Annotated in this window: 56 protein-coding genes, 1 tRNA gene, 3 pseudogenes and 1 riboswitch; of the genes and pseudogenes, 23 read left to right on the top strand and 37 right to left on the bottom strand. The window is 58.5% G+C overall.

What is annotated here, in order from left to right; translation table 11 throughout:
- Positions 1–40: 40 nt before the first annotated feature.
- From rplE to rplC, 13 genes and pseudogenes are all read right to left on the bottom strand, one after another.
- Positions 41–583 (bottom strand): 50S ribosomal protein L5, encoded by a 543-nt coding sequence (rplE, locus tag NW834_RS01795; RefSeq protein WP_414328930.1) that lies wholly within the window; start codon positions 581–583, stop codon positions 41–43.
- A gap of 66 nt (positions 584–649) precedes the next feature.
- A complete protein-coding gene (rplX, locus tag NW834_RS01790; protein ID WP_414419799.1) occupies positions 650–1,048 on the bottom strand; it encodes a 50S ribosomal protein L24 in 399 nt (132 codons plus the stop codon).
- Positions 1,048–1,416, bottom strand: a complete 369-nt coding sequence (gene rplN, locus NW834_RS01785) for a 50S ribosomal protein L14 (protein WP_011434162.1) — start codon at positions 1,414–1,416, stop codon at positions 1,048–1,050. The genes rplX and rplN overlap by 1 nt, the downstream gene beginning before the upstream one ends.
- Complete coding sequence (gene rpsQ / locus NW834_RS01780; RefSeq protein WP_011434161.1) at positions 1,413–1,664, bottom strand: 30S ribosomal protein S17; 252 nt, start codon at positions 1,662–1,664, stop codon at positions 1,413–1,415. The genes rplN and rpsQ overlap by 4 nt, the downstream gene beginning before the upstream one ends.
- Entirely contained in the window at positions 1,664–1,885 is a 222-nt protein-coding gene (gene rpmC / locus NW834_RS01775; RefSeq protein WP_011434160.1) for a 50S ribosomal protein L29, read from the bottom strand. The genes rpsQ and rpmC overlap by 1 nt, the downstream gene beginning before the upstream one ends.
- 13 nt (positions 1,886–1,898) lie before the next feature.
- Positions 1,899–2,366 (bottom strand): 50S ribosomal protein L16, encoded by a 468-nt coding sequence (gene rplP, locus NW834_RS01770; RefSeq protein WP_011434159.1) that lies wholly within the window; start codon positions 2,364–2,366, stop codon positions 1,899–1,901.
- A 55-nt stretch (positions 2,367–2,421) separates the two neighbouring features.
- The gene (gene rpsC / locus NW834_RS01765; RefSeq protein ID WP_011434158.1) at positions 2,422–3,192 is read right to left on the bottom strand and encodes a 30S ribosomal protein S3; all 771 of its coding nucleotides are present in this window, start codon (positions 3,190–3,192) and stop codon (positions 2,422–2,424) included.
- A 42-nt stretch (positions 3,193–3,234) separates the two neighbouring features.
- A complete protein-coding gene (rplV, locus tag NW834_RS01760; RefSeq protein ID WP_011434157.1) occupies positions 3,235–3,609 on the bottom strand; it encodes a 50S ribosomal protein L22 in 375 nt (124 codons plus the stop codon).
- A gap of 44 nt (positions 3,610–3,653) precedes the next feature.
- Positions 3,654–3,935 (bottom strand): 30S ribosomal protein S19, encoded by a 282-nt coding sequence (rpsS, locus tag NW834_RS01755; protein WP_414331934.1) that lies wholly within the window; start codon positions 3,933–3,935, stop codon positions 3,654–3,656.
- 66 nt (positions 3,936–4,001) lie between these two features.
- Positions 4,002–4,886, bottom strand: a complete 885-nt coding sequence (gene rplB, locus NW834_RS01750) for a 50S ribosomal protein L2 (RefSeq protein WP_414349595.1) — start codon at positions 4,884–4,886, stop codon at positions 4,002–4,004.
- Positions 4,887–4,935: 49 nt separating this feature from the next.
- The gene (locus NW834_RS01745) at positions 4,936–5,235 is read right to left on the bottom strand and encodes a 50S ribosomal protein L23 (protein ID WP_414330452.1); all 300 of its coding nucleotides are present in this window, start codon (positions 5,233–5,235) and stop codon (positions 4,936–4,938) included.
- 316 nt (positions 5,236–5,551) lie between these two features.
- Positions 5,552–6,178: pseudogene (gene rplD / locus NW834_RS01740) on the bottom strand (50S ribosomal protein L4); the annotation flags it as partial.
- Positions 6,179–6,228: 50 nt separating this feature from the next.
- A complete protein-coding gene (gene rplC / locus NW834_RS01735) occupies positions 6,229–6,873 on the bottom strand; it encodes a 50S ribosomal protein L3 (RefSeq protein ID WP_414349597.1) in 645 nt (214 codons plus the stop codon).
- A 470-nt stretch (positions 6,874–7,343) separates the two neighbouring features.
- On the opposite strand from rplC, the gene NW834_RS01730 reads away from it, so the two are divergent.
- From NW834_RS01730 to NW834_RS01715, 4 genes are all read left to right on the top strand, one after another.
- Entirely contained in the window at positions 7,344–9,356 is a 2,013-nt protein-coding gene (locus tag NW834_RS01730; protein ID WP_414419798.1) for a hypothetical protein, read from the top strand.
- 369 nt (positions 9,357–9,725) lie between these two features.
- Complete coding sequence (locus tag NW834_RS01725; protein WP_414419797.1) at positions 9,726–12,104, top strand: tetratricopeptide repeat protein; 2,379 nt, start codon at positions 9,726–9,728, stop codon at positions 12,102–12,104.
- A gap of 184 nt (positions 12,105–12,288) precedes the next feature.
- Entirely contained in the window at positions 12,289–12,816 is a 528-nt protein-coding gene (locus NW834_RS01720) for a hypothetical protein (protein WP_414380883.1), read from the top strand.
- Between the two features lie 36 nt (positions 12,817–12,852).
- On the top strand, positions 12,853–13,368 hold the full coding sequence (locus NW834_RS01715) for a MogA/MoaB family molybdenum cofactor biosynthesis protein (RefSeq protein WP_414419796.1): 516 nt from the start codon (positions 12,853–12,855) through the stop codon (positions 13,366–13,368).
- A 28-nt stretch (positions 13,369–13,396) separates the two neighbouring features.
- Here NW834_RS01715 and metK read toward each other — a convergent pair whose 3' ends face one another.
- Together metK and NW834_RS01705 are read right to left on the bottom strand one after the other, a co-directional pair.
- Positions 13,397–14,656 (bottom strand): methionine adenosyltransferase, encoded by a 1,260-nt coding sequence (gene metK, locus NW834_RS01710; protein WP_041436796.1) that lies wholly within the window; start codon positions 14,654–14,656, stop codon positions 13,397–13,399.
- A 298-nt stretch (positions 14,657–14,954) separates the two neighbouring features.
- A riboswitch (SAM riboswitch) is annotated at positions 14,955–15,066 on the bottom strand.
- A gap of 67 nt (positions 15,067–15,133) precedes the next feature.
- Positions 15,134–15,502 carry a hypothetical protein gene (locus NW834_RS01705; protein WP_414419795.1) on the bottom strand — a complete coding sequence of 123 codons (369 nt, stop codon included), beginning with the start codon at positions 15,500–15,502 and terminating at the stop codon, positions 15,134–15,136.
- A 275-nt stretch (positions 15,503–15,777) separates the two neighbouring features.
- Here NW834_RS01705 and cobO point away from each other — a divergent pair, with 275 nt between their 5' ends.
- Both cobO and NW834_RS01695 read left to right on the top strand, forming a co-directional pair.
- Complete coding sequence (gene cobO, locus NW834_RS01700) at positions 15,778–16,371, top strand: cob(I)yrinic acid a,c-diamide adenosyltransferase (protein WP_414419803.1); 594 nt, start codon at positions 15,778–15,780, stop codon at positions 16,369–16,371.
- Between the two features lie 16 nt (positions 16,372–16,387).
- Positions 16,388–17,791, top strand: a complete 1,404-nt coding sequence (locus NW834_RS01695; RefSeq protein ID WP_414419794.1) for a cobyrinate a,c-diamide synthase — start codon at positions 16,388–16,390, stop codon at positions 17,789–17,791.
- Here the strand turns inward: NW834_RS01695 and NW834_RS01690 are convergent.
- On the bottom strand, positions 17,788–19,035 hold the full coding sequence (locus tag NW834_RS01690) for a URC4/urg3 family protein (RefSeq protein ID WP_414419793.1): 1,248 nt from the start codon (positions 19,033–19,035) through the stop codon (positions 17,788–17,790). The two genes, NW834_RS01695 and NW834_RS01690, sit on opposite strands and share 4 nt — an antisense overlap.
- Positions 19,036–19,522: 487 nt before the next feature.
- On the opposite strand from NW834_RS01690, the gene NW834_RS01685 reads away from it, so the two are divergent.
- On the top strand, positions 19,523–19,870 hold the full coding sequence (locus tag NW834_RS01685; RefSeq protein ID WP_414419792.1) for a DUF1815 family protein: 348 nt from the start codon (positions 19,523–19,525) through the stop codon (positions 19,868–19,870).
- A gap of 310 nt (positions 19,871–20,180) precedes the next feature.
- Here NW834_RS01685 and NW834_RS01680 read toward each other — a convergent pair.
- Positions 20,181–20,253: transfer RNA gene (locus NW834_RS01680), tRNA-Glu, on the bottom strand.
- Between the two features lie 391 nt (positions 20,254–20,644).
- Here NW834_RS01680 and clpP point away from each other — a divergent pair.
- The 4 genes from clpP to NW834_RS01660 all read left to right on the top strand — a co-directional run bounded on the left by clpP (position 20,645) and on the right by NW834_RS01660 (position 23,995).
- Positions 20,645–21,247, top strand: coding sequence for an ATP-dependent Clp endopeptidase proteolytic subunit ClpP (clpP, locus tag NW834_RS01675; protein ID WP_011434140.1), 603 nt, complete (start codon positions 20,645–20,647; stop codon positions 21,245–21,247).
- A 508-nt stretch (positions 21,248–21,755) separates the two neighbouring features.
- A complete protein-coding gene (locus tag NW834_RS01670; RefSeq protein ID WP_011434138.1) occupies positions 21,756–23,180 on the top strand; it encodes a form I ribulose bisphosphate carboxylase large subunit in 1,425 nt (474 codons plus the stop codon).
- A 66-nt stretch (positions 23,181–23,246) separates the two neighbouring features.
- Positions 23,247–23,654 carry a RuBisCO chaperone RbcX gene (rcbX, locus tag NW834_RS01665; RefSeq protein WP_414419791.1) on the top strand — a complete coding sequence of 136 codons (408 nt, stop codon included), beginning with the start codon at positions 23,247–23,249 and terminating at the stop codon, positions 23,652–23,654.
- A gap of 8 nt (positions 23,655–23,662) precedes the next feature.
- Positions 23,663–23,995: a ribulose bisphosphate carboxylase small subunit gene (locus tag NW834_RS01660; protein ID WP_011434136.1), complete on the top strand. Its 333-nt coding sequence runs from the start codon at positions 23,663–23,665 to the stop codon at positions 23,993–23,995.
- A gap of 321 nt (positions 23,996–24,316) precedes the next feature.
- Here the strand turns inward: NW834_RS01660 and NW834_RS01655 are convergent, their stop codons facing one another.
- The 3 genes and pseudogenes from NW834_RS01655 to NW834_RS01645 form a co-directional block, all read right to left on the bottom strand.
- Complete coding sequence (locus tag NW834_RS01655; protein ID WP_414419790.1) at positions 24,317–25,075, bottom strand: TIGR00297 family protein; 759 nt, start codon at positions 25,073–25,075, stop codon at positions 24,317–24,319.
- A gap of 94 nt (positions 25,076–25,169) precedes the next feature.
- Positions 25,170–25,723: pseudogene (locus NW834_RS01650) on the bottom strand (IS5 family transposase); the annotation flags it as partial.
- A gap of 98 nt (positions 25,724–25,821) precedes the next feature.
- On the bottom strand, positions 25,822–27,186 hold the full coding sequence (locus NW834_RS01645; protein WP_414419789.1) for a serine/threonine protein kinase: 1,365 nt from the start codon (positions 27,184–27,186) through the stop codon (positions 25,822–25,824).
- Positions 27,187–27,320: 134 nt separating this feature from the next.
- Between NW834_RS01645 and NW834_RS01640 the strand changes: the two genes are divergently transcribed.
- Both NW834_RS01640 and NW834_RS01635 read left to right on the top strand, forming a co-directional pair.
- Positions 27,321–28,892 (top strand): photosystem II high light acclimation radical SAM protein, encoded by a 1,572-nt coding sequence (locus tag NW834_RS01640; protein ID WP_414357551.1) that lies wholly within the window; start codon positions 27,321–27,323, stop codon positions 28,890–28,892.
- 129 nt (positions 28,893–29,021) lie between these two features.
- Complete coding sequence (locus NW834_RS01635; protein ID WP_011434132.1) at positions 29,022–29,849, top strand: DnaJ domain-containing protein; 828 nt, start codon at positions 29,022–29,024, stop codon at positions 29,847–29,849.
- On the opposite strand, the gene NW834_RS01630 is transcribed toward NW834_RS01635, so the two are convergent.
- The 4 genes from NW834_RS01630 to NW834_RS01615 form a co-directional block, all read right to left on the bottom strand.
- A complete protein-coding gene (locus tag NW834_RS01630) occupies positions 29,846–30,541 on the bottom strand; it encodes a chorismate pyruvate-lyase family protein (RefSeq protein ID WP_414419788.1) in 696 nt (231 codons plus the stop codon). The genes NW834_RS01635 and NW834_RS01630 overlap by 4 nt on opposite strands.
- A 74-nt stretch (positions 30,542–30,615) precedes the next feature.
- On the bottom strand, positions 30,616–31,119 hold the full coding sequence (locus NW834_RS01625) for an AbrB family transcriptional regulator (RefSeq protein WP_414330730.1): 504 nt from the start codon (positions 31,117–31,119) through the stop codon (positions 30,616–30,618).
- Entirely contained in the window at positions 31,116–31,565 is a 450-nt protein-coding gene (locus NW834_RS01620) for a Fur family transcriptional regulator (RefSeq protein WP_414406651.1), read from the bottom strand. Before NW834_RS01620 ends, NW834_RS01625 begins: the two co-directional genes overlap by 4 nt.
- A 29-nt stretch (positions 31,566–31,594) precedes the next feature.
- Positions 31,595–31,918: a DUF1825 family protein gene (locus tag NW834_RS01615; protein ID WP_011434128.1), complete on the bottom strand. Its 324-nt coding sequence runs from the start codon at positions 31,916–31,918 to the stop codon at positions 31,595–31,597.
- Positions 31,919–32,068: 150 nt separating this feature from the next.
- Here NW834_RS01615 and cobT point away from each other — a divergent pair, with 150 nt between their 5' ends.
- On the top strand, positions 32,069–33,196 hold the full coding sequence (gene cobT, locus NW834_RS01610; protein ID WP_041436788.1) for a nicotinate mononucleotide-dependent phosphoribosyltransferase CobT: 1,128 nt from the start codon (positions 32,069–32,071) through the stop codon (positions 33,194–33,196).
- Here the strand turns inward: cobT and clpS are convergent.
- The 3 genes from clpS to NW834_RS01595 all read right to left on the bottom strand — a co-directional run bounded on the left by clpS (position 33,145) and on the right by NW834_RS01595 (position 36,005).
- Positions 33,145–33,450 (bottom strand): ATP-dependent Clp protease adapter ClpS, encoded by a 306-nt coding sequence (clpS, locus tag NW834_RS01605; protein WP_011434126.1) that lies wholly within the window; start codon positions 33,448–33,450, stop codon positions 33,145–33,147. The two genes, cobT and clpS, sit on opposite strands and share 52 nt — an antisense overlap.
- A 177-nt stretch (positions 33,451–33,627) precedes the next feature.
- Positions 33,628–35,469, bottom strand: coding sequence for a hypothetical protein (locus tag NW834_RS01600; protein ID WP_414419787.1), 1,842 nt, complete (start codon positions 35,467–35,469; stop codon positions 33,628–33,630).
- Between the two features lie 140 nt (positions 35,470–35,609).
- The gene (locus NW834_RS01595; protein ID WP_414349609.1) at positions 35,610–36,005 is read right to left on the bottom strand and encodes a hypothetical protein; all 396 of its coding nucleotides are present in this window, start codon (positions 36,003–36,005) and stop codon (positions 35,610–35,612) included.
- A 124-nt stretch (positions 36,006–36,129) separates the two neighbouring features.
- Here NW834_RS01595 and NW834_RS01590 point away from each other — a divergent pair, with 124 nt between their 5' ends.
- The 3 genes from NW834_RS01590 (at position 36,130) to NW834_RS01580 (ending at position 39,576) form a co-directional block, all read left to right on the top strand.
- A complete protein-coding gene (locus NW834_RS01590; RefSeq protein WP_414389994.1) occupies positions 36,130–36,798 on the top strand; it encodes a RibD family protein in 669 nt (222 codons plus the stop codon).
- 619 nt (positions 36,799–37,417) lie between these two features.
- Positions 37,418–37,618 (top strand): DUF2811 domain-containing protein, encoded by a 201-nt coding sequence (locus tag NW834_RS01585; RefSeq protein ID WP_041436785.1) that lies wholly within the window; start codon positions 37,418–37,420, stop codon positions 37,616–37,618.
- Between the two features lie 149 nt (positions 37,619–37,767).
- Positions 37,768–39,576, top strand: a complete 1,809-nt coding sequence (locus tag NW834_RS01580) for a tetratricopeptide repeat protein (RefSeq protein ID WP_414426202.1) — start codon at positions 37,768–37,770, stop codon at positions 39,574–39,576.
- On the opposite strand, the gene rpaB is transcribed toward NW834_RS01580, so the two are convergent.
- The 4 genes from rpaB to NW834_RS01560 all read right to left on the bottom strand — a co-directional run bounded on the left by rpaB (position 39,549) and on the right by NW834_RS01560 (position 42,972).
- Complete coding sequence (rpaB, locus tag NW834_RS01575) at positions 39,549–40,289, bottom strand: response regulator transcription factor RpaB (RefSeq protein WP_011434119.1); 741 nt, start codon at positions 40,287–40,289, stop codon at positions 39,549–39,551. The two genes, NW834_RS01580 and rpaB, sit on opposite strands and share 28 nt — an antisense overlap.
- A gap of 463 nt (positions 40,290–40,752) precedes the next feature.
- Entirely contained in the window at positions 40,753–41,610 is an 858-nt protein-coding gene (recO, locus tag NW834_RS01570) for a DNA repair protein RecO (protein WP_414413209.1), read from the bottom strand.
- Entirely contained in the window at positions 41,607–42,302 is a 696-nt protein-coding gene (gene deoC, locus NW834_RS01565) for a deoxyribose-phosphate aldolase (RefSeq protein ID WP_414407456.1), read from the bottom strand. Before deoC ends, recO begins: the two co-directional genes overlap by 4 nt.
- A 205-nt stretch (positions 42,303–42,507) precedes the next feature.
- Positions 42,508–42,972: a redox protein gene (locus NW834_RS01560; protein WP_414343843.1), complete on the bottom strand. Its 465-nt coding sequence runs from the start codon at positions 42,970–42,972 to the stop codon at positions 42,508–42,510.
- Positions 42,973–43,146: 174 nt separating this feature from the next.
- Between NW834_RS01560 and NW834_RS01555 the strand changes: the two genes are divergently transcribed.
- Positions 43,147–44,028: a LysR family transcriptional regulator gene (locus NW834_RS01555; RefSeq protein WP_011434114.1), complete on the top strand. Its 882-nt coding sequence runs from the start codon at positions 43,147–43,149 to the stop codon at positions 44,026–44,028.
- A gap of 572 nt (positions 44,029–44,600) precedes the next feature.
- Here the strand turns inward: NW834_RS01555 and NW834_RS01550 are convergent.
- Positions 44,601–45,239, bottom strand: coding sequence for a response regulator transcription factor (locus tag NW834_RS01550; protein WP_414329571.1), 639 nt, complete (start codon positions 45,237–45,239; stop codon positions 44,601–44,603).
- Positions 45,240–45,752: 513 nt separating this feature from the next.
- Here NW834_RS01550 and NW834_RS01545 point away from each other — a divergent pair.
- Both NW834_RS01545 and NW834_RS01540 read left to right on the top strand, forming a co-directional pair.
- Entirely contained in the window at positions 45,753–47,813 is a 2,061-nt protein-coding gene (locus tag NW834_RS01545) for a ribonuclease catalytic domain-containing protein (protein WP_414426201.1), read from the top strand.
- 103 nt (positions 47,814–47,916) lie between these two features.
- Positions 47,917–48,924 carry a phosphate ABC transporter substrate-binding protein gene (locus NW834_RS01540; RefSeq protein WP_414426200.1) on the top strand — a complete coding sequence of 336 codons (1,008 nt, stop codon included), beginning with the start codon at positions 47,917–47,919 and terminating at the stop codon, positions 48,922–48,924.
- A 258-nt stretch (positions 48,925–49,182) separates the two neighbouring features.
- Here NW834_RS01540 and NW834_RS01535 read toward each other — a convergent pair whose 3' ends face one another.
- Together NW834_RS01535 and NW834_RS01530 are read right to left on the bottom strand one after the other, a co-directional pair.
- Positions 49,183–50,181 carry an ABC transporter permease gene (locus NW834_RS01535; RefSeq protein ID WP_414418531.1) on the bottom strand — a complete coding sequence of 333 codons (999 nt, stop codon included), beginning with the start codon at positions 50,179–50,181 and terminating at the stop codon, positions 49,183–49,185.
- 60 nt (positions 50,182–50,241) lie between these two features.
- Complete coding sequence (locus tag NW834_RS01530) at positions 50,242–51,063, bottom strand: ABC transporter ATP-binding protein (RefSeq protein WP_414389998.1); 822 nt, start codon at positions 51,061–51,063, stop codon at positions 50,242–50,244.
- 196 nt (positions 51,064–51,259) lie between these two features.
- Between NW834_RS01530 and argJ the strand changes: the two genes are divergently transcribed.
- The 3 genes and pseudogenes from argJ (at position 51,260) to hypA (ending at position 53,479) form a co-directional block, all read left to right on the top strand.
- Positions 51,260–52,477: a bifunctional glutamate N-acetyltransferase/amino-acid acetyltransferase ArgJ gene (gene argJ, locus NW834_RS01525; RefSeq protein WP_414416247.1), complete on the top strand. Its 1,218-nt coding sequence runs from the start codon at positions 51,260–51,262 to the stop codon at positions 52,475–52,477.
- A 126-nt stretch (positions 52,478–52,603) separates the two neighbouring features.
- Positions 52,604–53,128 (top strand): annotated as a pseudogene (locus NW834_RS01520) (arginase family protein); the annotation flags it as partial.
- Between the two features lie 3 nt (positions 53,129–53,131).
- Complete coding sequence (gene hypA / locus NW834_RS01515; RefSeq protein WP_414418532.1) at positions 53,132–53,479, top strand: hydrogenase maturation nickel metallochaperone HypA; 348 nt, start codon at positions 53,132–53,134, stop codon at positions 53,477–53,479.
- Between the two features lie 46 nt (positions 53,480–53,525).
- Here hypA and NW834_RS01510 read toward each other — a convergent pair whose 3' ends face one another.
- The 3 genes from NW834_RS01510 to NW834_RS01500 form a co-directional block, all read right to left on the bottom strand.
- Positions 53,526–53,843 carry a TMEM14 family protein gene (locus NW834_RS01510; RefSeq protein WP_011434105.1) on the bottom strand — a complete coding sequence of 106 codons (318 nt, stop codon included), beginning with the start codon at positions 53,841–53,843 and terminating at the stop codon, positions 53,526–53,528.
- A 27-nt stretch (positions 53,844–53,870) separates the two neighbouring features.
- Positions 53,871–54,077: a hypothetical protein gene (locus tag NW834_RS01505; RefSeq protein WP_238376795.1), complete on the bottom strand. Its 207-nt coding sequence runs from the start codon at positions 54,075–54,077 to the stop codon at positions 53,871–53,873.
- Between the two features lie 329 nt (positions 54,078–54,406).
- Positions 54,407–55,213, bottom strand: coding sequence for a PPC domain-containing protein (locus tag NW834_RS01500; RefSeq protein WP_414418533.1), 807 nt, complete (start codon positions 55,211–55,213; stop codon positions 54,407–54,409).
- Positions 55,214–55,360: the final 147 nt, after the last annotated feature.

The following is a 55,360-nucleotide window of genomic DNA, read 5'->3' as shown; positions in this document are numbered from 1 at the left end:
GGAAGATCGATGCAGATCAAGAAAAGTCAGGGTGGGCAACCTAGGAGGCAAAGGGCATGCCAAACGCTTTGAGCAGGGCACGGCCCTCTTCGTCGGTTTTAGCAGTGGTCACAATTGAAATATCCATACCTCGCAACTGATCTACAGAGTCATAGTTGATTTCGGGAAAAATCAGTTGTTCGCGGATGCCCAGGGTGTAGTTGCCTCGTCCATCAAAGGCTTTGGGGCTGACGCCGCGGAAGTCACGGATACGGGGCAGAGCAATGTTGATCAGGCGATCCAAAAACGCATACATGCGCTCCCGCCGTAGGGTTACCATCAGGCCAACCGGCATGCCCTTGCGAATCTTGAAGCTGGCAATTGCCTTTTTGGCGCGGGTGATCACCGGACGCTGACCGGTGATGGCGCTGATCTCGGCAATGGAGGATTCCAGAGCCTTGGCATTTTGGGAAGCTTCCCCCAAGCCGCGGTTGATCACGATCTTCTCCAGGCGGGGCACCTGGTGGATGTTGGTGTAGCCCAACTCCTTTTGCAGCTTGGGGACGATGACGGTGTTGTAGTGGATTTGCAGACGCTGGGGCATGGTGGCTTCTCCTTGTGGCTCTGGGCTGGGTCAGAGCCAAACCAATGGTGGAAAGGGATCAAAAGCTTAGTCGAGAATCTCACCCGTTTTCTTAAGGACGCGAACCTTGCGACCATCGGCGGTGATTTGATAGCCGATGCGGCTGGCCACTTCCTGCTTCTTGGAATAGGCCATCACTTTGCAGACGGGAATGGGGGCTTCCTTGGTCTCAATCCGGCCACTTTCCCCTTCTCGCTGAGGTTTGCGGTGGTAGGTAACAATGTTAACCCCTTCCACCAAAACCATGTTGCGTTCGGGAAAGACCCGCAGCACCTCGCCGATTTTGCCTTTGTCATCGCCGGAGATCACCTGCACGGTATCCCCTTGCTTGATACACATTTTGTAGCGCAGGCTGTTGCGGTGCTTGCGAATGCCGGGGCGCCGAACTAAGCGCCGAATTTGGCTGGGTTTGAGGGGGCGAACCATCAGAGTACCTCCGGGGCAAGGGAGATGATCTTGGTGAAGTTTTTCTCCCGCAGCTCACGGGCTACAGGGCCGAAAACGCGAGTTCCACGGGGGTTGCCGTCGTTGTTGATGATCACGGCGGCGTTGTCGTCGAAGCGGATGCACATGCCGTCAGGGCGACGTACCGTATCGACGGTGCGGATGACAACAGCCTTGACAACATCGGATTTTTTGACGGGCATGTTGGGCAGGGCATCCTTGACGACACCAATGATCACATCGCCCAAGCTGGCGTAGCGACGGCCACTGCTGCCCAGCACGCGAATACACATCATCTTGCGAGCACCGGTGTTGTCGGCCACCGTCAGCATAGTTTGCTGCTGAATCATAGTTTCTTCACCTCCCTCAGGATTTCGGCAACTTGCCAACGCTTGGTGCGGCTAAGGGGACGGGTTTCCGTGATGCGCACCAGATCCCCTTCTTGACAGCGGTTTTCCTCGTCGTGGGCCTTAAACTTCTTGGTCTTGACGACGATCTTGCCGTACTTCGGGTGAGCAACTCGATTTTCCACAGCAACAACCACCGTTTTTTGCATCTTGTTGCTGACAACAATGCCAATCTTCTCCCGAACAGCCATTACTCCTCCTTGGTTGGGCGTTTGCCCCGCTTACGCTCTCCCTCCACAGTTAGTAGTTGCGCCAGCTTGTGTTTGCGCAGCCGGATGAGATGGGGCTGGTTCAACTGCCGCGTGGCCTGCTGCAAACGCAGCTCAAACAGCTCTTTCTTGACGGCGTAGATTTCGTTGCTCAGCTCTTCGTCCGATAAAGCACGGGCATCAGCAATTTTGGGCATGGGCATGGCTGAACTCTCCTCATACACTGCTGGTGGCCACCTCTGAAGCCGTTGCCTGGGCGGGCTCTGGCTTTTCAAAGTCGGCTTTGGTTACAAACTTGACCTTAATGGGCAGCTTCTGGGCGGCAAGGCGCATGGCCTCGCGGGCGATGGGCTCTGCCACTCCCCCCATTTCGAAGAGGATACGGCCCGGCTTGACGACACAAACCCAGTACTCAGGGTTGCCTTTGCCGGATCCCATGCGGGTTTCCGCGGCTCGCTGAGTAACGGGCTTGTCGGGAAAGATGCGAATCCAGATTTGGCCACCCCGCCGAACATAGCGGGTCATGGCCCGACGGCTGGCCTCGATCTGTCGAGCTGTAATCCAGGCGGGTTCTAGGGCCACAAGGCCGTATTCCCCAAAGTTGATGCGGTTGCCACGGGTCGCTTTGCCTTTCATGCGCCCGCGCTGCTGCTTGCGGTATTTGGTGCGTTTGGGGCTTAACATGGCCGTTCCTTAAGTCAACTGCGATAGGGATCCCTGGACGTTCCGGTGTTGGCCCTCAGGCCTCCTGAGCCGAGCGATCTTCGAAGGTGGGCCGCCGCCGCTGCTGCCGACGTTTGGGCTGTTGCAGGGGAAACTTCTGTTCGTGGCGTTCCTGCCCGGGCAGAACTTCCCCTTTGAAGACCCAGACCTTGACCCCAATGATGCCGAAAGTGGTGTGGGCGAGGTGCTCGGCGTAGTCGATGTCGGCCCGCAAAGTATGCAAAGGGATCCGCCCCTCCCGCGTCCATTCGGTGCGGGCAATCTCGGCCCCGTTCAGACGCCCGGCAATTTGGATTTTGATCCCTTGTACGCCTGCCCGCTGGGCCCGTTGGATCACCTGGCGCACGATGCGGCGAAAGGCAATCCGCCGTTCCAACTGTTGGGCAATGTTTTCCGCCAACAAGGTCGCCTCGGCATCGGCACGGGTGACCTCTACTACATTGATGCGAATGGTTCGCTCGCCACCACCTCGTGAACCAGGGCTTTGTCCCGCTAGCGCGGACAGCTCTTTCTGTAGACCTTGGCGCAAAGTCTCTAGGCTGGATCCGCCCCGACCCACAACTACCCCAGGGCGAGCAGCCCGGATCTCCAGGTCAATTTGATCCGCTTTGCGCTCGATTTGGATATCGGCCAAACCAGCACTGCTCAGTTGCTTGGTCAGGTAGGTGCGAATCTGGTCGTCCTCCTGTAACAAGGCTGGGTAGCGGGCTGGATCGGCAAACCAGCGGCTGCGATGCTCCTTAATCACGCCGAGGCGGAAACCGGTGGGGTGGATCTTCTGTCCCATGGTGGTGTCGGTTGAAGGGTAAAGGGCTAGAAATACAGGAGGTTAAGAGGCCGTCGCCGCTTCAGCTTCCTCTATGGGCCGGACGGCGATGGTGATGTGACAGGTGCGCTTGCGAATGGGGTAGGCCCGCCCTTGGGCGCGGGGGCGAAACCGTTTCAGGACGGGCCCCTGATCAGCATAGGCCTGGCTGATCACCAGATCCCGGGGATCCAAGCCGTTGTTGTGCTCTGCGTTGGCCACCGCCGAGCGCAGCACCTTACGAACCGGCTCACAGGCAGCGTAGGGCATGAACTCCAAAAGAATCAGGGCATCGGCATAGGTGCGCCCACGGATCTGATCCAACACCCGCCGCACTTTAAAGGGGGACATGCGGATATAGCGGGCTACCGCTTTAACCTCAGGGGATGAATCAGCCATGGCGCTCTCCCTCCTGCTCAATACTGTCCTACTCGTTGTTTATCTCAACGGCGGGCGGCTTTTTTGTCGCTACCCGCGTGGCCACGGAAGGTACGGGTGGGGACAAATTCCCCCAGCTTGTGACCCACCATCTGGTCAGTGATGTAGATGGGCACATGTTGCTTGCCGTTGTGAACGGCGATGGTGTGGCCGATCATGACCGGCAAGATGGTGCTGGCCCGCGACCAAGTCTTGATCATGTGCTTCTCGTTGCGCTCGTTCATCTTCTCCACCTTGAGAAGCAGCTTGGCATCCACAAAGGGGCCTTTTTTCAGCGAACGTCCCATAAGAACCTCAACCGTTTGATAAGCAATTCACTGTCGAAAAAGCTTCGGGGAGCGAATGGCCAGCGGCTACTGAGCAGCCCTTCCGCCCTTGTCTCGACGGCCCCCGCGACGACGACCGCGCACGATGAACTTGCTGCTGGGCTTGTTGCGTTTGCGGGTCTTGTACCCCAGGGTGGGCTTGCCCCAAGGGGTGACAGGGGTACTGCGGCCTATGGGGGCTCGCCCTTCCCCGCCGCCATGGGGATGATCCACAGGGTTCATCACCGAGCCACGCACCTTGGGACGGCGCCCCAACCAACGGCTACGACCCGCCTTGCCCAGGCTGATGTTGTTGTGGTCAACGTTGCCCAGTTGGCCGATGGTGGCGTAGCACTCGCCGCGGATCATGCGGACTTCGCCGGAGGGCAGCTTGAGGGAGACATATTTGCCTTCTCTGGCCACCACTTGAGCGCCAGCCCCGGCGGCGCGAACGATCTGCCCGCCGCGACCGGGATACAGCTCCACATTGTGAACCACCGTTCCCAAGGGGATCCGCTCCAGGGGCATGGCATTGCCGATCTCAAAGGGGGCCTCTGGCCCGGCCATGATGGTGGATCCCACCTGTAGGTTGCGGGGAGCGAGGATGTAGCGTTTCTCGCCGTCTTCGTATTCCACCAGGCAGATGTGGGCGCTACGGTTGGGATCGTACTCCACAGTTTTGACGGTCGCCGGGATCCCCCGCTTGTCGCGACGGAAGTCGATGATGCGGTAAAGCCGCTTGTGGCCACCACCGCGGTGCCGGCAGGTGATGACGCCACGGTTGTTGCGCCCTTTCTTGCGGTGAATAAATTGCAGCAGCGACTTTTCCGGTCTGGGCCGCTTGCCGTTCTCGTCACGGGACAGCTCCTCGAAGTCAGAGACCGTCATGTGACGGGTGCTGGGGGTGTAGGGTCGGAGAGTACGAATGCCCATGGCTCAGGTAGGGGTGGGGGACGGGACAACAACAGCTCAAAAGGGGCGTTCAGGTGTCCGGGAAGAGGGTGATGGAATCTCCCTCCGCCAAGGTCACGATGGCTCGCTTGGGACGGGTGCGGTAGCCCACAAAGCGGCCCACCCGCCGTTGCTTGCGCGGGAGCTTCAGGGTGTTGACGGAAGTAACTCGCACGCGGAACATTTCTTCGACGGCAGCTCGGATGAGCGGCTTGGTGGCGGTGGGCAGCACTTCAAAGACATATTTGCGCTGCTCCATCAAGGCGGTTGCCTTTTCGGTGATGACGGGGCGCAACAGGACGTCGGCCAGGATCCGCTTGCTCTCAGTCATCGCTTTCCTCCTCTGCTGGGGCTGCTTCGGCCTCTTCTACCGTTGACGGCTCTGCTCCTTGAGCCAGTTCTTCTGCTGGATCTTGGGGCTCTTCGGTTTGCTCTTCTGGCCCCTGCGGATCTGCTGGACGTCCTTGGAGGGCAGCTTGGTTTTCCTGGGCCTCAGGTTGGGCTGGGGTTTGCTCTGCTTCCTCGTGTTCGCTTTCTGGAACGGCCTGATCTTCCGGCCCATCTCCGGGCAGGGCCTGATCTTCGGCTATGTCGGCCTGAGGTGCATCCTCAGAGGGAGTCTCCAGAACTGCCGGCGCAGCGTCGGATCCCCAACGGGCCTTGAGCTGCTCTAGGGCAGAAACGGTGATCAGCACCCAATCGACGTTGAGCAGATCGAAAACGTTGATCTGATCCAGGCCGATCAGCTTAACGCGGGCGATGTTGCGCACAGCCCGCTCTACGGCTTCCGAGCGTTCGGCAACGATGAGCAGAGCCGATTGATCTTCCATCACCCCCCAGCGCAGCAAAGCCTGGGCCACAGCACGGGTTTTGGGCGGGTTGAGCTGCTCCTGGAAATCCTCCACGACGATCAGGTCTTCCACCCGACTTTGCAGAGCGGTGCGCAGGGCCAGTTGCCGTTCTTTGCGGTTCATGGCCAGGTTGTATTCCCGCTTGCGGGGGCCGAAGATCACCCCCCCTTTGCGCCAAAGTGGGGAGCGGATGGAGCCGGCACGGGCCCGACCGGTGCCTTTCTGCTTCCAAGGCTTGCGACCGCCGCCGCGCACCTCAGCTCGGGTCTTGGTGTGGGCGTTGCCCTGACGAGCATTGGTCATCTGCCGGCGCAGTGCCAGATAGAGGATGTGGGCGGCTGTTTCGGGACGAGCAACTTTAAGGCTCAGCTCCGCGCTGCCCACCGTTTCCCCTTGCCAATTTTTCACCACACAACTTGCCATGGTTTCCTCGTCTTTGCGGATGCGGGTCAGCCTTTGCCAGGGATCCCTCCTTAGCGCTTGTTGCCCACCTGCTTGGCAGGGGTGATCTCCAGCAGCCCTCCTTCTACCCCGGGCACGCAACCCTTGATCACCAGCAGATCCCGCTCTGGATCCACCTGCACCAACTGCAATTTGCGGGTGGTGACTCGGCCACCTCCCAGCCGCCCCGCCATGCGCATCCCCGGAAACACGCGGCCTGGGGTTGTACCGGCGCCAATGGAGCCCGGTCGGCGGTGGTTTTTGGAGCCGTGGGACATGGGGCCACGACCGAAGTGGTGGCGCTTTTGATAGCCGGCAAACCCTCGCCCGATGGAGGTACCTGCCACATCCACCAACTGGCCGGGGGAAAACATCTCGACGGTAATTTTCTGCCCCAATTGGTAAGCTTCCGGCTGATCAACGCGAAACTCTCGCAGGTGGCGCAGCAGCTCTGTCACCCCTGCTTTGGTGAGGTGGCCCCGCTGCGCCCGCGTGAGATGCTTTTCAGTGGTGGGCAAGTAGCCCAACTGAATGGCGTTGTAGCCATCTGTGGCTTGGGTTTTGATCTGGGTCACGGTGCAAGGCCCCGCCTGCACGACAGTGACCGGAATGGCCAGCCCTTCTGGAGAGAAGATCTGGGTCATGCCGACTTTTCTTCCGAGGATGCCAAGTGCCACAAGAACCTCCAATCGAGCCTGCACGACTCGTTTTCATCAACTGAGAGCCGGCTCACTCCGACAATCGGCTAGCCGTTCGCGAAGCGGGCCGTAGGCCAATGGCTCAGTTAGCCGGATGGATAGGCATACAGCAATAGCGTGGCAGCAGGAAGCTCAAGACAAAGCTGAGTCTGCCGGCTGAGGCGAAAGAGCAAGGTAGGGATCCCCCGAGGCCAAGTTCAGCGCCGGCAACGCTGAGCCTTTTGCTTAGTTCACCCCCAAAGCTGCACGCCAAACTGCTTTTTTTGAGAGCTGCTCAGACTTACCTGCTAAAGAGGCAGTATCTGGTGTAGCAGCGCGCCGGGTCGCCAAAGCGGATGGACTCAGTTGGCAACGGAAAACAATCATAATGAAGCGAAGGCCCGTTTGTCCAGACTTTTGCTGAGAAAATGGGTTGGTTGGAGAGGCCGGAGAGGGTAAGGGCAGCTCAAGTGGAAGAAAAGAGCCATTGGCCAGGGAAGCCATCTCCCTTCCAAAGTGTAATGGGCTGGGCAGGCAGTGGGCTGACCCAGGCTTGTGTAGATCACTATCGGAGATTGTTGCAGGCGGGATCCGATCCGGGCCGGGTCTTGTTTTTGGTGCGGAGTCAACGGCAAGCGGATGAGGTGTTGCGGCGCTTGCAGCAGTCCAGTTCGGGCTTGGTGGGGCCGTGGCGGATCGAAACGTTCTTGCAGCGGGTTGGGCGCTCTCTGGCCGATCATTGGCCGCAGGTGTGTGCCCGCCTTCCTCAGTTGCCTCCTCAGTTTGAGCCGATCCCCTTGGCCAAAGATCTCACTCAATTTCTCTGCGAACGAGCCTGCGCTTTGTGCCCTCGGCATGGGGAAGCCTTTGCCGGCGTCGGGCTCAAGGAGTTCCAGATCTGGGATCAGATCAGCAGTGCTGCTTACATTGCGGGGGCTTCGGGTTTGTCGGCAGAAGTGGTGGGATCCCGGCTGGCCAGGGCTTGGCCGGAAGAGGCGGATCCACGGCGGGCAGAGGCCTTACAGGCAATGGGCTGCTGTGTGGGGCGGCTGTGGGAGGCAGCACTTCGGTTGGGATCCTTGGATTTTGGTCTGCAAATTCGGCTGTTTGGCGAACACATCCTGCCGCTGGCGGAGTTTTGGCAAGAGTGGGATCATCTGATCGTAGATCAGGCGGAAGACAGTTGCGGGGTGGCGCTGGAGTTTTACCGGCAGGGGCAAGCCCATTTGCAAAGCCAATTTTTCAGCTACACCCTCGGCGGCGGGGTCTCTTTGACCGGGATCCCGGAAGCTGTGGCCGACTTCTTGATGGCAAAAACGCAGGTTCGGTTTCTGGAGGGGAGCCATCGCGCTTCAGCAGGCATGATCCGCTTAGGGGTGCAGATTGTGCGGGTGCTGGATCCCCAGTTTTCTCATCCGCTGCCTGAGCCGAAGGGGGGGGAGCTGCCGCTGGTGCAAACGCTGGAGGAAGAGACCCAGTTTGCGGCAGTGGAGGTGATGGTTGCTCAAATTCGCCGGCTTTTGGGGGCCGGGATCCCGGCCCATCGCATTGCTGTTTTGCTGCCCCGTATGGATGTGGGGGTGAGCCTGAGCTTGCAGGAGCAGTTGTCGGAAGTGCCGGTTTTGTCGATTGCCCCCTTCCCGGCGTTGATCCGCTATCCCTTGGTGCGGGCGGTGCTGACGGCAGCAGAATTGGCCCATCCCGAGTGGGGTGCTTTTCCCACTTTGCCGGCTTGGCGGCTGATGTTGAGCTGGGTGCTGGGGCTGGATCCCATCCGGGCAGCTCTGTTGGCCGAAGATACCTGGGATCCGGTGGGGCGTTCTCTGCGTCCCCGAACGGCAGTACGGCAGCCAGAGCGAGTAGGGTTTGCCAACCTGGAGCGCTACCAGCGACTGTTCGATTGGCTGCGCGGCTATCATCCCGGCCCTTCATTGGCCGCTTTCTTCCAGCAGTTTTTTGCCGATCACTTAGCCCCGGCGATTGCTTCCCCTCAGGATCAAGAGCTGCTGCGCGTGTTGATGGAAGCGGCACGGCGGTTTCGCCAGGCCTTCCCCGCCGAAGGGGATCCCGCCTTTTTGGCCATGATCCGCTCGGGACAGACCCCCAGCAGCAGCCGCTTCGAGCCCGACTATTCCCGTTACTTGGTAGTTGCAACTCCGGGGGCCTACATCACTCGGGGTTTGGAGGCGGATTACCAATTTTGGTTTGATATCACCAACCCCAGCTGGTCCCGCTCCCTCTGGCATGTGCTCTACAACAGCCGTGTGCTGACGCCGGAATGGGACGGGGAGGTTTTCGATGCGGCGCGGGATTTACAGGCGCGTCAACAGATTTTGGCCCGCACGCTGCTGAACCTCTGTTGCCGCACTCAGAAGGGGCTGTGGCTGGTGCGCTCCAATTTTAATTATCGCGGCGAGGAGAACACCAGTATTCTGGACTACCTGATTTTGAAGGGGTTGAAGGCCATGGCAACCGCCGGCTAAGGGAGAGCCTATCCTGAAAGGGTGCTGGCAACTCAGGCCTCCAAGAAATCGGGGGATGCACTGCAGGAATGGTCAAAGGCAAGGGTTTTAGAAGAGCGGCGCAGCCGCCCCTCTTATTGTGGGGGTAGGAGTCGGCGGCAAAGTGTCTTAATCTTGTTTGAAACAACGATAAAGCAATACAGCAGAGCCTTTCCAAGAAATGGCTGGCCGGGATCCCTCTCAGGCAGGGGTAAGACTGATGACCTTGGGTGGCGCAGAGGGCCGGCGTCTCAAGCCGGCTGGAAACGGCTGTGGGCATTCCCTCTGTCTTCCAACACAGTCGAGTATCGAGTAGAGTGGGGGCGCCTGCTTTGATTTGGATTGGGTTTTATGAATCCAGCTACCCCTCCTGCTGCGCCCTCGTCCCGCCGCTTTCCCCTTCGTCCCGTAGCAATGGTGGCTCTCACTGCCGGCTTCTTGGCGGGGTTAGGAGCGGGGGGCTATGCCTTACTGCAGCGGCTACGGCTGCAGATGCACCGGGATCTGATCTTCTATCGGTACACCGTCTTTTCTGAGTTTGGCTATGGAGGCTCGCCAGCGTTCGATCCCGGCCAAAGTGATCGCTGGTTTCCTCTTACCTATCCGGTGTTGGCCCGCTGGGGGGGATCCGCCGACCCGAGCCGCCGCAGCTACGCCTTCTACACCTTGCAAAGCCATGGCCTGCCCTACAGCCGTTGGTGGTTGGAGGATCGGCTGCGGCAAAATTCGGCTCAGTTTTTCGCCCCAGCAGCTTTGTTCGGGGGCTATGACTACTCAAGCGGGCAGGAGATTGCGCCTCAATACGAGCTGTTTGGGCTGGATCGGCCAGAGTCGGTGCAGCGCCTCACCGAGCTGGCCTTGGCCGGGATCCAAGCCGATAGCCCCGAGTGGAGTTTTAATCTCAACTGGCTCAACAGCTTGCTGACCCAAGAAGAATTTCCCTTGCGAGATCAGGTCTACAGAGCGCTGCTCCCCGCCTTGGAAAGCAGCTCTCCGCAGCGGGCAAAGAAACTCTTGAGCGCCTTGCCCTACGAGGAGGAAAGGATCCCCTCTTGGGCGCTGTCGCAGGTGCAGGCGGTGCGGCAGCGGGTTGCGGGGAATGTTTCTCCATACACTGATGTTTATGGGCGTGCCGGCCAAGTGTTGATCCTAGAACAGCCGACGGTGCAAACGGTGCGCCCTTTGTACGAAGATTTACCGCCCCCATCCCGACACTTTTTTCTGCTGCAGATAGCGGATCCAGAAACTCTCCCCCCTGCCGCTCAGGTGTTGCTGCGCAGCGTGGTGGGCGATGATGCTGACCCGCAGCGGTTTTTGGCGGCGGCTCTTCTCTACTTAAAAGGGGATCCCAGCGGGGAGCCGCTGCTGCAGAAGGCTCTCAACGAGGACTTTGCCTCTCTTCACGGCATCGACGACCACCTGGTTTTGCTGCAGTTGGCAGAAGCTTTTCCCAATTCCCGCTTTACGCAAGCTTGCCGGGAATACGCCCGCATTCGGGGGGGCAGCTATTTTGGCCATTCCCTCTACAACCCCGAGACCGGCGAACCGATCCCGCGGCCTTTCCCCCCAGCAGAGGAAGAGACCCTTTGGCGGACTTGGCTGACCGTCTACCCGGATCATCCCGGTGCCGACGATGCCCTCTTCTGGCTGACACGCACCTTGGAGTGGCAGGGCAAAAGGGAAGAAGCACTGGTCCTTTTGGCCAATTGGCTGGCGGATCCCTTCGGCGATGGAGACATGCGCTACGTCTTGCGCCGCCGCCTGCTTTTGCTCTTAGACAGCGGTGCAACCCCCAGCGAGTTGCAAGCTTTTCTCGACCGCCACGGCGAGCATCCTCTGGCCGCCGCCGTCCGCTATGCTCTGGCGGTTCGCTTCGCCCGCGAACACCGCTACGACCTAGCCCTGCAGCTGACGGAAAATCTGGCTTTGGATGCTGTGTTGGATCGCTACCCCTTGCTGGATGGCGGCTACTGGCTGGACGACTGGGATCCCGTGCCCGCCAGCCGCACCCCTCTGCAACCGAAAATCCAGGCCCAACGAGAACGCTGGCGCCAATTGAGCCGTTGGCAAGCCCAATCCACTCCCCAACAACGCTATCAACTGGCCGCCCACTGGGCCGCTGCCGACGGTTGGCGCAATGGGTACCTGTGGCTGTTTAACCAAACCCGTGCCGGTGGCCTGAGTGGGGATGCTGATGGAAGCGCGCCGCCGCAACCAGCTTCCTCCAGTTCTCTATCGGACTATCAGCGGGCCAATCACCATGCTGTAGCAGCAGAGTTACTCGGCTCTGTGCTGGCGGATCCCACCGCCCCTGCCCATCTTCAGGAAGAAAGCCTGTACCGGCAGGTGCTGATCCTCTACCGCCAGTACACCACCTACCCTCCCGAGGAAACGGCAGCCATCTATCCGCTGCCGGGCTTCCCCCCAGGAGTGACAGAAGATACCAGCTTGTTCGACACGTCACTGCCGGACTACGTGGATCCTGGCAGCCTCAGCTACAGCTACTTTCTGGAAGCCAAAGCCCTGCAGGATGGCTATGCCCGCCAGGCGATCTACGCCGGCAATGAGCTGCTGAACCGCTTCCCCCAGAGCCGCTATGCTGGGGATGTGCTCATGGCCCTGTACGGCCTGACGGGAGATGTCGCCTTCCTAGGACGGCTGCTGACGCAGTTTCCTGATAGCGAGCGCGCTCTGGAGGCAGCGCTTGAGCTGGGGCCCGTCAGCCACTGAGTCTTTAAGCGTACCGCAGCTTTGCAGCTTTATAGCCTCTTCACAGAGCCTTCATGAAAGGCAAATAGGGGTATTCTTGGACGAGAGCTGTCTTGCGAGATCCAGGGAGAAAGGCTTTATCTCCCCTTTGTCTCGGCGGATCTGGACTAGCTTGGGTTGAGTTTCCTTGGGCTGCCATGGGCTGATGGATCCTGCCACCTTTCTGGAGCACTATGGGTTTGAGCTGGAAGGTCAACCCAGCCAGGTTTGGGTGGAGCGCTGGAGCCAGTTGTTCCCGGATCTTTGGATCCCGGCAGCCTTGCTAGAAGCCCTCTACCAGGGGCGGTACAAGGCCGCCTCTGTGGAGCAGCTTCTCCGCCTTTGGCAGCGTCGCGGCTCTCCTCATCTTACCTTTCCCCCAGAAATCGGCCAGTTCCTTTGGCAAGAGCAGCAGGAGCGGATCCGCTCTTTGGCTGCGGCTGCCTTTGCCTGTTCTCCTCTGCCGCCGGTACCCCCCGCGGGATCCCTGTTTTCCCGAGAACCGGCCATATCTCTAAACTTGTTGTTGGAGCAGTTGCAGGAGCTTCCCCCCAAGCTGCGCCGCCTGCTTGCCCAGTCCCCTCCTCCCCAACTCGCCCGTGCTGGTGGGGCAGAGTCCTCAGGGATCCTAGAGCTCCAGCAGACGGTCGTTGACCCTCCAACTCCTGCCGAGCCCCCTCAGGGACAGTCTTGATGGGCTTGCCACTCTCTTTCCTCAGGGATCCCCGCCATGACCTTTCCCCTTGATCGCGACAGCGGTGCAGAGCACGTTGCCTCCTTGCCCTGTGGGGTGATCACCGTCAGCGACACACGCACCCCTGAAACCGACCACAGCGGCCAGTTTATCTGCACAGCCCTCCAGGAGTCCGGCCACCGGGTGGAGAGATATTGCATTCTCCGAGATGAACCGCAGCTCATTCGAGAGCAGGTTCAGGATTGGGCCGGATCCCTGCCGGTGATCCTGTTGAATGGCGGCACAGGCATCGCCCCCCGCGACACCACCTATGACGCCATTGAGGCTCTCTTAGAGAAAACCTTGCCCGGTTTTGGCGAGATCTTCCGTCAGCTCAGCTACGCCCAGGTCGGCAGTCGGGCCATCGCCTCTCGGGCCATCGCCGGGATCCACGGAAAGTGCTTGATCTTTTCCATGCCTGGCTCCCCAGCAGCCGTGCAACTGGCTATGCGCAGCCTGATCCTGCCGGAGCTACCCCACCTGGTTAAGCAACTGCACCAGGGCAAGCATTGAGGCAGCAGGCCGTCTTAGTGATCCCCTCTTAGGCCAAGAGGGCAGTCGCCTTGGCAAGAGCCTCCTCCCGCAGCAGAGCGGCTTTATCGGTGCGCTCCCAGGGCAGATCCAGGTGAGTTTGCCCGAAGTGACCATAGACCGCTACATTTTGGTAGAAGCGTCCCCCCCGTTGGCGGGGCAGCTCCCGCAGTTGGAACTGGGCCAAAATGGCTGCCGGCCTCAGATCGAAGTGGCGCTGCACCAGCCGCAACAGCTCTTCGTCGGGGATGCGCCCTGTGCCAAAGGTTTCCACCAAAATGTTGATGGGGCGGGCTACCCCAATGGCGTAGCTCACCTGCACTTCACATTTTTGCGCCAAGCCAGCTGCCACGATGTTCTTGGCCACGTAACGAGCCGCATAGGCAGCGCTGCGATCCACCTTGGTGGGATCCTTGCCGGAGAAGGCCCCGCCCCCATGGCGAGAATAGCCGCCGTAGGTATCGACGATGATCTTGCGTCCGGTCAGGCCCGCATCTCCCTGAGGGCCGCCGATGACAAACTTGCCGGTGGGATTGGTGAGGAAGCGGGTGTGGCTATCCGGCTTGATGGGCAGCTCGGCAAACACCGGCGTGACCACTGCCTCCCAGAGATCGGCGCGGATCCGCTCTTGCACCGCCGCCTCTTCCGTAATGGCGCCAATCGTGGGTGTGTGCTGGGTGGAGATGAGCAGGGTGTGAATGCCCACCGGGCGACCTTCCTCATAGGCCACAGTCACCTGCGTTTTGCCATCCGGGCGCAGATAGGGCAGGGTGCCGTTTTTGCGAACCGTGGCCAACTGGCGGCTGAGGCGGTGGGCCAAGCTAATGGGCAAGGGCATCAACTCGGGAGTTTCATCGCAGGCAAAGCCAAACATCAACCCCTGATCCCCGGCCCCGACCAAGTCGAATTGATCTTCCTGGGAGCCGCGACTTTCCAGGGCCATGTTCACCCCTTGGGCAATATCGGGAGATTGCTCATCGAAAGCCACCAACACCGCGCAGCTTTCGGCACAAAACCCATTCTTGGCATCGGTATAGCCAATTTCGGCCACCTTGTCCCGCACCAGACGGGTGAAGTTGACCTGCGCTTGCGAGGTGATCTCCCCGGTCAACAAAACCAGGCCCGTATTGACCACCACCTCGGCGGCCACCCGACTGAGGGGATCCGCCGTCAAGAGGGCATCCACGATGGCATCGGAGATCTGATCGCAGATTTTGTCGGGGTGCCCCTCCGTCACCGACTCCGAGGAAAACAAAAACGACTTGGACAACGAACCTTCTCCTTAAAAGCTAGAACTGAGAACCTGAACAAAAAACAAGGCTCACCCGCTCGTTCATTATCCGTCGGAGAAAGAGCCAACCAGGGATCCCCAGGTGCTCCGCACCAGCCCCAACTCAGCCAGAGGAAAGGCCCAGCAACCAGCAAGCGTTCTGCACCGCTGACGCACCAGCACTGCCGCGAAGGCCTTGCCCCGCTGCCGCGACCAGAGCTATGGGAGCTGCTAAAGGATAAAGTTGCCAGAAAAGTCCCCCGCCAAAGAGGGCTATCCTCTAGAGAAAACTTTATTGCCTTTATCTTTCGGTTACTGACTAACCGCAGGAATTGGCACCGTAGCGGAGGCTTCCGCCGGGTTGCCGCAGCTTCATTGGGCCTGGTCCCTCAGTCTGCTCTGGATAAAGAACGGAACTTGTCCCTATAGTACCCCCAACCTCCGCCCATTTGTCAAAAAAATAAGCTGTGGGCGGCTTCAGCCAAACAGACCCTGCCACCAGTCTGTCCCCTGAGCGGCTTTGAGAAAGAATGCGCCGGCCAAGCCCAGGGGGGAGAGAACGCCGAGAAAGCCAACTGTCCCCAATCCCCAAGCCAAGCGGTGCAGATGCTTTTTGTCGGCAGGATTTGGCGTCGTTTCGGCTGAGATGGCCAACAGGGATCCCAAGGCTGCCAATAGGGATCCCCCCAGACCTGCAAAGTAGCTGGGCGCTAGCCACGGTTGCAACTCGGCGGCAGATACGACTTGGATGCGGGGCAAGACTTGAAAACACCCTATTGCCAGCACTGCCCAGATGAAGCAGTACGTTAGCAGGCTATCTCGGAAAGCGGCAGCCGGTTCTCTCATATCCCAGCCGAATGAAACCGGATTAGGATAAAGGCGGTTCACTGTGGGGAACTTGGGTTTGCCCCGACGGTCGCGCCAGTGGTGCAGTTCCCCTCAGCCTGTGTGGCGAATCTCGATTCCTTTTGATTATGGCCCAACCCGCCCTGTCTGGCTTGCCTGCACCGGCTTCCGGATCCCAACCCCTCTCGACAACAGAACTTGAGGACGCTTGCGATAGCGGTGCGGAGTCTTCACCGGGCGCAGAGGCCGACCCAAACTGGCGGCATCGCCAAAGAATGCAAAAACGCCAGCAGATCCAGCGGCAGCGTCTGTCGGGCATGCGAGATGACAAGGGCTTGATCATCGTACACACCGGGCAGGGCAAGGGAAAGACCACGGCTGCCTTTGGCATGATCTTCCGCGCCCTCGGCCAGGGATTGTCGGTGGGGGTGGTGCAATTTATCAAGGGGGCCTGGGATCCAGGAGAAGCCAAGCTATTGCGGAAATTGGTCGAGCATCCAGAGCTGGGCCTGGGGAAAATAGCTTTTTACGCCATGGGAGAGGGCTTTACCTGGGAAACCCAAGACCGGGAGCGAGACATCGCCCATGCACAGGCGGCCTGGGAAAAGGGGCGGGAGCTGTTCACCAGCGGGGAGTTTCAGTTGGTGCTTCTGGATGAGATCAATGTCGCCCTCAAGTTGGGATATCTCTCGCCGGACAGGGTGTTGGCCGGGCTAGCGGAGAAACCGGAGCGGGTTCACCTGATCTTGACGGGGCGGGGCGCGCCGGCAGCGTTGATCGACCGAGCCGATCTGGTGACGGAGATGACTTTGGTCAAGCATCCCTTCCGTGACCAGGGGATCAAGGCGCAAATCGGCATCGAGTTCTAACCCTTGGGCAGGAAAGATGGCCATTCTGCTGGCGGCGGCAGCAAGCGGCAGCGGCAAAACCACCATCACTCTGGCTCTGTTGGCCGCTCTGAGGCGACGGGGCCTGCGCATCCAACCTTTCAAGGTGGGGCCGGATTACATTGATCCTCTGTTTCACACGGCGGTGAGCGGGATCCCCTGTCGCACTTTGGATCCCTTCTTGACCGACGAGGACTTTGTGCAGCGCTGCTTTCGCCACCATTGCCAGGGCAAGGATGGAGCCATTGTGGAGGGGGTAATGGGCCTCTTCGATGGACGAGCGCCAGGATCCCTGCCCCTCCCCGAGGGCGGAACGGAGCCTTTTTTTGCCAGCAGCGCCCATGTGGCCCGCCTGCTCGGGATCCCTGTGGTGCTGGTGATCGATGGCAGCGGCATGGGAACGACGGTGGCCGCTTTGCTCTACGGCTTGAGCCGCTGGGATCCCCGCCTCTCCATTGCCGGGGTGATTTTCAACCGGGTGGCCTCGGAGCGGCATGGACAAATCTTGCAGCAGGCAGCGGCTGCAGCGGGGATCCCAGTCTTGGGCCAGTTTCCCCGGCGGGAGGATTTGCGGTTGCCCAGCCGCCACCTGGGGTTGGTGCCTGTCTCAGAACTGGATCACTTCCCCCACTGGCAAGCTGCCTGGGCCGAGCTGGCCGAGCAACACGTCAATTGGGATAGCCTATTGCCCCTCATTCGGAGGCTTCCTCCAGCGGTAGGAGAGCTGTGGCCAGGGATCCCCCCTCTCACCGAAAGGACTCCGCCCCGCCGCTGCGAACAGGTACGGGTGGCGGTGGCCCAAGACCACGCCTTTAACTTCTACTACGCCGACAACTTGGATCTGTTGCGGGCCTGTGGAGCCGAGCTGCTGGAGTATTCCCCCCTCCAGGTGGGGCTATGGCCACCGGAGCCCTGCGACGGCGTGCTGCTGGGGGGAGGGTTCCCGGAATTGTTTGCAGCACCTCTATCTGAGAGCATTAACCAACGCCCGCTCCCGCCCGCCCACCCACCCCTCTATGCCGAGTGTGGCGGACTGATGGTGCTGGGCCAATCCCTCACCGATTTTCAGGGAAAGACCTACCCGATGGCCGGGCTGTTGCCCATCACAGTAGACATGGCCAACCGGCTATGTTTGGGCTACCGCGCAGCTGCCGTTTTGCGCCCAACCCTGCTGGCCCCAGCTGGGGATCGCCTGCGCGGTCATGAATTTCACCGCTCCCGCAGCACCCCCATCTCCCCCAGCCCAATCTACAGCTGGGGATCCCCCGCCCAGCCTCAACAGGAAGGATGGGCCACCGAGCGCCTTCACGCTTCGTACCTGCATCTGCACTGGGGATCCCGTCCTGATTTGGCCCTGAGATTATTACAGAACTTCTTAAGAATCTCGAAAGGGGATCCCTAAAAAACCGTGCCATCGCTGAGCAGTTGGATGGGAGGAGAAGCATCTGGCCTGAGCTGGGCAGCGATTTGCCGTCCTGCCGTCCAGGTTCCCCCTTGCAGTATCTTCACCAGGGGCAACTCTTGGGCAGAGCAACCCAGTCTTTCCCGGATTAAGGAGGCAACTTGATCCAGCAAAATCACCGTCAGGGCCCGCCACTCCACAATCACCGTCGAATCTGGAGGATACGGTTGCTGACCAATCTCCGGCTGCTTAAGTTGGATCACCCCCAAATCCACAAACAACCCCCCGTTGCGATACTCCGCCAAACCCGTCAGCTCATCCAAACCCCAGATCGGGATCCCCTCCTGCTGCAACGGCTCCAGCAGAGAATAGGTCATCCATTGGGACAACTTGTGAAAAGGCACCCAATGGCTCCCCGGCTCCGTTTGGGGCAGGTGGGGATAGGGCCAGACATCCCCCAGAGGGATCCCGGCCAGCGAGACTCGCCCAGGCCAAATGGGGCCAACCCCCCTCTGAACCGCCTGTAAGACCTGTGCTGCCTCGATCCCACCGCTGGGATCCTCAGGCTGGATGGCGTCCCACAACCGGCCTGGACGAGGAAGATTGTGACCGGATCCAAAGTAATGAGGTTGAGCCCGCAAAGTTTGTGCCAACCTTTGCAGCAGTTGCCAGCGTCCTTCCAGCCCCAGCAAAGGATTTTCCGGCCCCACTTGGAAAGCTGCTGCCAAATCCGCCAAGGTGATCCGCTCCAGGCCCGCCGCATCCACCTGCAGAGGCTGCTGGGGATCGCTGGAAAACCCACCTTGCCAGAACCAGTCGAAACTGGCCAAGGCCAAACCTTCGGAACGACCCACCACCGTCTGACTTTCTGGATCCCGGTACTTCCAGGCAGAGCCTGCCCCTGCGTCCAGCAGCACGCTGACTATGGCCAGATCCCACTTGCATCGCAGCCGCTCCAGCGGATCCATGTCTTTAAGTCGATTTTCCAAACGGGCTAGGCGCTCCCCGGATCCCACCTGAAAATGTTGCCAGCGGCTGTGGAAGGGAATTTCCCCGTTGGGATAATGGGCCCGCATTGTGGTGATCACATAGTCGGCTACGGATCCCAGCCGGTTCAGGTCGAGGCGAAAATGCTCTGATTCACCGGCCAAAACCCTTTCCAATAGCAACTGACAGCGATCCCGAATGGCTTGGGGACTCTGCAAATAAGCCACTCGTTTTTCCAGATCAACAGGTGTCAGCATCAAGCCGTTCCTTCTCAATTGTCCATGCCGAGAATTTTCTCAGCATAATCGGGCGGGAACCCACCTTGATCTGCATTCGTCTGCAAGCCTTGGCCCACTTGACACTCCCGCCGGTCTCTTGTCAAAAGACCGCGTCTTACTTCGCGATCGGTGAGACCCTTGCAAGAGAAAGCTTTGAGGCAACTGTCCTGCTGACACGAGCAGCCGCTGAGCCATTTTGAGAAAAGACTGGGCCAAGCACTGGGTGAGGATCCAGATAGATAAGAGCATTGACTCGAGGTAAATTTTGATGTCTTTGTTAAGATGAAGTGTTGAATACTACATTTCACTGAGGTAGACTTCGCCTACTCTGTGGCCTTAATCACTTCCTTGAGGGGTTGTCGATTGTTATGATAGATGTAAACCTAGCCCTAAGCATAAATTACTAGTTAGGTCATTTGCAGCTAGGCGGAGCCCCACAGAGGCCAATTCATTAGGGAGGAGTGTGATGTTCACACGGTTGGCGGAACAATACCGCAGCTATGTTCAAGATCTGGTGATGAGTTTGCAGGCCCTGGCCATCGTTTTGGAGAAGCGGGGCTACCCAGCCTCTTGCTACACCTGTGGTACGTCTTTCGAGAGTGCCTCGTTTATGGTCAGCTTACGAGAGGGGCACCTGATTCGCTTTTTGGTTTCCGAATGCTCCATTAGCTGGACAGAAATGCGGGATGACCGAGAGCTCATGAAATTGGAAGGAGCAGAGGCGATTCACCAACTGCAAGAGCTGGCAGAGCTTATCAAAGATGAGCTGTTGGTCGCCGCCACGCCGGCTGAAGCTCTGGTGGCCAGCACCTGATCCTGGCAGGCCCTAGGTCTGCTCAAACCCAAGCCGTAGCCGATTGGACAACTAAGCCTAACCTTCTAGGCCGCTGCTTTGGAGATTTTTCCCCTGTTGAGGAGTAAGGGTGGAATAGGGATCCCCCTCGACGGAGTGGCAGTTGGCTGGCTGCCCATGCCGCTTGTATGGGGATCCCAGATGACCCGCTCTCCCAGCTTGTATCTGGAGTGGTTTGTGGCGGCAAAGCCTCTCTGAGTAAAGTCTGAGTAAGGTGTCACCGCTGCCAGGGATCCCCTGTTGATGGCTTTATCTTATAACTCTGACCCAATACCCCCAAGGGGATTCGAACCCCTGTCGCATCCGTGAAAGGGATGTGTCCTAGGCCTCTAGACGATGGGGGCGCTCTCCGACAAGGCGATCCTAATCCTAAAGAAGGATAAGTAAGCTTGTCAACCTTTTAATCTGCATCCCCAGACCCACGCCCTGCCAAGTTCAGAATCAAGATCCCCAGCAAAGCCAGGCTCAGCAGGCTGGCAATCACGATCGGTTCATCTGGGATCACGTCCATCTTGGCTTCGCCTTCCCCCATCGTTAAAAAGCTACACCTCAGACCCGTTCCACATCCCAGAAGAAGAGGGATCCCGCCATAACCACCCCGTCTCCTTGCTGTTCTAGCCGGCTCACACCCCATCGAGCCCCGTACGGAGGCGGGCCGGTGAGTCGTTCTGAGCAAAGCACCCGTCCAGTGGCTTAGACTACACTAGTAAGGACTGACCCATCGTTTGGACTGGCATGATTCCCACCGTTATTGAGCAATCTGCGCGAGGCGAGCGCGCCTTTGACATTTACTCGCGTCTCTTGCGGGATCGGATCATTTTCTTGGGCACCCAGGTGGACGACGACATTGCTAACCTGATTGTGGCCCAGATGCTCTACTTGGAGTCCGAAGACCCTGAAAAAGACATCTACCTCTACATCAACTCCCCCGGCGGCTCTGTCTATGCTGGCATGGCCATTTACGACACCATGCAGCACATTCAGCCGGATGTCTCCACCATCTGCATTGGTTTGGCTGCCAGCATGGGAGCCTTTCTGCTGGCAGGGGGCACCAAAGGCAAGCGCATTGCCCTTCCCCACGCCCGCATCATGATCCACCAACCCCTTGGTGGAGCTCAGGGGCCAGCTACCGATATTGAAATTCAGGCCAAAGAGATCCTCTTCATCAAAAACAGCCTCAATAGCTTGCTGGCCTACCACACCGGTCAACCTCTAGAGCGCATCGAACGAGATACCGACCGCGACAACTTCATGACCCCAGAACAAGCCAAAGAGTACGGCCTCATCGACCAGGTGATCAGCAAGAGACCCCAGCCAACCCTGGCAGCCGTTTCTTGACCGTCCAGGCCCTGCGGGTGGGTTTGCTCTGCTCCCTCAAAGAAGGGAGCTTTTGGTTTTGGCCGGGGATTCCACCCAAAAGATATTAAGAAAGCCAAAGAAATCTGTATTCTCAGCGGGAAGCAGGGGGTCTTACTTTAATTAAACTAATCAAACTCATAAAGAAAGTAATGATCAGCCCATTATTGCGGATGGTAGCTTAGGATTAAACCTATATAGAGTTGTGTTTGCCGAGATTCTAGCTTAGGCGCTGTATAAATTCCTTTCCGCTGGGTTTGCAAATCCAGGGAGTCGAAGCTAGTAATTGAAGGCGCTCGAAAAGAAGGGTTTAGGGCTTCCATCCGCCGGGATGAAGAGTGTCTTAAAGCCCAACTTTGGCCTCATGGTTGTGGGGCGGTCTTATTCACGGAAACTCGGCGGTCTCGAGTTTTGGCCCTGAGTTTTTCCTCTTGGTTGCATCCGTGAAGGGCATTTTCTGGTTCTGTAATTCGTTCAGAGGGAGATCAACGTGGCCTACTCAGCAACCCAATCCAAAAGCGGCTATCAAGCCGGGGTGAAGGATTACCGACTCACCTATTACACTCCCGACTACACACCTAAGGATACCGACGTCTTGGCCTGTTTCCGAGTTACCCCTCAACCGGGCGTTCCTCCCGAAGAGGCGGGGGCAGCCGTGGCGGCTGAGTCTTCGACGGGCACCTGGACAACGGTATGGACCGATTTGCTTACTGACTTGGATCGGTACAAAGGCCGCTGCTATGACATCGAGCCGGTTCCCGGCGAAGACAACCAGTACTTCTGCTTCGTCGCCTATCCGCTGGATCTGTTCGAGGAAGGCTCGGTGACCAACATGCTCACCTCGATTGTGGGCAACGTTTTTGGCTTTAAGGCCCTAAAGGCGCTGCGGCTGGAAGATGTACGAATTCCGGTGGCCTACCTGAAAACCTTCCAGGGCCCTCCCCATGGCATTCAGGTGGAGCGGGACAAATTGAATAAGTATGGCCGTCCGCTGCTGGGCTGCACCATCAAGCCCAAGTTGGGCCTTTCTGCCAAAAACTACGGGCGGGCCGTGTATGAAGCTCTGCGGGGCGGCTTGGACTTCACCAAAGATGACGAAAACATCAACTCCCAGCCCTTCCAGCGCTGGCGAGATCGCTATCTGTTCGTGATGGAGGCTGTCCACAAGGCCCAAGCGGAAACCGGCGAGATCAAGGGCCACTATTTGAACGTGACGGCGCCCACCTGCGAAGAGATGTTCAAGCGGGCCGAGTTTGCCAAGGAGTTGGGCGCCCCTATCATCATGCACGACTACTTGACAGCCGGCTTTACTGCCAACACCAGCCTGGCCAAGTGGTGCCGGGATAACGGCATTCTGCTGCACATCCACCGGGCAATGCACGCGGTGATCGACCGGCAGAAGAACCATGGCATCCACTTCCGGGTGTTGGCCAAGTGTTTGCGCATGTCCGGTGGCGACCACCTGCACTCCGGTACGGTGGTGGGCAAGCTGGAAGGCGACCGCGCCATTACGATGGGCTTTGTGGATCTCATGCGGGAAAACTACGTAGAGGCCGATCGCTCCCGCGGCATTTTCTTCACCCAAGATTGGGCTTCCATGCCAGGGGTGATGCCGGTGGCTTCCGGTGGGATCCACGTTTGGCACATGCCGGCGCTGGTGGAAATCTTCGGCGACGACTCGGTGCTGCAGTTTGGCGGCGGAACCTTGGGACACCCCTGGGGCAACGCGCCGGGCGCAACCGCCAACCGGGTGGCCTTGGAGGCTTGTATCCAAGCTCGTAACGAAGGTCGAGATCTGGCCCGCGAAGGCAACGACATTATCCGGGAAGCAGCCAAGTGGTCGCCAGAGCTGGCGGCTGCCTGCGAGCTGTGGAAGGAAATCAAGTTCGAGTTCAAGGCCGTCGACACCCTCTAGAGATCTGCTGGGGGCAAGGGATCCCCACGGTTCTCTTGCCCTGCTGGCTCCCTCCCTGGATCGGCAATGGATCTGAAACAGATCGCCAAGGACACTGCCAAGACCTTGATCAGCTACCTGACTTATCAGGCGATGCGCACGGTGCTGGCCCAACTGAGCGAAACAGATCCCCCCAGGGCCCTTTGGCTACAGCAGTTCTCCGCTCGGCAAAACCTTCAGGATGGAGAAGCCTACCTGCGGGCTTTGTTGGCTGAGCGTCCTGAGTTGGCCTATCGCATCATGACCGTTCGCGAGCACATTGCTGCGGAGGTGGTGGATTACCTGCCGGAGATGGCCAAATCCGGCATCCAGCAAGCCAACATGGAGCACCGCCGCAATCATCTGGAACGGATCACCTCGGCGACGGGATCCCTGCCCGTTACCCACCCGGAAGCGGGATCCCCCCCGCAAAACCCTAGACCCGAAACGGAGTGACACCGATCATGCAAACCTTACCAAAAGAGCGCCGCTACGAAACCCTCTCCTATCTGCCGCCGCTGACGGATCTGCAGATCATCAAGCAGGTGCAGTACATCTTGGATCAGGGCTACATCCCGGCCATAGAGTTCAACGAATCGTCTGAACCGACGGTTCGCTATTGGACGCTGTGGAAGCTGCCCCTGTTCAGCGCCACTTCTCCCCAGGAGGTGCTCAGCGAAGTGCAGGCTTGCCGCAGCGCCTACCCCAACTGTTTCATTCGCGTGGTGGGGTTCGACAACATTAAGCAGTGCCAAGTGCTCAGCTTCCTGGTCTATAAGCCCAGCGGCCTGCGCTAAGGGAGCTCTGGTCAGCGAAAGGGGAGAGCTTCTCCCCTTTTGGTCAAGCCTCCTGGCTTGACTTCTTTGTATGGCCGTTCTCGGTGGCACGGCAATAGAGACCGTGGTTCGGTAATGGTCATGTACAACGTTGCCGTCAACGGGCAACCGGGGTTGGGAACCAGCCTCGTTGGTCTCGGATGTTGCAGCACTCCTTCAGAGACCTGCGGGTCTATGAAGCAACTGGGACAGAGGAAGGGACAAAAACCTCACTGTTAAGGGGATGGGGCACTAGAAACCCCATCTGCCTATACGGTGGGGTAGTTCATGGTGACCCTATTTCTAGGATCCGATGCCCATAAGGGATCCCAGCCCTACCGCCAGAAGAGCGGCCAAAGTTGTTTGAATGCCGTTCACGACTTCGTTGGTCATCCAGGCCAAACGGGGTTGTAACACCACTCCCATCCAGCTTTCCGCCAGGGTGGCCAGGATCCCAGCCAGCCAGCAGATGCCCAACCAAAATGGGCTTTCCCCCACCCACTCCCCGCCAATCCCCCAGGCCAACCCGGCCATCCCTGCCGCTGCCGTCACCCCCGCCAGGGATCCCTCTAGGCTCACGGCTCCTTCTGTGCCCGCCGGCACGGACTGGAAGGTGGTGATCAAAAAGGTCTTGCGGCCATAGGCTTTCCCCACCTCGCTGCTGACGGTATCGGCCAATTTCGCTGCAAAGCTGGCGCTGTATCCCAACCACCACAGGGGATGCGGGAAGAAAGCGTATCCTAGCGCACATACTGCCCCGGTTAAAGCGGATCCCCAGACGTTCTCCGGCCCTCGCGCCCCCTCTCGCTTTTCGGCGATCCCCTGCGCCTGCTTGCGCCGGATCCCCAGTTTGGTTACGGCTGTTCCCACTAAAAAATAGGCAGCTACCACCGCGTAGCCCCGCCCCCCCAGCCCCCCCCACACCAGCAGGCCCAGCAGGCCCGCGTGGATGACCCCTGCTCGCGTCAAAGCCTTCTGAGGGCTCAGCAGACCCAGCACCACCAGAGCCAGGTTGAGCCAGAGTGCCACCCCCCACTGACTCAGAAGCCACGCTTGCCACATATACCCTTAAACTTTATCCACAGCAATTTGGCCAGATAATCCTCAGTACAAGCACCAATATAGCAATCCGTGTTAAATCGCAAAAAAATCTTTTATCGACTAAATGCCTCTCCCTGTAAACGTGCCGGTCAAATCTCCCACCACCCTCCTATTCCTCTTAGAAGGAATCAGCACCCGGCCTTCCCTTGTCTATCCTCTCCCTGAATTCCTGAGAATCTTATCCCCTATCACCTTCGTATGCTCTTCTTGCCAACTCTCTGGTAATGCCTCTGCTTGGGTAATATCCTGCTTTGCCCTGCTGTGATTCTAAACACTAACGGCTTCCCCAAACCATCCACACTCACATGGATCTGAGTGCTGTATCCACCTCGACTCCTCCCCAAAGCTTGCTCCCCTTTTTTTGCGGCTGCCCAGGGGTGAGCACGAACGACAGTTGAGTCAAGGATAAGATGCTCTAAGTCAGGGTCTTTCCCAAACTCCCAAGCAACTCCAGCGATGGAATCTCTGGTGTATCATTTTCCATATCTTTTTGGGAGGTAGCGCCACGGGGATCCAGAGCGAGCTATTACAGCAGGCCTTGGATAAACTGTTTGCATCCTGCCTCTTTGCCGATGTGGATCTGGATTCTGTTTTCAGGAAAGCTATAATTTTTTGCTATTTTATTTGCTGTGATCTGCAGCAAGATAACTCATCAGACCTTACCCAAAAACTGTCCTTATCATAACTAAATGCAAAAAACCTAACGACTACACCTTTTGCCGTTCAACTGGGATCTTCAGCCAACGGCTTAGTTCCGAGGCCAACCACTCCAGCTCTGGCTCCTGCAAAGGGATCCCCGCTCCCAACTCGTATTTGCGGTTGCCCGCCCAGATGTTCAACTGTGGGCTTTGGCATGGGATCAGCTCTAGCCGGTCAATATCCCATCGCCGACTGGGGGGAACTCTGCGAAAGCGCAGGCCAAACACCTCGTAAACCAGGCGAATGTATTTTGTGTCGATCCGTAGGTGGACTTTGCCGAATAGACCGTAGAGGATCACGCCCACCATCACCAACCCCACCGTCCAGAAGGGCAGGATGAATAGGCCAAACAACAGATTGGCCGGAAAAGGCGCATGCCCAACCGATATGATCGTGGAAAAGGTGATGACGGAGTTCCAAGCGATGGCGAAAGGCAGCAACGCCAAAACACCGGTTTGCCGGGCCGGGATCACCACCTGAAAGGTCTGTTCGGACTTGTGCAGTTGAATCCGGCTGCCTGCTGGCTGTCGAGGAGGGACTGCTGCTGCGTCTGAGGGAATCAAGGCGGGACGACGATCCAAATGCTCCAGCGCCTCCAGGGCCTGCCGGGCGGAAGCGGGACGATTCGCCACCAGAGGCTCCGTCAACCACCGCAGCCAGTCGCGAAAGGGCGGGCTCAGTTGCACCGCTTGCTCGAACGCAATCCGGGATCCCTCCTGGGGCAAGTCCGCCGGATGCTGGCCCGTGAGCAGGTGAATCAGCGTGGCGCCCAGGCTGTAGAGATCGGAAGCGGGCACGGTTCTGCCGCCAAATTGCTCCAGGGGCATGTAGCCGTAGCTTCCCACCACAGTGTAGGATCCCTGCTCCCGGGGGGCAGCAGCCTGCACAGAGCCAAAATCCACCAGGTACACCTGCCCGTCGGCTGCCAACAGAATGTTGCTGGGCTTGAGATCCCGGTGAATGACGGGGGGATGGAGTTCGTGCAGGTAGACGAGAATGCGCAGCAACTTTTGCGCCAGATCCCGCACCTCCGGCTCGGCAAAGCGCCGCCCTTGCTCGATCCACTCCTGTAGCGAGGGGGCTTCGATATAGGTTTGTACCAGCGCTAAGCCACGCCCTCCCTTGAGGCTGATCTCGAAGTGGTCACGGTATTGGGGAATGGCCGGATGGGAGAGGGTCTGCAGGATCTGGGCTTCCCGCTCAAACAGTTTCAGGTCGGCCCAATCAAAGTCTGGCCCAAAGAGCAGCAGCTTGATCACCACCTGTTCCGAGGTGAGCAAATCCTGAGCCAGGTAGGTGTGTCTGCCGCTGCGCTTGCTCAATCGCCGCTCTGGCCGATAGCGCTGGCGCCAAATTGGGCGCTCTGGAGCCATATCCCCTCCTCAGGTCCGACCCTGCTGGTTGTTTCAGCTTTAGCTTATCCTTGTCCCTTTTGGATCCCTGCCGCCGCGCCCCTCAAAAACCGACTAGAGTGAGTGAAGAGATGTAAAGTAAGCTCTCAGGTTATATGGCCTCGAACCTGAAGATTCAAAAAATCCTCTATGTGCGGCTGCCCTGCAACCCCATTTTTCCCATTGGGGTGGTTTATTTGGCCGATCACGTCCACAAGCTGTTCCCCCAAGTTGAGCAGCGCATCTTCGATATGGGCACCTTCCCGCCCCTAGATTTTCGCCGCCGCATGCTGGAGCAGATCGACCAGTTTCAGCCGGATTTGCTGGTTTTCTCTTGGCGAGATATTCAAGTCTATGCGCCGGTGAACGGGCGGGCCGGCAACCTGTTGCAACACTCTTTTGAGTTTTTCTACGCCCGCAACCCCCTGAAAAAATTGCGGGGATCCCTGAATAGCCTCAGGCTGGTGCTGGCCTACTATGGCGAGATTTGGCGCAACACCCGGCTGGTCTGGCAGGGGATCCGCAGAGCCAGGCGCTACAAACCTCACGCTGAAGCGGTGCTGGGAGGTGGGGCAGTCAGCGTCTTCTATGAACAATTGGGCCGCTATCTGCCCAAAGGCACCATCATCTCGGTGGGGGAAGGAGAAACGCTGCTGGAAAAAGTGATCCAAGGGCAAAGCCTTGCTGCAGAGCGCTGCTATCGGGCCAAGCTGGAACAGCCTCGCCCAGGTTTGATCCACGAGCCGCCCCAACCTCTGCAAAAAACCGCCTGTGATTACACCTACATCACCGCCATTTGGCCGGAAATTGACTACTACTTAGAAGGGGGCGACTTTTACATTGGGGTACAAACCAAGCGCGGCTGCCCCCACAACTGCTGCTACTGCATCTACACCGTCATCGAAGGCAAGCAGGTGCGCCTCAACCCTGTGGATGAAGTGATCCGAGAAATGATGCAGTTGTACGAGCGAGGAGTGCGAAACTTTTGGTTTACTGACGCCCAGTTTATCCCTGCCCGCCGCTACATTGAGGATGCGGAGGAATTGCTGCAGAAAATTCTTGATGCCGGCATGACCGATATTCGTTGGGCTGCCTATATTCGGGCCGACAACCTCACCCCAAAGCTGGCCGAGCTCATGGTGAAAACTGGCATGAGCTACTTCGAGATCGGCATCACCAGCGGATCCCAGGAGCTGGTGCGCAAAATGCGCATGGGCTATAACCTGCGCACGGTACTGGAGAGTTGCCGCTACCTCAAACAGGCAGGATTTAACGACCTGGTTTCGGTCAATTACTCCTTTAATGTTATCGACGAGCGACCGGAAACCATTCGGCAAACAGTACGGTACCATCGCGAGCTGGAAGCCATCTTTGGTCGCGACAAAGTTGAGCCGGCCATCTTCTTCATCGGCCTGCAACCCCACACTCATCTAGAAGATTTTGCTCGCAAAATCGGTGTTATCGACGACCGCTTTAACCCCATGCACATGACTCCTTGGACGGCGCGCAAACTGCTCTGGAACCCAGAACCCCTGGGATCCTTTTTTGGGGAAGTGTGTCTGGAAGCCTGGGATCGCAACCCCCATGATTTTGGCCGCGAGGTGATGGATATCCTGGAGCGTCGTCTTGGCCTGGCAGAGTTGGAAGAAGCCCTGAGCGCGCCTCTAACAGGGGTTTACGTGTCTTAGCTCTTGGGCCAGCAGCCTCGCTGAACCGGGCAGGATATGCTGGTCCGAAAGGAGGGATCCCTGTTGGGGTAAGGTGGCTGGCCTTCGAAGGCAGCCGGTTCTCCCTCTGTTCTGCAACCAACTGCTCCCATGCCTACTCTGCCTGCTTCCCCCACCTACTACCAACAGCTGGGGCTTTCTCCCCAAGCCAGCCTGGAGGAGATCAAAGCTGCCTACCGCCAGCGGGCACGCGAACTGCACCCGGATCGGTTGCCTGCCGATATCCCCGCAGGGTTGCGGCAGTTGGCCCAGCGGGAGTTCCTCCAGCTACAACACGCCTACCGAGTTCTCAGCGATAGCCAGCAGCGTCGGGCTTACGATCTCAGCCTCATGTCCAAACCCTTGCCTCCTCATGCGCCGGTGCAGGTGGTGCTTGAGCCGACTGCGACCTCTGTCAGTTGGCTCGCCCTCTTGAGTGCTGGACTGATAGGGGCTGCTCTGTGTTTGGCGGGCTTGGCCCTTTGGAATGCCCTCAACCCGGCCCAAGACTTGGACGCAGCCGGCAGAGTGGCCCTCCAGGCTCCTGCCAACCCGGATCCCTCTCCCTCGCCCAGGCCAGACTCCGGATGGGATGGGGATCTGCCCGCAACCTCTTCAGAGACGATGACCTCGGCCCCGGCTAGTCTTTCTGAAGCCACCTCTCCACCTTCTTCTGAGCAGATTGACCGCTTTGCCCGCACCCTCCTGGCGGTGCAACCTCTTCTGGAGAGCACCCAAAATCGCCTCCAACAGGCCAACAGCAGCGAGGAACGTCGGCAAATCGAACAACAGTTTGAGGCTGCTGCTGCCGAGATCATCGTCGCCCATCAACTGACCCCAGAGGACTATCAGCGCATCTCCGCCAGCGCCCAATTGGATCCGCAGGTGGCAGCCGCCATCACCGCAGCCGTGCGCCGTTGGAGGTCTCCGTCGCGCTAGCGGGACAGGGCCCTTGCGGCCAGCCGTGGAGAAAACACCTCGTAGATGACGGTCAAAGGCTGGCCCCTGTGCAACAAAAGATAATGCCTAGCCCAGAAGGGACCGGGACACTGCAGCAGCCGGGCAACCGGGTCTGCCTCGCCGTAGTAAAGGCCGCGCAGCTCGCGAAAGGTCTCCAGTTTTTCTTGGATCAGATTTTGGCCAATGGGCCGATCGGGATGGGGCAAGTATTGAACCAGATGTTCGGAGTTCCACCAAGAGGTGGCATAGAGCAAGGGCTGTTGAGAGGTTACTCCGCACAGCCAAACCCGCCGCCGCATCAAAGGGGATCCCAGCCGCCCCAAATCTCTGGCCAGCTGTTGCATGGACTTGGGGGCAGTGCCCTGCTCTGCCTGTAAATCAACCCGGCCCGTGTCCAGCAGATGAGCCTGAATCGGCTCTTGGATCAAGGCAGCAAGATTACGGGTGGTAAAGCCATCCCCCAAAAGCAGCAAGCGCAGCACGGGATCCACCTGCACCAGCTCAGGCTGTACCGGGTCTGGCTCCCCCTGCCAATGCAGCTGTAGAGGCCACCAATCGCCTTGGCCAGAGGAGACATTGCCCAAAGAGCCATCTGCAGAACGGAGAGCAGCGCTCCAAGGGGATCCGGCAGCGTCGGCATGGCAGGTGAGGGGAGAAGGGGAAAGTTCCAAGGCAGCGGTTCAGTTGTTAAGTTCTGTATCGCCCTTAGTCTAACCCACCCACCATCTCTGCTCTGAGGAGTTTCCTAGCTCGTGCCCGGCTGAACCAACAGCCGCACCACCCAGGGGACGACCACGACGACACTGATCAGGCGTGCCAAGTGCATGACCACCACTGTGCTGGTTTGGGCTCCCATGTCCAGGGCTATCAGGCTCATGTCGGAAATGCCTCCTGGAGCTGTGCCCAAGATGGCAGTCAAGCGCTCGATCCCCAGCCAACGGGAGATCAGGTACCCCGACAAGACCCCCGTGCCCACCGCAATCACTGTACAGAGCAGGGCTGGTCGCCACAGATCTTTTAGGGCCAAAAGCGTATCGGCAGTGAGCTTGGTACCCAAGAGGATGCCCAATACCACCTGCATGGCAAAGCGAATCCCGGCTGGGGGAGCGGGAATCGGGATCGCCCCCCAGACATTCACCAAACCCACCGCCACCATGGAGCCCACCAGCGCTCCCGCCGGAAGCCTCAGCTTGACCCCGATCAGGGCGCCGGCCAGCCCGATCAACACTGTCCAGAGATAGCTCATCATTTGGGCTTAGCTTTGAGAAAAGAGGAACGCTGTGAGTCCGGGCTTGGCCCAACCCCTCTACGGCACTGGGCACAGACGCCGTAGAAGTCAAGCACATGGTACTCGATCGCGAATTGGTACTGACTGGAAAGCTGTGCCTCCAAATCTTCCACCGGACAATCGGGCAAAGGCACCACCCGCCGACATTCGGTGCAGATCAGGTGGTGGCGGTTGTGGCCATTGCTGGGCAGAACCTGGTAGTAGGTCTGCTGGTCTCCCAAGTTGACCGCTTGCAGCTTGCCCTCATTGCGCAGAGCATCCAAAACTCGATAAACCGTGGCCAGACCGACGGTGTGGTTGGCATTGCGCAACTCCAGAAAGATCTCTTGCGCCGAAAGGGGCTGCGACTGCTGCTCTAGCACCTCCAGAATCAATTTCTGGTTGCGGGTCTGGCGGGAAGAAGACATGATCCCTTCGTGTAGGTCGTTCTTGGGGGTCAACGCTCAGCGTCTGCCTCAGCTTTCATGCGCTCTAGGGTCTGGTGCATCTGGTCAAACATTTGGGTCAGGGAGAGCCCAAACCCCCCAAGCTGAGTTTGCAGTTGTTTGATGGTCATTTGAGCCATAAAGTCGTCGGAGAGTTCCAGCCGCTTCATGAAAATGCGCTGGCGCTCCAGCAACTCCTCCATCTGTTCGATGAAGATTTTTTTGCCTTCCCGGTCGAATTGGCCGTACCGTTGACCAAGCTGCATCAGGTTTTGGAAATCCTGAAACAGTTGCTTGGCTTCCTCTTGGACGATCTCAGAGTCGAAGAAGCTCATGGCCTTCCGTTTGCCCTGAATAAACTGCATTGGGTATACCCATCCTATCCGAATCCGATTGCCTCAGCAGGAGGCAACCCCTCCTGCGAGTACGGGATCCCGCCCTTCTGGCTCAGGATAGACTCTGGCTTGTTTGCCTCGGTGTCCGGTATGCTTCCGTTTCCTTGCGTTAAGGCTTACACTCAGCCGGCTGTGGCCCGGCGGTGGTGCGAACGGGTGCAGGGATCCCGACCTCTGTTTCTGGCCTGCTTGGGGTTTACCGAAACGGCTCTTGTTCCGGGCATTTCGGCTGCCGGCGCTACCCCCTCCTTGCGTCGCTACACAGCTCTTGCCGATGGGGAAGTGTTGCTGGCGGGCCATTCTCACCGCTTGCCCACCTCTCCGGATGGCTATCCTTCCCCAGTGGTGATCAGCTGCGCCATCCTGAGGGAGTTGGGGATCCCGTGCCGAGTGTTCGATTGTGGCTTGCCGGAACCTTTGCCGGGGGCAGAAATGGTGAGCTCTGGGGGAGTGGCCCGCTGCTTGAGCACAGGACAGGCTCTGTCTTTGGAGCAGGTGGGATCCCTTTGGCAAGAAGGGTACGACCGCGGATCCCGGCTGGAGCAAGGCTACTGTGTGATTGGGGAGTGTGTGGCAGGGGGCACCACCACGGCGCTGGCGGTGTTGTTGGGACTGGGGTGGGCAGCAGAGGGCATGGTAAACAGCAGCCACCCGGTCTGCAACCACGCCCAAAAGCTGGCCTTGGCCCGGCAGGGATTGGCCCGTCTGCCAAGGGGAGCTTCTGCTGCTGAGGTGGTGGCGGCAGTGGGGGATCCCATGCAGCCCTTTGTGGCCGGGTTGGCGATGGGCGCAGCGCAACGGGGAGCGGTGCTGCTGGCAGGGGGAACCCAAATGTTGGCGGTGCTGGCCTTGATGCAGCGCTGGGGGGAAGAGCAGGGGATCCCTTGGCCCCCAGAGAACGTGGTTGTGGGAACCACCCGCTGGGTGGCAGAGGATCCCTCGGGCAATACGGTGGCCTTGGCAGAGTTGTTGGGGGTTGCTCCCCTTTTGGCCACCCAACTGAGCTTTGCCAATAGCCGCTATCTGCCTCTACAGGCTTACGAGCGGGGCTATGTCAAGGAAGGGGTGGGGGCGGGTGGGCTGGCCATTGCCAGCAGCCTTTACGCCGGTTGGGGCCAAGCGGAGCTGTTGGCAGCAGTTGAGCGCAGCTACGAACGCCTGGTGCTTCAGGCCGGCTCCAAGGGGGCCATGGTCAACCCCTCCCGCAGCAATTGCTGATGGTAGAGCTCCGCCTGTTCTTGAGGGCCGACCCAAACAACTGCTTGCCCTTCGGCATCCACCTGCACGGTCAGTTGCCGCGCTAGGGGCAAAGTCATGCCGGGGATGTATTTCAGCAGACATTCCGTAACGTGCTGAAAGGTATTGAAATCGTCATCCAAGACGATCACCTTGAAGTGGGGGTAGGGCTGGCGAACCTGGGTTCTCGAGGGCGAGAACTGCTGAGCAGGTCGAGTTGGAGCTTCCGTAGTCATAGCAGAAGAGATCGACACAACTACCGAGTAACTTGGGTCTCTCAGGGGTGAGAAACCGGTCGCTTCTGATGATCTATCTCTATCTAGTTTCTAGTCTAATTGGCATCTTGTTGGCAGCTTGTGTCTGTATTCGGATCCCTTGTCGGTCGTTGGCGTCAGCGATAGAGCATGGTTCCTCTAAAGCTCTTCCCGCAGCGGGCGGCGGGGCTTTTGCCCGCCGAAGTGGCGCTCGAAATACAGGGCAGTGGCCCGGCGTAGAATCCCGGCTTGGGCAAGGGCCTGACACAGGGATCCCCCTGGCGGCAGGTGCTTCTGGATCTGTTCGATTTGGGCGGCGCTGACCAACCCAGAAGCCTTGAGGTAATCGGCCACGTGGCGTCCCCCCGCCAGTTGAACGGAGTAGCCCCCTTCGCTGAAAAATTTGACGGTCTCCGGCTTGAGGCCACTGTGGTGGGCCAGCACATCCGTGAAGGTGCCCCCTTCCTTTTCCCAAGCGTGAATGACGGTTTCGATGCCGGCATTGTCGATTAGGCCAGCCGCCCGCAATTGGGTCAACACCCGCTGTACCCAGGGGGTGGCCCGCTGCAAGGCTTCCAAGTCCTCTTCCCCCAAATACTGCTGCGGGGGCAATTCGCTTTCTGGGGCACTCAGCTCGGCTGCCCAGTCGGCTACGGTCAGGGTCTTGAGATCCTCTGTCTCTGGCCGGGCTTTCTCTGGAGCTGGGGTCGGTGCAGCTGCAGGTGGGGAAGTTCGCCGGGCTTCGGCTACCGCTGCGGCTAGAGCACGGTTTTCCGCTTGGGCCGCCTGCAGTTGGGCCTGGAGCTGGCTCACTTGGGCTTGGGCTTCCTGCAAGCGATCTTGAGTTTCTCGCAGTTGGGCTTGGGTTTCTTGGAGCTGCACCTGCAAGCGGTGGGTGGCCTCGGCAGCTTCTTGGCGAACGTGGGCTAGGTCGGCAGTTAAGCGCTGTTTCGTGGACTGGGCCAGTTGGAGTTGATGTTGGTGCTCCTGCAGCGATTGGTTCAGGGCGGCCACTTGGGCTTCCATTTGCTGCAGAGTATGACGCAGGTGGGTTTGCTCTTGGAGCTGCTGTGCCTGAGCCTGCTGTATCTTCTGCTGCTCCTGCAATCGGGATCCCAGCTCTTGCAGCTTGTGTTTGGCTTGAGATTGCCATTCTGTCAGCTCGTGGCAGCGGCGCCGCAGGGTCTCCAGCTCTGCTTGGGCGGCTTGCAGTTGCGCGGATCCCTGAGTTTGCTGGGCTTGGAGTTGCTCCTCCAGTTCCCGAATGCGCTGTTGGGCAGCCTTTTGTTGTTCTGTCTCCTGTTGAATTTGGGCTTCCAATTGGGCAATGCGCTGCTGCTGTTCCTGCTGGCGGGCTTGATGGTCGGCAACCTGCTGCAGCGATTGTTCGACCAGGAGCTGTTGCTGCTGCCGCTGTTGCTCCAGTTGCGCTTCTAAGATAGCAATTTGCTCTTGGTAGCGCTCCAGTTGGGCTTTGTACTGCTGGGTGGCTTTGTAAGTCTCTTGAGCTACCTGTAGAGGTGAGACGTAAAGAGGGGGCTGATCGGGAATGGTGGACCACTGCTCCACCATCACCTCCCAACTGTTGGCAGCTCCTTTCTGGCGCCGCAGCCGCTGCTGCTTGTCCAAGGCCCATTCCAACCAGTGGGGTTGCACCCAGCCCTGCTTCACCAAGATCTCCCCCAGCTTGCGCTCCGGGTGCTGCCGCTGCTGAATCAGGGCCTGATGGATGTGCTCCAGCTCCAGATACCCATGCAGCATCAAGATCTCGCCGATGCGCACCAATTCGACCGGAATCAATGGGTAGAGATCTCGGGGGGCAACCCAGCCGTGCTGCATACACAGCTCCCCCAACATCAAGGGGTTGTCGGCCTTTTCCCACATGGCCTGAGCCAGTTGGGCGGGGGTGAGCAGTCCTGCTCGGTTGAGGGCTTCTCCCAAGCGGATCTCAAACTTTTCCTGCTCGATGGCGGTTGGGGTGGGGCTGGTCGGCGGATTCATTGGGCCTCTCGGACGGGAAGAGTAAGCTCTGCTACAACTATCGTAGTGGAAAATCCTTAGAGAAGTAGCATGCCGCAACCGAAACGCATTTTGTCAAGCCGAGGATCCACGGATTTTGCCGGAAGGTCGCTTTTTAAGTCCTAAGAGGGGCGCTGTTCTTGGCTTTGGGCAAACTGTTGCAGCCGCCGCAGCATCAGCAATTGTCCCAAGCCCAAGGGCAGGAGAGAGACGGCCTCTACCCGCAACTGCACCCAGCCGTTCCCCCACAGCCAGTCACAGTAGCCATCGGCTCCTCCCCACATCAGCAGGCGCAGCCGTTCCGGCAGCAGGGTTTCCACCTGGTGCATGATCGAGAGGGGGCCCCATTGGGCGGCAAAGGTGCTGCCCAGCTCCAGCCTTTCGGGAAGGGATCCCTGCAGTTGCTGGGGCCAGATCCACTGCTGCAACAATCCCACCTCTGTCAGACAGCGCTGCACGGTCGATGCACTGGCCTCGACTTCAACCCGGATGGTGGAGGATTGAAATGTTCCTAACATATCCGTTCCGCATGGGCGAGCTGGTGACCGGCACAACAGTCTGTGCCACGGTTCTCCCGGCGATGCCTGACTCTATTCTGGTCAATTTGTGGGGTTTGCCCACCCTTTCTCAGCAATCTTGTCTTTGAATCGTCCCCATTTGGTAGCTATCTTTGCCCAGAGCTTGGATGGAAAGATCGCAGCCCACCGAGCGCAGAGGCCCTCCTTCAGCAGCCCTGAGGACTATCGGCATTTGGAAACCCAAGCTGCTCAGCAACAGGCTTTGATCATGGGGGCAGCCACTCTGCGGGCCTACGGCACCAGTCTGCGTATTCGGGATCCCGAGTTGATCCAACGCAGAACCGCTCAGGGCCTCTCTCCCCAGCCCCTGACAATCATCTGTTCCGACAGCGGGGATATTCCTGAGGATTTGCCGTTTTTTCGCCAGCCCCTCACCCGTTGGCTGTGGACAACTCCCAAGGGATCCCAAATTTGGCAGAACCGAACCGGCTTTGAGGACATCTGGGTGGCTGCCGATTGGGATCTGCCGGCACGGCTGGCCCGCCTGCGCAGCTTGGGCATTGAACGGGTGGGGTTGTTGGGCGGGGGGCGGCTTTTGGGGGCATTTCTGCAGGCAGGAGCCTTGGATGAGCTGTGGGTTACCCTCGCTCCGGTGCTGCTGAGTGGATACGCCGATGCCCCTGCCAGCATTGAGGGTTGGCAAGTGCAGGGATCCCCGCCCCAGTTGGAGCTGCTGGAATGCCGCCGTGGCTCCAAGGAGCTGTTTTTGCGCTACCGAGTCGAGTGGCCCTGAGAAATGCTCGACACAAACACAAAAATTTTTGGACAAATTCAGATTTCCCGGAAATCCACAGGTTTTCCCCAGGCTTTCCACAGGCGGGTGGGCCGTTTTCCACAGGGCCTTTCCCTCGGGGGGCGGCATCGGGGGTTTCTGTGGAAAAGTGGAGGTCGGTAAGGTTCAGGCGACTACACCCTGAGAAACGTAACGGGATCGCGCCGTTTTTTCCGATCCCATCAAGACCAATGGCAGGCTTTTGTCCGGTTGGATCCCTGGCTTGGGATTGACATCCCCCATAGGGCAGAGGGCAGAATAGCCCCACCTGAGGGCGAGTGGTGTGGAGATTTTCCCGAGCGCTCTCCTTAGAAAGAAAAGACTTCATCTGTTCTACGGCCCACGACAGGCTTAGGAACAGTTGTGCATGCCCTCCCTCCCATCCGCCGGGATAGGGGCAAGCTATGAACCTATATCGCTTGCTTTTCTGCTTGCGGGCCTGCTGAGGCCCCTAGCCTACCTAGGTTGGGTTTTGGTGTTGCGGGCTCGCTCTGTTCGGGCTGCCCAAGTTCTGGCTGTGGCCGCAGGTTTTGCGGGATGCCGTTTTCTCCCCTCTTGACCCCGAGTGAGTGGTTGGACTATGAGTTCTCACAGCGTTAGCATTTTGAGTGAAATTCCCGAGGAGCTGCATGACACCCTCCAAAACTACCTCTCCCGCCATCCCGACTGGGATCAGGATCGGGTGGTGACGGCAGCGCTCTCGTTATTCCTGCTCCAAAGCGGGGAGAGCGACCGGCGGGCGGCACGCATCTACTTGGACAGCCTGTTTCGCCGCAACTGAGCCCCAAGGATGGCCCGTGAAAACCGGGGCAGTGGGAACCTTTTGTTAGCCTGAGTAGGGATCCTGTCCCACTGCTGTCATTTGGACACTGGGGGGAGGGGGCTAAGAAGTGAAAAGGATCTCAAAAGAGGCAAAAAAGAGGCAAAGACGTGCCACGGGGCTTTGGGCGAGGAAAAGACAACCGGCAAGCGGCTGAGTCACAGGATCCAGAGCGGGGATCCGAGATCCCATCCCCAGAGGCGGCTCTGACGTGGGTTCAACGCTACCGACAGGCGGGGGATCTGAAAGCTGCTCTGCACCTCTGCCGGCAGCTTACCCGCGCCCATCCCCATCTGTTCGCCGCTCAGGCGTTGCTGGGATCCCTTTATCTGCAGATGGGGGATCCCCGCCAAGCTTTGACCCCCTTGCAACTGGCTCTGCACCTGCGGGGGGATTGGGTGCCGGCCTGGCAGGATCTGGGCGATGCCTGGATGCAGCTCGGCAACCCAGAGGAAGCGGCGCGAGCCTACGAACAGGGCCTGGCCTTTGCGCCCGGTGATGGGCAATTGCTTTTCCGATTGGGCAGTTGTTGGCTTACCTTGGGGAAATTGGCCCCAGCGATTGCGGCGCTACGGCAGGCAGCAGCAGCCCAGCCTCCCCAGGTTTATGCTCTGGCAGCTTTGGGGAATGCCCTGATGCTCGATGGCCAAGCTGAGGAAGCGGAAGGCTGGTTTCGCCAAGCTCTCGCCCTTGCACCCCAGGAGGGGCGAATTCTCGTTAACCTCGGCCACTGCCTGCACCTGCAAGATCGCTTGGAGGAGGCCGCCGATTGTCTGCAACGGGCCATCTCGCTGTTGCCGAGGGATGCCCAGCCCCACAACAACTTGGGCACCATCCTGCAAGAACAAAACCGGTTGGAAGCGGCCATTGAAGCCTATCGGCGCAGCTTGCAGTTGGCCCCCCACTGGCCGGAGATCCACTACAACCTGGGCACGGCTTTGCTGACCCTGGGCCGCTACGAGGAGGGGTGGCGAGAATACGAATGGCGGCTGCAGCGACAAGGGGCGACCTACCCGCGCTTTCTTTCCCCTCTGTGGACGGGATCCCCTCTGGGCCGCCAGACCCTGCTGATCTACGCCGAACAAGGGTTGGGGGACACGCTTCAGTTTGTGCGCTACCTGCCGCTGCTGGCCGAGGCCCATCCCCAAGCGCAAATCTGCCTTCGCTGCCAGGAATCCCTCGTGGAGCTGTTCAGAGGGTGCTTCCCCCTTCCCCAGGTGCAGGTGATCTCGGAAACGGATCCCTTGCCCTCTTTTGATTGCCATCTGCCTTTGCTCAGCTTGCCACAGCGGTTGGGTACCACCCTGGAGACGATCCCTGCCTGCATCCCCTACCTTGTCTGTCCCGTTCGCGCAAGTGGGCCGCAGACCTCTTCGAGCCTCTCCTGGCCAGAGCTTTCCCAGGAGCGGATGAAAGTGGGGCTGGTGTGGGCCAGCGGCCGGCGTGCCCATCCTGAGCTCAACCGCGTGCAAAGGCTGAAAAGTTGTCCTCTGGATCTGCTGCTCCAGCACTTGCATGTGCCTTCCATCCAGTGGGTTAGCCTGCAGGTGGGGGAAGATCTAAGGCCGCTGGGATCCCTATTGGAGCAGCACCAAGTGTTGGAGCTGGGATCCCGTTTCCGCAGTTTTGTCGATACAGCCGCAGCCGTTGCCCAGTTGGATCTGGTGATCAGCGTTGATACAGCCGTTGCTCATTTGGCCGGGGCGATGGGCAAGCCGGTATGGGTGCTGCTCCCCTTTGCCGCCGATTGGCGCTGGCTGCTCCATCGAGAAGATAGCCCCTGGTACCCCGGGGTAATGCGACTGTTTCGACAAGACACACCGGGAGACTGGGTTGGCGTGCTGAGGCGAGTCCAGGTTGCCCTCGAAGAGAAGTTGCGAGGGATCCCCTCTCAAGACCGTGCCTGTTCCTCTCCCTGAACGATGCGCTGAAACAGATAGCCGGTGCCTCGGGCCGTCAGGATCAGCTCTGGGTTGCTGGGGTCATCTTCCAGCTTGGCCCGCAGCCGCGAGATGTGGACATCCACCACCCGCGTATCCACATGGCGCTCCGGGGTATAGCCCCACACCTCTTGCAAAATCTCGGAGCGGGAAAAAGGCTCCCCCGACCGACTGACCAACAACTCCAGCAGACTAAACTCCATCCCCGTCAGGCGAATGCGCTCGTCCCGTTTGTAGACCTGCCGCTTGTTGGTATCGATGCGGATGTCCCCCACTTGAATCACCCCGGAACTGGGGATCCCATCGTGGGCCGACCGCGCCACCCGGCGCAACACCGACCGAATGCGAGCTTCCAGCTCCTTGGGCGAAAAGGGCTTGACCACATAGTCGTCTGCCCCCAGCTCCAGCCCTGTGATACGGTCGGCTACATCTCCCAGCGCCGTCAGCATGATGATGGGGATGTCCGATTCTTTGCGCAGCTCCTGGCAGACCCCATAGCCATCCAGCTTCGGCATCATCACATCCAGCACCACCAGGTCGGGATCCTGCTTGTGGAAAACCTCCAGCGCCTCCTCGCCGTCCGAAGCTGTGACCACGTCGTATCCGATCATGGACAGACGGGTTTCCAAGATGCGTCGAATGCTGGCCTCATCATCGACCACCAGAATCCGTTCCTTACGCTGTGCTTCCACGGTGCTGCAACTCCTGAACTTCTAACGGTACTCGGTAAAAGAGAGATCTGAAAAAGAACTGAGGTGGGCGCTAACTTGAGTTGGGCGGATACAGGAACCTCAGGGGCTGCTCCTCAGTTGGGCAGACTCACCGAGTGAAATTGAACACTCACAAGCAATCATCTGCAATTAACCAAAGCCGCACCCCAGGGATGCAGCTCCGGGAAACAAGCACAAAACAGAAGGCCCTCTCAGCAGTCGATTCAATCTTGTTAAAAGCTCCAACTTCAATCCCACCTGATGATGCTGTCCAGTACCTGGTGCAAGGCACTCCTCCCCCCAAACCATTGCTCAAACCTGAGAGGCCTTCGTAAGAAGTTACTTTCCATAACCTAATTTATCATCCAAAATCGGCTGCCAACCCGCCTCGATGCTCTATTTTGCGGCTATTGGGCCGGACTTGATACATACCTTCACAACTTTTTCAGACCGATGCCCATTTTTCGGGATGTCCCTCAGGAAAAGCTGGGGATCCCTGGCCGTTTGCGGTGGGAACAGCGTAGCAACTGGCCAATAGCTCGGCGGAACGGATTTCTCGATCCGTATGATGCTCCAAAACGCGCCGCAACAGACGTTCTGCTTCCAGCCAAGCAGCCAAAGGCAGGGAATCCTCAGGCAGAGGCAATGTCGAGTTGGGCAGGGATCCCAAGGCACGTAAGGCAGAAGCGGAGACCCAGGCAATTGGGCTGGGCCGCTGGGCCACCCGGCAGGGATCACAGACCAAGCCACCCCATTGGGGGCTGAAAAAAACGCCGTCGACCAACTCCCCTTGACAGAAGTAGCAGGCTTGTACCTGAGGGGCAAACCCTGCCAACGCCAGGAGGTGATACAACCCATGGGTGAGCAAGGGCAGAACGGCCTGTTCCGAAGCAGCCCGCTCGATGCGTTCCAAGTGTTCGACCAACACCACAAACAGCTCTTCCTGGGCTTGATCGGGCAAGGCCAACAGCAAGGCCACCTCCGCCAAATACTGCGCTGCTGTGAGATGGGCTAAGCTGCGGCTGAGACGAGGAAAAGTCTGGAGGGTTTCCGCTTGGACAATGCGCTGTAAACGCTGGGAAGTCTCTGTTTGGGCAGACCAACGCCCCCGCACCATCAGCAAATCGTTGATGACAAAAGGCTCCATCCGCCCGCCCAGCTTGGAAGGCTGCTTACGGGATCCCTTGGCCACCGCCCGGATCAACCCTTGCTCGCGGGTCAAGATGGTTACAATCCGATCCGCCTCTCCCAGTGGGATCCCTTTGAGATTGATGCCCGTAACCCGATAGGTGCGGCCACTCATGGGGTTCCTCTGGCTCGCAGCTCTTGCATCAGCTCCAGCCCCCAAGAGGTGCCGATACGGCTGGCCCCCGCCTGGATCATGGCCTCTGCTTGAGCCACTGTGCGAATGCCGCCCGACGCTTTCACCCCCACTTTACCGCGGCTGAGTTGCCACAACAGTTGCACATCTGCCGGCGTCGCCCCCCCCATCCAGCCGGTGGAGGTCATCAAAAAAGCCGCCCCCGCATCGATACAAATCTCCCCGGCCAGCTTTTTCTCCTCCTCGGTCAGCAGAGCCGTTTCCAAAATGGCCTTGACGCAAACCCCCGTTTCTTCCACCAGTTGGGCAATCTCAGCATGGAGGCGATCCAGCTCCCCCGCCTTGAGCCAAGCCAAGTTGATGCGGACATCCAGCTCCCGGCACCCCTGCTCCACCGCCAGTTGGGCCTCGTAGAGCTTAGCCTCTGCAGTGGTTGTGCCCAGGGGAAACCCCACCACCGTGCTCACCTTGACCGGGGATCCATGCAGCCGCTCCACCACCCGCGGCACGTAGCAAGGAGGAACACAAAAAGTTGGGAAGCCATAGCGCAGGGCGATCTCACACCCCTGGTCAATCTGTTCTGGAGTAACCATCGGCAACAGCAGAGTATGGTCGATGTACTCCGCCAAATTGAGCGAGCTATCCGCTATGCCCTTGCGCTCCAGAGAGAGCATTGGTCGATCCCCCAGCACCCATCTTTACTCTAGCTTCAGTTTTCACCTGCAGGGATCCCCAAAGAGGGCTGAGCCTCTGGCCACAGCCAACCCACCAGGGCATCCCTTCGACCCCACAGTGTCCATTCCCTCGGCACAGCTCACACAGGCTGCTGCCCGATTGCGAGCCCTGATTGACTCGCGGGGGGGCATGGGTTAACTGTACTCAGGCACAAATGCGGGGCAAAGGTGCAGGCGCCGAGGTCACCTGCAGCAATCGGGGGATGCGGCTGCTGTCGTAGATGCGAAATTCTTTTTCCAAGATGGCTTTTTCGTCGCGCACCGCCTGGTTCAATACGATGGATCCCTCTGGATCGGAGACGGAACGGTGAAAAGTGCCGGGAGGAATGCGCAAAATGCCTCGGTTCGCTTCCAGGCGCACAATATGGAAGGGATCCCTCCAGCTAAAATTCACCAGGTAAAACGTCCGTCCGCCCCATAGAGCCAGTAGGTTGTCCTCTTGGTGTGGATGCATATAAAACTGCCAATAGCCCTGCGGATTATTGGGGGGACTGATGGCCGGCCCATCGTGGTAAACCAAATCGCGGGCGTTGGATCGCGCAACCGTGATGTCAAAAAAACGCACGCCGGGAGTATCTCGAAATTGATGGAATGGCAGCAGGGCAAACATGGATCTCGACATAGGGACACTTGACCAACGACAGGAAGATAAAGAGGTTTTCACACTGTTTCCCGCTGTTTCGCAGTGTGAAGGGGAAGCTATGTCGTAGTTTAGTCAGGCGCGGCGGAGGGTTCAAACCTGAGATAGCATCACATCTATGCGCAGATCGAATAGATGGGATCCATGAACATCTCACAACTGCAAACCCTGGTGGCTGTGGTGGAGCGAGGGAATTTCAGCGATGCCGCTCTGCAATTGCACATTTCCCAGTCGGCGGTGAGCCGGGCCATTGCCAGCCTGGAGGAAGAACTGGGGGTGACCCTGTTGGTGCGCGGTCGCTTTGGGGCGCGCCTAACCCCGGTGGGGGAGCGACTGCTGCGCCATGTTCGCAAAATGCTGCAACTGCGGGAACAAATGGATTATGAGGCCAACCTGGAAAAAGGGTTGCGGGGGGGAAATGTGCGAGTTGCCGCTTTTCGCAGTGCTGCAACCCATTTGCTGCCGCCGGTGATCGCCCGCTTCCGCCAACAATTTCCCCAGATTACCCTCACCCTTACAGAGGAAGATCCGGCCACTGTTGAACATCTGTTGCGATCGGGCCAGGTGGATATTGGTCTATTGCCTCTGCCGCGGGCTGGTGAGGATCTACAGACGTGGGAGATTGCCCGCGATGAGTTCATTGTGTTGGTTCCGCTGAGTTTTGGGCCCCTGCCGGAAACCCTGACCTGGGAGGATCTTTCCCGTTTTTCCTACATTCTCTACAACTACGCCGAATGCACCACCGCGGTGCGGAACCACTGGGAAGCCGCTCACCAAACCCTCAAGGTGGCCTACTTGGTGAAGGAAGACTCCACCATTGTGAACATGGTGGCACAGGGTCTGGGGGCTGCCATCTTGCCCCGCTTGGCCGCCATTCCCATTCCCGAAGGGATCCAGATCCGTCGGCTGCCGATCCCACTGGAGCGGGTGATTGGAGCTGCTGTTCTGGCCTCTGCGCTGCATCCGCCTGCAGTATTTGCCTTCCTGGAAGCCTTGCGGGGAAACCCATCCCAGTTGCCAAGTTAACATTGCATCGGGAGTACAAGGCAGCTTTGTTGACACCACGCTCATCCATCCAGTGACGCAAGCATTGGTTGCGGACAAACTGGGCAGGGCCTCATCCAAGGCTTGGTATGGCGCTGGAGCGGCGTTGAGGAGTTTGGCTTCCCTGACCAGCATGGGTTTATTTCATTGCAGGTCTATATCATTGCAGGTCTATAGTCATTTCAAACTAGATTGAGACACCCCCGCTGCTGCCCAAACGTTCCACGCCGCTTCCACAATCACCTTTAGATCCTGTCCCAGAGGGAGAAAGGAGCTAGGAAGCAATGCAACGGAAATGTTTCATTCCTGTTTAAAATGACAACAACAGGGCAAAAACTGTCCTGGAAGGACGGGGCTTTAGACCCAGTTTTTGGGTAACGCAGTGAAAATCGGCGGCCAATGTACGTTGGGGCAAGGCCAGCAGATCCTCCCCCGCCAATTTTTGAAAAGACTTGCCCACCCCAGTTACCTTGCCCTTCAAGTGCGATCACTACTCTATCTCCAATCGCGCCGAGGAGATAGAGTTCTCCAGCCGTTGAAAGGGGTGGCGGGAATTACAACGGTTTTTTGCCCAGACCACTTTCTATCGCCCAGCGGGCCAGTTCTGTGCGGTTGTGCAGGCCGGTTTTGCCCAGCATGTTGCTGACGTGGCTTTCAACGGTGCGCTGGCTCACCCCAAGAACTTCGGCAATCTCGCGGTTGGACAGGCCCCTGGCCACGTACTGGATCACCTTGGTTTCCGTTGGCGTAAGTTCAATTTCCCGATCCAGTTTTATGACCGGCTGAATGCCCACATTCTGCACTTGTAACAGGCGCTCGGTATGTCTGAGAGAAGATTCCACCTGCGCCACCAATTCTTCCGGCTCAAAGGGCTTGACCATGTAAACATCTGCCCCTGTGGTCAGGCCGCGCACCCGGTCTGCCGTTTGCCCACGCGCCGACAGAAAAATCACAGGTATCCAGTCTGTAGCACTGTTGGAGCGAATGGTTTCCACAAAGGTGTAGCCATCCATCTCCGGCATCATCACATCGCAGATGATCAGGTCTGGAGTGAAATGACGCATCGCTTCCAACCCCTCCAGACCGTTGCTCGCCGCCACCACCTCATAACCGCGAAACTCTAGGTAGTCCTTGGCCAGCAGGATCAAGTTCGGATCGTCGTCGATGAGCAACAGTCGCTTTGGGTTGTCCACGGTTTACCTTTTGAGCGCTAAGCTAAAAAGTTTTAGGTGAAGAAATACAGAACCCCTGTTTCCGTGACTTTCACTGTAGGGAAACGACTCTTGAGTACCACCCTTTTGCTTGCTCAATTGGGGAGCAGCCTATGGTAACTGTGCCCTACCTCTAGTCTCTAGGATATCACACATGGAAGAAGTGGAAGTATTCACTTGCGAAATGCTGGCAACAGTATCTCTACGGAATTTAGGAGCCCTGGCTGGTAACCCTATCCCACAAGCCTGGCAGAGCTGGCCTCTGCTCTGAAATCGCAGTGCCCAACACATAACCGCAATCTACCCAAAAATTTGTATCTCGTGTGTCTATATATCACATACCTATATGCTTAAGTACCGATATATCTAACATCTGCTACCTATTCAAGTGCCCGTATGTCTTCTGGCTGGGGTTTCCAGGTAGGCAGGCGGACAGAGCTGGTGGAGAATGGAAGAGAGCCTGCAATCTGACGACAGCCGACATAAGGAGAACGGGTGGAAAAGGGCACACTGGTGGAGTTTCGTTACAATAACGACCGTGTGTTGGCAGTGGTTCAGGGCACTGAGGGTAAGAAGAACCTACTGCTGGGGGTGCCTTCTGGGCAGGTTCATAGTGTTCACCCTCGCCAGATTACCTTTGCTTTGAACGGGGGATCCAGCTTCACGGCTTCCGACATTCCCGGCTTTTGGCAGGCGGTGCAGGCAAAGTTGGATCCCGAAAGTTTGGCGTTGGCCTGGGAACTGGTGCAGGAGGAGCGTCAGCCCCTGAGCTTGGCGGAGATGGCTCGGCTGTTGTTTTCTGATGATTCTCCGGTCTCTACCTATGCCGCCTATCGCCTCTTGAGCGAGGATCGCACCTACTTCAAGCAAAAGGGGGAAAGCTACGAACCCCGCACTCCGGCTCAGGTGAAGGAGATCCTCCATCAAATGGCCGTCGCCCAACAACGGCAGCAGGAACAAGCAGAGTTTGAGGCCCATCTGCGGGAGGCTCTGGCTCATCCCGGCCAAGGGTATCCCTGGACTCCTGCCGAGCGGGCCCGCCTGGAGGTGCTGGAACGCCTGGCCTTACAGGGAGCGGCGGCAGCCATTCGCAGCCACGAGGATCTCTCTTCCAATCTCAACCCGTCGGATCGGGAACGGGCCTCGCAACTGCTGGAGCTGATGGGGTTTCCTGACACTCCGCAGGGGGCTTTTGAAGCTTTGGTGGCCCTGGGCCTGTGGAGCCGCCACGAGAACCTGGCCCTGCGCCTCACCGGGATCCCAACCCAGTTCCCGAAGGCGGTGGAGCGATACACCCAAGCCCTGCTCAGCCAGCCTCCCTCTTTCTGGGATCCCCACCTGCGGCAGGATCTCACCCACCTCCACACCTACACCATCGATGATGCCAGCACCCGCGACATTGACGATGCCCTCAGCGTCGAGTTCTGGTCGGATGACGCGGTGAAGCTCTGGATCCACATTGCCGATCCCAGTTGTTGGGTGCAGTGGGGGGATCCCCTCGATTTGGAAGCCCGCAAGCGTGGCACCAGTGTCTATTTGCCGGAGCGGGTGATCCCGATGTTCCCACCGGAGTTGTCCACCGGCCCGATGAGCTTGGTGCAGGGAGAGGTGCGGCCTGCCCTTAGCTTTGGCATTCTACTGGGATCCGACGGCCAGATCCGGGATTCCGAAATTTGCCTCAGCCAGATCAAAGTCACCTACCGCCTCACCTACGAAGATGCCGATGAAATGTTGGAGTTGGGGGCAGAGGCCCAACTGACAGCCATTGCCCGGGCAGCCCAGTGGCGTTATGCCTGGCGGATGGCTCAAGGGGCAATCCAAATTGGCTTGCCCGAGCAAGATATCAAGGTCATCGACGAGATCCCCCACCTCCGGGTAATCGAGGATACTCCTGCGCGGCAGATGGTGGCGGAAATGATGGTGCTCACCGGCGAGGTGGCGGCTCGCTTCGCCAGCCAAAATGGGATCCCGGTGCCCTATCGTCTGCAGCCGGCTCCCGACTTACCTCCTCCCGAAGTGCTGGATAGGTATCCCCAGGGGCCAGTTCGGTCTTTTGCCATCATGCGCTGTCTATCGCGGGCGGAAGTAGCCACCCAGCCGGGGCGACATACAGGGCTGGGTCTCGATGCCTACTGTCAGGTTACCTCCCCGATTCGGCGCTACCTGGACTTGGTGGCCCACTACCAGATCAAGGCCTTTTTGCGCGGGGATCCCTTGCCGTTGACGGAGGCGGATGTGCAGCAGCTGCTGCTGGGGATTGAGCCGGGCACCGCTGAGGCCAACCAGGTGGAGCGGAAATCCAAGCGCTATTGGAGCATCGAATACCTGCGCCTGCGACCGGGGCAAATTTGGCGGGCTCTGGTCTTGGGCTACCTGCGCGAGCAGGAAAACTTGGTGTTGGCCATGCTGGATGAGATTGCCTTTCGGGTGCCGGTGCGCCTAGAACGCCAGATTCCTCTGGGGGCTTGGATCGAGTTGGAAGTTGTGCAGGCGGATCCCCGTGCGGATGTGATCGAGCTGCGCGAGGTGGGACGAGAGGCGGCCATGGGCGGATAGATGCACCTTAACCTGCTGCTCACCCAATCTGCGCGGATAGCTGATACAACAGAGGGGGAAGTCTCAAAAGTCTGGATCGTGAATTTTCTTTAGGGGGGATCCCATGACTGCACGACCTTCCGGCCCACCTCCAATCGTTTACATTCTTTTGTTCGCGATACTGGGAGGCGGCGGCTGGTATGCCTATCGTTCCGGCCTGTTGGACTCGCTGCTCAATCGCTCCACTCCCACCCAAGCAGGGATCCCGGTCGCCCAGCCCCAAGCCCCAACAGCGCCCAACCCCCCTCAGGCTCAAGCGCCCAATCCGCCCGCCAACGCCGTTAATCTGGATACTTCTCTGCCCAACCCAGCAGTGCTCCAGATGGATGGCAGCGTCACGATGATCCGGCTCGTCTTGGCCCTGAAGGGAGGCTACACCCAGCGCAACCCCGGCATTCCCCTCGCCTATGGGATCCCGGATGGCAAGCCCAATGGATCCAATGCCGGCCTGAAGGCCCTGATGGAAGGTCGCATCCAGATGGCCGCTAGCTCCCGCCCCCTCAATGCCAGCGAAGTGCAGGCGGGTCTACAGGCGATCCCGGTGGCCAAAGATGCCCTGGCGGTGGCGGTGGGGGTGAACAACCCCTACAAAGGAGGACTGACGCTGCAGCAATTGGCCGATATCTTCCAGGGTCGGATCACCAATTGGAGCCAGGTGGGCGGCCCGGATCGGCGGATTCGGGTCCTCAATCGCGCCCCCCAGAGCGGCACCTACAGCGTTTTCCAAGAGCTGGTGTTATTGGGGTCGCCCTTTGCTCCCGATAACCCTCCCTACTTCACCACCGCCACAGAAGATGTCACCACCCCGCTGCTGCGGGCTTTGGGAGAAGATGGCATCACCTACAGCACTGTCGATCAGGTGCAAAACCAGCAAACGGTGCGGATTGTGCCCATCGACGGCCAGATGCCCACCCGTGAGGCCATCCAGAGGGGCAGCTACCCCTTGGCGCGGACTGTGTTTTTGGTGGCACCTCAAAGAACCAGCCCTGTGGTGGCCGATTTCATCAACTACGCGCTCTCGGATCAAGGCCAGCAAATCATTGGCCGCACTGAGTTCATCCCCCTCCGATAGCAACCCAAAAATAGCATCTGAGATAGCCGCCGACAGCAAGCGCAGCGATATCTCTGGACTTTTCCAGAAGACGCCTTCCACCTGCTCCTATTCAAGGCACTTAGTCGTTTCAGGTTAGAGTGAGGCGCCTGAGCTATTGAGAAAAGCCTTTGGCCGCGTGCGTTCAACGTTTTAGGGGTGGGTGCAGCGTCCTAGTTTGAATCCAAATGACCCTAAATGTTAGAGAGGGGGCCCTAATTTTCACCAAAGTTCAATTTTTCAGTTCTCTCGGCGCACAGCGCTCTCATGCCACTTGCCCAACACCCTGTCGGATAGAGCACTTAAGGAAATAAAGATCAGGATCCCCAAGCCGGTGACCAAGATCAAGGCCGCAAACATGCGGGGCACCTGCAGGTTGAAGCTGGAGATCAAGATCTGGTAGGCGATCCCGGCCCGCTGCCCGCCAGTACCAGCGACAAACTCCGCCACCACCGCCCCAATCAAAGAGAGGCCACCGCTGATGCGCAGGCCCCCCATGAAATAGGGCATGGCACTGGGTAGCCGCAAGTAGATCAACGTTTGCCAGCGGTTGGCCTTGTACAGTTGGAACAGGTTGAGCAGGTTGTGATCGACGCTGTTCAGCCCCAGAGTGGTGTTGGAAAGAATCGGGAAAAAAGCCACAATCCAGGCGCACACCACCATCGCAGCAAAGGTGTTGTTGCGCAGCCAAATGATGATCAGCGGGGCGATGGAGACAATGGGCATCGTCTGTAAAATCACCGCATAAGGGAAAAAGCTGCGCTCGATCCATTTGCTCTGGGTGAACACAATCGAGACCAAAAGCCCCGACACTGTGGCAGCCAAAAAGGCCACCACCGTAATTTGCACAGTGATCAACAGGGAAGGAAAAAGCGTTCCCCAGTCGCGGATGAGGGTTTGCACCACCAAAATCGGCCCCGGCAAGAGGTAGTGGGGCACTCCCGTTACCCGCACCGCCACTTCCCAGCCCACCAAGAAGAGGATCCCGACGATAAGGGGGGCAATCACTTCCAGGTTGAACCAACGGCCCAGATTCAACCCCTTTGCAGGCACCCCTGAGCCGGCACTCGGTATGTCTGCCTCATCCGTGGGTTGGGATCCGAGTTTTTCTCCAACTGCGCCGGTCAGCTTGGGCAGAGACCAATCTGGCCAATGGAGAGGCCAGCTCTCCCCCAAGCCAACAACGGATCCCAGCCAACGGCGCCATGGCTCGAGAAGGTGGACAAACGGGTCGAACATATCGTGAAGTTGAGATACGCAATAGAGAGTCAAGGGAGCACTGTCAAGCAAGGGATCCCATCAGCGCAAACGTCCGGCAGAGAGGGGGCGCAAATAGGGGGGATCCTGAGCTGAGCCGTGCATGGCCTCGTGCAGACGGGCCGACACTTCACGGCAGTAGTTGTTGTAAAGGGAAGAGGTGCGAAAGTCTTCCGAGCGGGGATAGGGCGCATCGATGGGAATATCGGCTATCACCCGCCCTGGGCGAGCCGCCATCACCACCACGCGGTTGGACAGGTAGACGGCCTCGTAAATGTTGTGGGTAACAAAGATCACCGTCCAGCGCTTTTCTTGCCACAGCTCCAACAGATCGCTGTTCAACTTGCTGCGGGTGATTTCATCCAAAGCTCCGAAGGGTTCATCCATCAGCAACACTTGGGGCTTGGTTACCAGGGCGCGAGCAATGGAAACCCGCATGCGCATGCCGCCCGATAGCTCGCGGGGAAAACTGCGCTCAAACCCCCGCAGGCCCACCAGTTGCAGAGCTTCCAAGACATCTCGATTGGCTTTTGGCTTGGGCTCACCTGCCAACTTTAAGGGTAGCCCCACATTGTCCATCACCGTCGCCCAAGGCATAAGGGCCGGTTCCTGAAACACAAAGGCCAACTTGGGTTCCCCTTGGGGAGCATCCTTCTCAAGATTTTGCCCCCATTCGATAGAGCCTGTGGTCAGATGCCCCAGACCTGCCACCAACCGTAGCACTGTGCTTTTCCCACAGCCGGATGGCCCCACCAAGCTAACGAACTGCCCTTCTTGGATGGTCATATTCATGTCCTGCAAAGCCACCGTGCCATTGGAATAGACCTTGCTGACATGGTTGAGGGTAATGACAGGGGTGGGCATGGCTGGCAATTCCCGGAGCAGAGGAAGCACACACTTTCAAAATAACCCTCTCTGCCGCCTCTGCTTGGTAGGCGTAACTACAACTCTTTCCCTCAGAACCGGTTTCCAGAGAGTTTCTCACGGAAAGCTTGCGATGACCCAAATCGGAGCAGCAAGTCGGTATGATGTTGCCGACCACCCTCTGGCCAAGGAACACATGGGATCCCAATTTAGACCGGTTGAAGGCGCCGTTACTGCCCCGCGAGGATTTCGAGCCGCTGGAGTGGCCGCTGGCCTCAAGCCCTCAGGAGCTGCGGATCTGGCTTTGATCGTTTCCGAGTGCGATGCGGTTGGGGCAGGCGTTTTTACCACCAATCAGGTCAAAGCAGCCTGTGTTACCTACAACCAAGGGATCCTCGCCCAACAGCAGCCGGTGCGGGCCATCCTCTGCAATGCCGGGCAAGCCAACGCCTGTACCGGAGAAGAAGGAGAGCGCAACAACGCCCAACTGGCCCTCTGGGTGGCAGAACGGTTGGGGATCCCGGCCCATCAGGTGCTCACGGCCTCCACAGGGGTCATCGGGCGACAACTGGAAATGCCGAAAATCCAAGCAGCCCTGCCTGGCCTTATCGACAGCCTCTCTCCAGAGGGGGGGGAGAGCGCCGCCCGCGCCATCATCACCACCGACTTGGTGACCAAAAGCGTTGCCCTGCAAGCTGAGATCGACGGGTACACCGTCAGGGTCGGGGGCATTGCCAAGGGATCCGGCATGATCCACCCCAACTTGGCCACGATGCTGGCTTTTTTAACCTGCGACGCGGCTGTGGATCCCCGCCTGTGGCAGCAGATCCTCAAGCAAGCTGCCGACCTCAGCTTTAACCAAATCACGGTGGATGGGGATACCAGCACCAACGACATGCTCTTGGCCCTGGCCAACGGCCAAAGTGGGATCCCAACCCTGCAAGCCGGCACAGAAGCTGCCCAGACTTTGGCGGAGATGGTCAACCAAGTTTGCATTCATCTGGCCAAGGCCATTGCCCGCGATGGGGAAGGAGCTACCAAGCTGCTGGAAATTCGGGTGTGTGGGGCTGTGGATGATGGGGCAGCCCGGCATATGGCCCGTGTGATCGCCAGCTCTCCCTTGGTGAAGGCGGCAGCTTTTGGCAACGATCCCAACTGGGGACGGGTGGCAGCCGCCGCCGGACGGGCCGGGATCCCCTTCGACAGCCGCCGGTTGGATATCCGTCTGGGGGATTTTCTGCTCATGCAGGCGGGAATGCCCCTGGCTTTCGATCGCAAGGCAGCCTCTGAGTACTTGAAAGGGGATCCGGTGACCTTTACCGTGGATCTCCATCAGGGATCCGGCCAGGGCGTGGCCTGGGGCTGCGATCTCAGCTACGATTACGTGCGCATCAACGCCGAATACACCACCTAACGGGGGATCCCAGCCATGACCACCGAATCGAACGCAAATAACGGCTTTTCCACCGAAGCCCAAGCGGCTTTGGCCAAAGAAGCGAGGCTTTCCCTATCCGGCTGGCAACAATGAGTCGAGGCTTAGCCTTGGTTTCATGCCACCAACATCCGCAACGCACCGGCCCACAACCTGGTGCAACTGGGCATTGGTGGCTGGCAAGTGCCACGGCAAGGGGTGAAGGTGTGCCGGGAGCGGGCCACCCACATCCTCACCGTTACCGACATCACCGAAATGGGCTTGGATGCAGCCGCCGATTTCGCCCTCGAAAAAGCCCTAGACGGCACCGATTGTGTGTACATCAGCTTCGATATCGACTGCATCGATGCCGGCTTTGTACCCGGTACAGGCTGGCCAGAGCCGGGTGGGCTGCTGCCGCGGGAAGCGCTCTACTTGCTCAAGCGCATTGTGCGGGAAGCACCGATCTGTGGCCTGGAGGTGGTGGAAGTCTCTCCCCCCTACGACATTAGCGATATCACAGCTCTAATGGCCACCCGAGTTATTTGCGATACGCTGGCGCATTTGGTGGTATCTGGGCAACTGCCGCGCCGAGAAAAGCCCGCCTACATCCACCCGGAGGCGACGCCAGAAATGGCCGGCGACTGGAGGTAAGAGATGCACGAGACCGACATGACCCGCGCCTTGATCCAAACACTACGTGACTGGTGGCAAAGTCAGCCGGGACAGCCTCAGATCGCTCGGGTGCACCTGGTGGTAGGACAGTTCACCTGTGTAGAGCCGGCCAGCCTAACCTTTGCCTATGCCGCACAAACCCAGGGTACTTTCCTACAGGGATCCCAGTTGGTCATCCGGGAAACGCCGCTCATTGCCTATTGCCATCCCTGCGGCCAAGAATACAAGCCAGAAATAGGCCGGCGCTATGCTTGCCCCAACTGCGGATCCCCGATGGAAGAGATTCGCTCGGGCCGAGAGCTGAAAATTGACTACATCGAAATTGACTAATCGAATGTTCAACAAACTTCACCCCACCGGCGCAACCAGAAGTCGCCTAGGCCGCTCCAAAGCTAAGTCCCAGAAGGACAGCTGCTCCCAAGCTGAGGATGAACATCAAGCCGGCAGGCATTAACGTTCGGGTTTTGCGGTAGCGCAGGGCGAATACGATAGATCCCAGCACTGTCGTCCCCAGGCCCAAGCCCAGCCCCCAGCGGGGATCCACCCCCAGCAGCCCATAGCTGACTCCGCTGAGGGCGGCCCCAACCAGCCCCCCGATGAGAGACTTGGAGCTTTTGCCTTTGCTATAGCCGATTGCTCCGCCCACCAAAAGCAGTGCCCCGTAGACCAGCAAGGTGATTTGTGCGGCCAGCATGATGGGAAAACCTTGTCCTCTCTAGGTTTAATCCACGAGGATATCGCGAATCAAGGGCAAGCGAATGCTGATGTAGCGATTGAGAATTGAGGCATCGACACTGCTGAGGGCGTGTTTTTTCTGACAGGCGCTCAGAAGCAGGTTCACCAAGTCATCGTCACGCTTTGTGAGCCAATCTGGCCTGCCAATCTCGCTGACCAAAGACCAAAACTGGCGTACCATTTCAGGAGTCATGGCATCCATTTTGTGGAGATAGGGGCTGAACTGCAAAAGAATGGTCTAGGCCATCGATTCGATTCTAGAAAAAAGACCTCATCCCCGAGGACAATATTTCAACTCCGTCACAACTTAGGATAAGATGTTATGCTTTCCCACAAAGCTCAGCAAGCAGTGCCCCTTCTGGCTTTGTGAGGATCTTAGGAAGGTAAACTGGCAACTCCTGACATATATCAACATTAGGCGTTAAAAAACGATGATTCCTGTCAAAATCTCGACATCAGCATCAGAAGGTTCACAAGCCCCCTTATCCAAGCTGTAAGACAGGGAATCTGGGCGAGCAGGGGCTAGCGCAAGGCGTACTGTAACCTATAGGCTCCTTCTTCTCGTGGCTTATGGGTGTTGGCCCGCAGGGTATAAGTGCCGGTGCGGGGCAGAAAGGCAATCATCAGAGCATCGGTTCCACCCCCTTGGTCATCATCCCAAGCCCTGACTTCTCCACTGGGATCCAGCAGCTGCAAAAAGGCATCGAAATCGGAGCTGGTCATGGAAGCGATCAGGATCTGGCCGGCGCGGGCGGCAATGGGATATTCGTCCATCCAACTGCCATCCTCGGGATGCTGAAGGGATCCCTCCTGCAGACGGCCCGATAGGCTTTCCTGCCAATCTACCTGGGTGAGGATATAGGTGAGCCGGTAGTTGCCGGTGGATTCCGGCTCAAAGCTGGTGGCCCGCAAGGTGTAGGTGCCTCCCTCCGGCAGACGCACTGCCAACAGGGCATTCACATCCAGGCCAGAGTCATCGTCAAAGCCAATCACCCGCCCTTGACCGTCCACCAGCTCCAGATAAGCATCAAAATCTTCGCTCTCTAGGGCCGCAATCAAAATCTGTCCCGGCTCAGCGGTGACGGGGATCCCATCCCAAAAGCTGCCGTACTGGCGACTGACTTGATCTCCCGCCTCCAGCGCTCCCGTCACGGTTTGGCTGCCTCTCCACAGAGCAGAACGGGTCAGCGCAGATCCCACCGGCAAGCCTCTCTCTCCCACCCGATCCAGCAGCCGACAGCCGCCGGCCAACCCCAATGCCACCAGAGCCAGAGCCAAACGGGATCCCCAACGGCGAGGAGATGCGCAAGAACGATACCAGCTCAACATCGGAAGGGATCCCTAAAGAATGGCAACTGTAGACTGATCCTACCCCCTGATTGATTGAGCGAAAAGTTGGTCAGCTAGAAATCGCAGGAGCCCCGCACTGTACCCGTAGGGTCAGTGCCGGGAGGAATGCGGAAGTCACAATAGAAC

The sequence above is a fragment of the Synechococcus sp. R60.1 genome (assembly GCF_047461835.1).
Classification (GTDB): Bacteria; Cyanobacteriota; Cyanobacteriia; order Thermostichales; family Thermostichaceae; genus Thermostichus.
Note: the sequence above shows the minus strand (reverse complement) of the source record. Positions and strands in the feature narration are given on the sequence as shown.

Coding starts and splice junctions, on each gene's coding strand:
- rplE (WP_414328930.1), bottom strand. CDS start 583: ATGCCCCAGCGTCTGCAAATCCACTACAACACCGTCATCGTCCCCAAG.
- rplX (WP_414419799.1), bottom strand. CDS start 1,048: ATGGTTCGCCCCCTCAAACCCAGCCAAATTCGGCGCTTAGTTCGGCGC.
- rplN (WP_011434162.1), bottom strand. CDS start 1,416: ATGATTCAGCAGCAAACTATGCTGACGGTGGCCGACAACACCGGTGCT.
- rpsQ (WP_011434161.1), bottom strand. CDS start 1,664: ATGGCTGTTCGGGAGAAGATTGGCATTGTTGTCAGCAACAAGATGCAA.
- rpmC (WP_011434160.1), bottom strand. CDS start 1,885: ATGCCCATGCCCAAAATTGCTGATGCCCGTGCTTTATCGGACGAAGAG.
- rplP (WP_011434159.1), bottom strand. CDS start 2,366: ATGTTAAGCCCCAAACGCACCAAATACCGCAAGCAGCAGCGCGGGCGC.
- rpsC (WP_011434158.1), bottom strand. CDS start 3,192: ATGGGACAGAAGATCCACCCCACCGGTTTCCGCCTCGGCGTGATTAAG.
- rplV (WP_011434157.1), bottom strand. CDS start 3,609: ATGGCTGATTCATCCCCTGAGGTTAAAGCGGTAGCCCGCTATATCCGC.
- rpsS (WP_414331934.1), bottom strand. CDS start 3,935: ATGGGACGTTCGCTGAAAAAAGGCCCCTTTGTGGATGCCAAGCTGCTT.
- rplB (WP_414349595.1), bottom strand. CDS start 4,886: ATGGGCATTCGTACTCTCCGACCCTACACCCCCAGCACCCGTCACATG.
- NW834_RS01745 (WP_414330452.1), bottom strand. CDS start 5,235: ATGACTGAGAGCAAGCGGATCCTGGCCGACGTCCTGTTGCGCCCCGTC.
- NW834_RS01725 (WP_414419797.1), top strand. CDS start 9,726: ATGAATCCAGCTACCCCTCCTGCTGCGCCCTCGTCCCGCCGCTTTCCC.
- NW834_RS01720 (WP_414380883.1), top strand. CDS start 12,289: ATGGATCCTGCCACCTTTCTGGAGCACTATGGGTTTGAGCTGGAAGGT.
- NW834_RS01715 (WP_414419796.1), top strand. CDS start 12,853: ATGACCTTTCCCCTTGATCGCGACAGCGGTGCAGAGCACGTTGCCTCC.
- NW834_RS01705 (WP_414419795.1), bottom strand. CDS start 15,502: ATGAGAGAACCGGCTGCCGCTTTCCGAGATAGCCTGCTAACGTACTGC.
- cobO (WP_414419803.1), top strand. CDS start 15,778: ATGCAAAAACGCCAGCAGATCCAGCGGCAGCGTCTGTCGGGCATGCGA.
- NW834_RS01695 (WP_414419794.1), top strand. CDS start 16,388: ATGGCCATTCTGCTGGCGGCGGCAGCAAGCGGCAGCGGCAAAACCACC.
- NW834_RS01690 (WP_414419793.1), bottom strand. CDS start 19,035: ATGCTGACACCTGTTGATCTGGAAAAACGAGTGGCTTATTTGCAGAGT.
- NW834_RS01685 (WP_414419792.1), top strand. CDS start 19,523: ATGTTCACACGGTTGGCGGAACAATACCGCAGCTATGTTCAAGATCTG.
- clpP (WP_011434140.1), top strand. CDS start 20,645: ATGATTCCCACCGTTATTGAGCAATCTGCGCGAGGCGAGCGCGCCTTT.
- rcbX (WP_414419791.1), top strand. CDS start 23,247: ATGGATCTGAAACAGATCGCCAAGGACACTGCCAAGACCTTGATCAGC.
- NW834_RS01660 (WP_011434136.1), top strand. CDS start 23,663: ATGCAAACCTTACCAAAAGAGCGCCGCTACGAAACCCTCTCCTATCTG.
- NW834_RS01655 (WP_414419790.1), bottom strand. CDS start 25,075: ATGTGGCAAGCGTGGCTTCTGAGTCAGTGGGGGGTGGCACTCTGGCTC.
- NW834_RS01645 (WP_414419789.1), bottom strand. CDS start 27,186: ATGGCTCCAGAGCGCCCAATTTGGCGCCAGCGCTATCGGCCAGAGCGG.
- NW834_RS01640 (WP_414357551.1), top strand. CDS start 27,321: ATGGCCTCGAACCTGAAGATTCAAAAAATCCTCTATGTGCGGCTGCCC.
- NW834_RS01635 (WP_011434132.1), top strand. CDS start 29,022: ATGCCTACTCTGCCTGCTTCCCCCACCTACTACCAACAGCTGGGGCTT.
- NW834_RS01625 (WP_414330730.1), bottom strand. CDS start 31,119: ATGATGAGCTATCTCTGGACAGTGTTGATCGGGCTGGCCGGCGCCCTG.
- NW834_RS01620 (WP_414406651.1), bottom strand. CDS start 31,565: ATGTCTTCTTCCCGCCAGACCCGCAACCAGAAATTGATTCTGGAGGTG.
- NW834_RS01615 (WP_011434128.1), bottom strand. CDS start 31,918: ATGAGCTTCTTCGACTCTGAGATCGTCCAAGAGGAAGCCAAGCAACTG.
- cobT (WP_041436788.1), top strand. CDS start 32,069: ATGCTTCCGTTTCCTTGCGTTAAGGCTTACACTCAGCCGGCTGTGGCC.
- clpS (WP_011434126.1), bottom strand. CDS start 33,450: ATGACTACGGAAGCTCCAACTCGACCTGCTCAGCAGTTCTCGCCCTCG.
- NW834_RS01600 (WP_414419787.1), bottom strand. CDS start 35,469: ATGAATCCGCCGACCAGCCCCACCCCAACCGCCATCGAGCAGGAAAAG.
- NW834_RS01595 (WP_414349609.1), bottom strand. CDS start 36,005: ATGTTAGGAACATTTCAATCCTCCACCATCCGGGTTGAAGTCGAGGCC.
- NW834_RS01585 (WP_041436785.1), top strand. CDS start 37,418: ATGAGTTCTCACAGCGTTAGCATTTTGAGTGAAATTCCCGAGGAGCTG.
- recO (WP_414413209.1), bottom strand. CDS start 41,610: ATGAGTGGCCGCACCTATCGGGTTACGGGCATCAATCTCAAAGGGATC.
- deoC (WP_414407456.1), bottom strand. CDS start 42,302: ATGCTCTCTCTGGAGCGCAAGGGCATAGCGGATAGCTCGCTCAATTTG.
- NW834_RS01560 (WP_414343843.1), bottom strand. CDS start 42,972: ATGTTTGCCCTGCTGCCATTCCATCAATTTCGAGATACTCCCGGCGTG.
- NW834_RS01555 (WP_011434114.1), top strand. CDS start 43,147: ATGAACATCTCACAACTGCAAACCCTGGTGGCTGTGGTGGAGCGAGGG.
- NW834_RS01540 (WP_414426200.1), top strand. CDS start 47,917: ATGACTGCACGACCTTCCGGCCCACCTCCAATCGTTTACATTCTTTTG.
- NW834_RS01535 (WP_414418531.1), bottom strand. CDS start 50,181: ATGTTCGACCCGTTTGTCCACCTTCTCGAGCCATGGCGCCGTTGGCTG.
- NW834_RS01530 (WP_414389998.1), bottom strand. CDS start 51,063: ATGCCCACCCCTGTCATTACCCTCAACCATGTCAGCAAGGTCTATTCC.
- argJ (WP_414416247.1), top strand. CDS start 51,260: ATGGGATCCCAATTTAGACCGGTTGAAGGCGCCGTTACTGCCCCGCGA.
- hypA (WP_414418532.1), top strand. CDS start 53,132: ATGCACGAGACCGACATGACCCGCGCCTTGATCCAAACACTACGTGAC.
- NW834_RS01510 (WP_011434105.1), bottom strand. CDS start 53,843: ATGCTGGCCGCACAAATCACCTTGCTGGTCTACGGGGCACTGCTTTTG.
- NW834_RS01505 (WP_238376795.1), bottom strand. CDS start 54,077: ATGACTCCTGAAATGGTACGCCAGTTTTGGTCTTTGGTCAGCGAGATT.
- NW834_RS01500 (WP_414418533.1), bottom strand. CDS start 55,213: ATGTTGAGCTGGTATCGTTCTTGCGCATCTCCTCGCCGTTGGGGATCC.